The sequence below is a fragment of the Spirosoma fluviale genome, from assembly GCF_900230225.1.
Classification (GTDB): Bacteria; Bacteroidota; Bacteroidia; order Cytophagales; family Spirosomataceae; genus Spirosoma; species Spirosoma fluviale.
This window is the reverse complement of sequence record NZ_OCNH01000001.1, coordinates 519,044-576,714: the sequence shown is the minus strand read 5'-3', so window position 1 is coordinate 576,714 and position 57,671 is coordinate 519,044. Positions and strand designations below refer to the sequence as shown.

52 protein-coding genes (1 of these 52 cut by a window edge) are annotated in these 57,671 nt (G+C 48.8%); 35 read left to right on the top strand and 17 right to left on the bottom strand.

The window, feature by feature from the left end; all coding sequences use genetic code 11:
• Nucleotides 1–1,671, top strand: partial view of a glycogen debranching protein GlgX gene (gene glgX / locus CRO74_RS02445; protein WP_097124402.1) — the 3' portion only. 456 nt of this gene lie to the left of the window's left edge; 1,671 of the gene's 2,127 nt are visible here — the last part of the coding sequence; its start codon lies off the left edge, out of view; it ends in the stop codon at nucleotides 1,669–1,671.
• A 68-nt stretch (nucleotides 1,672–1,739) separates the two neighbouring features.
• Here glgX and CRO74_RS02440 read toward each other — a convergent pair whose 3' ends face one another.
• The 6 genes from CRO74_RS02440 to CRO74_RS02415 form a co-directional block, all read right to left on the bottom strand.
• On the bottom strand, nucleotides 1,740–2,471 hold the full coding sequence (locus tag CRO74_RS02440; RefSeq protein WP_097124401.1) for a DUF3891 family protein: 732 nt from the start codon (nucleotides 2,469–2,471) through the stop codon (nucleotides 1,740–1,742).
• Between the two features lie 172 nt (nucleotides 2,472–2,643).
• Complete coding sequence (locus CRO74_RS02435; RefSeq protein WP_097124400.1) at nucleotides 2,644–3,147, bottom strand: pyridoxamine 5'-phosphate oxidase family protein; 504 nt, start codon at nucleotides 3,145–3,147, stop codon at nucleotides 2,644–2,646.
• 90 nt (nucleotides 3,148–3,237) lie between these two features.
• The gene (locus CRO74_RS02430; protein ID WP_097124399.1) at nucleotides 3,238–3,654 is read right to left on the bottom strand and encodes a four-helix bundle copper-binding protein; all 417 of its coding nucleotides are present in this window, start codon (nucleotides 3,652–3,654) and stop codon (nucleotides 3,238–3,240) included.
• Between the two features lie 29 nt (nucleotides 3,655–3,683).
• Nucleotides 3,684–3,896 carry a DUF2188 domain-containing protein gene (locus CRO74_RS02425; RefSeq protein WP_179830106.1) on the bottom strand — a complete coding sequence of 71 codons (213 nt, stop codon included), beginning with the start codon at nucleotides 3,894–3,896 and terminating at the stop codon, nucleotides 3,684–3,686.
• A 292-nt stretch (nucleotides 3,897–4,188) separates the two neighbouring features.
• Nucleotides 4,189–5,667, bottom strand: coding sequence for a hybrid sensor histidine kinase/response regulator (locus CRO74_RS02420; protein ID WP_097124397.1), 1,479 nt, complete (start codon nucleotides 5,665–5,667; stop codon nucleotides 4,189–4,191).
• Nucleotides 5,668–5,735: 68 nt separating this feature from the next.
• Complete coding sequence (locus tag CRO74_RS02415; protein WP_012925368.1) at nucleotides 5,736–6,176, bottom strand: response regulator; 441 nt, start codon at nucleotides 6,174–6,176, stop codon at nucleotides 5,736–5,738.
• 594 nt (nucleotides 6,177–6,770) lie between these two features.
• Between CRO74_RS02415 and CRO74_RS02410 the strand changes: the two genes are divergently transcribed.
• On the top strand, nucleotides 6,771–7,415 hold the full coding sequence (locus CRO74_RS02410; protein WP_097124396.1) for a porin family protein: 645 nt from the start codon (nucleotides 6,771–6,773) through the stop codon (nucleotides 7,413–7,415).
• 79 nt (nucleotides 7,416–7,494) lie between these two features.
• Here CRO74_RS02410 and CRO74_RS02405 read toward each other — a convergent pair whose 3' ends face one another.
• Both CRO74_RS02405 and CRO74_RS02400 read right to left on the bottom strand, forming a co-directional pair.
• Nucleotides 7,495–8,967 carry a sigma-54-dependent transcriptional regulator gene (locus CRO74_RS02405; RefSeq protein WP_097124395.1) on the bottom strand — a complete coding sequence of 491 codons (1,473 nt, stop codon included), beginning with the start codon at nucleotides 8,965–8,967 and terminating at the stop codon, nucleotides 7,495–7,497.
• 100 nt (nucleotides 8,968–9,067) lie between these two features.
• Nucleotides 9,068–9,442 (bottom strand): response regulator, encoded by a 375-nt coding sequence (locus CRO74_RS02400; protein ID WP_012925365.1) that lies wholly within the window; start codon nucleotides 9,440–9,442, stop codon nucleotides 9,068–9,070.
• A gap of 493 nt (nucleotides 9,443–9,935) precedes the next feature.
• Between CRO74_RS02400 and CRO74_RS31225 the strand changes: the two genes are divergently transcribed.
• The 4 genes from CRO74_RS31225 (at nucleotide 9,936) to CRO74_RS02385 (ending at nucleotide 12,561) form a co-directional block, all read left to right on the top strand.
• Nucleotides 9,936–10,103, top strand: a complete 168-nt coding sequence (locus CRO74_RS31225) for a lmo0937 family membrane protein (protein WP_144035868.1) — start codon at nucleotides 9,936–9,938, stop codon at nucleotides 10,101–10,103.
• Nucleotides 10,104–10,538: 435 nt separating this feature from the next.
• A complete protein-coding gene (locus CRO74_RS02395) occupies nucleotides 10,539–10,790 on the top strand; it encodes a YtxH domain-containing protein (RefSeq protein WP_097124394.1) in 252 nt (83 codons plus the stop codon).
• A gap of 46 nt (nucleotides 10,791–10,836) precedes the next feature.
• Nucleotides 10,837–11,211 carry a YtxH domain-containing protein gene (locus CRO74_RS02390; RefSeq protein ID WP_097124393.1) on the top strand — a complete coding sequence of 125 codons (375 nt, stop codon included), beginning with the start codon at nucleotides 10,837–10,839 and terminating at the stop codon, nucleotides 11,209–11,211.
• Nucleotides 11,212–11,364: 153 nt separating this feature from the next.
• Nucleotides 11,365–12,561: an efflux RND transporter periplasmic adaptor subunit gene (locus CRO74_RS02385; RefSeq protein ID WP_097125985.1), complete on the top strand. Its 1,197-nt coding sequence runs from the start codon at nucleotides 11,365–11,367 to the stop codon at nucleotides 12,559–12,561.
• A gap of 88 nt (nucleotides 12,562–12,649) precedes the next feature.
• Here the strand turns inward: CRO74_RS02385 and CRO74_RS02380 are convergent, their stop codons facing one another.
• On the bottom strand, nucleotides 12,650–15,322 hold the full coding sequence (locus CRO74_RS02380) for a sodium-translocating pyrophosphatase (protein ID WP_097124392.1): 2,673 nt from the start codon (nucleotides 15,320–15,322) through the stop codon (nucleotides 12,650–12,652).
• Nucleotides 15,323–15,554: 232 nt separating this feature from the next.
• Between CRO74_RS02380 and CRO74_RS02375 the strand changes: the two genes are divergently transcribed.
• The 3 genes from CRO74_RS02375 (at nucleotide 15,555) to CRO74_RS02365 (ending at nucleotide 21,826) form a co-directional block, all read left to right on the top strand.
• Nucleotides 15,555–18,572, top strand: coding sequence for an amidohydrolase family protein (locus CRO74_RS02375; RefSeq protein WP_097124391.1), 3,018 nt, complete (start codon nucleotides 15,555–15,557; stop codon nucleotides 18,570–18,572).
• A 107-nt stretch (nucleotides 18,573–18,679) separates the two neighbouring features.
• On the top strand, nucleotides 18,680–21,196 hold the full coding sequence (locus tag CRO74_RS02370) for a PIG-L family deacetylase (protein ID WP_097124390.1): 2,517 nt from the start codon (nucleotides 18,680–18,682) through the stop codon (nucleotides 21,194–21,196).
• Nucleotides 21,197–21,244: 48 nt separating this feature from the next.
• Complete coding sequence (locus CRO74_RS02365; RefSeq protein WP_097124389.1) at nucleotides 21,245–21,826, top strand: Uma2 family endonuclease; 582 nt, start codon at nucleotides 21,245–21,247, stop codon at nucleotides 21,824–21,826.
• A 65-nt stretch (nucleotides 21,827–21,891) separates the two neighbouring features.
• Here CRO74_RS02365 and nudK read toward each other — a convergent pair whose 3' ends face one another.
• On the bottom strand, nucleotides 21,892–22,482 hold the full coding sequence (gene nudK, locus CRO74_RS02360) for a GDP-mannose pyrophosphatase NudK (RefSeq protein WP_097124388.1): 591 nt from the start codon (nucleotides 22,480–22,482) through the stop codon (nucleotides 21,892–21,894).
• A gap of 54 nt (nucleotides 22,483–22,536) precedes the next feature.
• On the opposite strand from nudK, the gene CRO74_RS02355 reads away from it, so the two are divergent.
• The 22 genes from CRO74_RS02355 (at nucleotide 22,537) to CRO74_RS02250 (ending at nucleotide 45,974) form a co-directional block, all read left to right on the top strand.
• Nucleotides 22,537–23,289 (top strand): DeoR/GlpR family DNA-binding transcription regulator, encoded by a 753-nt coding sequence (locus CRO74_RS02355; RefSeq protein WP_097124387.1) that lies wholly within the window; start codon nucleotides 22,537–22,539, stop codon nucleotides 23,287–23,289.
• 2 nt (nucleotides 23,290–23,291) lie between these two features.
• Nucleotides 23,292–27,134, top strand: a complete 3,843-nt coding sequence (locus CRO74_RS02350; RefSeq protein ID WP_097124386.1) for a hydantoinase B/oxoprolinase family protein — start codon at nucleotides 23,292–23,294, stop codon at nucleotides 27,132–27,134.
• Nucleotides 27,135–27,166: 32 nt separating this feature from the next.
• Nucleotides 27,167–27,577, top strand: coding sequence for a lysozyme inhibitor LprI family protein (locus CRO74_RS02345; protein ID WP_097124385.1), 411 nt, complete (start codon nucleotides 27,167–27,169; stop codon nucleotides 27,575–27,577).
• A 277-nt stretch (nucleotides 27,578–27,854) separates the two neighbouring features.
• Nucleotides 27,855–28,796 carry an ADP-ribosylglycohydrolase family protein gene (locus CRO74_RS02340; protein ID WP_097124384.1) on the top strand — a complete coding sequence of 314 codons (942 nt, stop codon included), beginning with the start codon at nucleotides 27,855–27,857 and terminating at the stop codon, nucleotides 28,794–28,796.
• Nucleotides 28,797–28,853: 57 nt separating this feature from the next.
• Nucleotides 28,854–29,975, top strand: coding sequence for a ligand-binding sensor domain-containing protein (locus CRO74_RS02335; RefSeq protein ID WP_097124383.1), 1,122 nt, complete (start codon nucleotides 28,854–28,856; stop codon nucleotides 29,973–29,975).
• A gap of 45 nt (nucleotides 29,976–30,020) precedes the next feature.
• Nucleotides 30,021–30,959, top strand: a complete 939-nt coding sequence (locus tag CRO74_RS02330; RefSeq protein ID WP_097124382.1) for a sugar phosphate isomerase/epimerase family protein — start codon at nucleotides 30,021–30,023, stop codon at nucleotides 30,957–30,959.
• 81 nt (nucleotides 30,960–31,040) lie between these two features.
• A complete protein-coding gene (locus CRO74_RS02325) occupies nucleotides 31,041–31,514 on the top strand; it encodes a Dps family protein (RefSeq protein ID WP_012925349.1) in 474 nt (157 codons plus the stop codon).
• An 85-nt stretch (nucleotides 31,515–31,599) separates the two neighbouring features.
• Nucleotides 31,600–32,802, top strand: a complete 1,203-nt coding sequence (locus CRO74_RS02320) for an NRAMP family divalent metal transporter (protein WP_097124381.1) — start codon at nucleotides 31,600–31,602, stop codon at nucleotides 32,800–32,802.
• Nucleotides 32,803–32,936: 134 nt separating this feature from the next.
• Entirely contained in the window at nucleotides 32,937–33,632 is a 696-nt protein-coding gene (locus CRO74_RS02315; protein WP_097124380.1) for a response regulator transcription factor, read from the top strand.
• Between the two features lie 18 nt (nucleotides 33,633–33,650).
• On the top strand, nucleotides 33,651–35,018 hold the full coding sequence (locus CRO74_RS02310) for a HAMP domain-containing sensor histidine kinase (RefSeq protein WP_097124379.1): 1,368 nt from the start codon (nucleotides 33,651–33,653) through the stop codon (nucleotides 35,016–35,018).
• 147 nt (nucleotides 35,019–35,165) lie between these two features.
• Nucleotides 35,166–35,483 (top strand): hypothetical protein, encoded by a 318-nt coding sequence (locus CRO74_RS02305; protein ID WP_097124378.1) that lies wholly within the window; start codon nucleotides 35,166–35,168, stop codon nucleotides 35,481–35,483.
• A gap of 42 nt (nucleotides 35,484–35,525) precedes the next feature.
• The gene (locus CRO74_RS02300) at nucleotides 35,526–35,819 is read left to right on the top strand and encodes a hypothetical protein (protein ID WP_097124377.1); all 294 of its coding nucleotides are present in this window, start codon (nucleotides 35,526–35,528) and stop codon (nucleotides 35,817–35,819) included.
• Nucleotides 35,820–35,916: 97 nt separating this feature from the next.
• Nucleotides 35,917–36,312 (top strand): TerB family tellurite resistance protein, encoded by a 396-nt coding sequence (locus CRO74_RS02295; RefSeq protein ID WP_097124376.1) that lies wholly within the window; start codon nucleotides 35,917–35,919, stop codon nucleotides 36,310–36,312.
• Between the two features lie 329 nt (nucleotides 36,313–36,641).
• A complete protein-coding gene (locus CRO74_RS02290; RefSeq protein ID WP_097124375.1) occupies nucleotides 36,642–36,869 on the top strand; it encodes a hypothetical protein in 228 nt (75 codons plus the stop codon).
• A gap of 352 nt (nucleotides 36,870–37,221) precedes the next feature.
• Nucleotides 37,222–37,998, top strand: coding sequence for a polysaccharide biosynthesis/export family protein (locus CRO74_RS02285; protein ID WP_097125984.1), 777 nt, complete (start codon nucleotides 37,222–37,224; stop codon nucleotides 37,996–37,998).
• A 7-nt stretch (nucleotides 37,999–38,005) separates the two neighbouring features.
• Nucleotides 38,006–40,360: a GumC family protein gene (locus CRO74_RS02280; RefSeq protein ID WP_097124374.1), complete on the top strand. Its 2,355-nt coding sequence runs from the start codon at nucleotides 38,006–38,008 to the stop codon at nucleotides 40,358–40,360.
• An 11-nt stretch (nucleotides 40,361–40,371) separates the two neighbouring features.
• Nucleotides 40,372–41,037, top strand: coding sequence for a sugar transferase (locus CRO74_RS02275; protein WP_097124373.1), 666 nt, complete (start codon nucleotides 40,372–40,374; stop codon nucleotides 41,035–41,037).
• 5 nt (nucleotides 41,038–41,042) lie between these two features.
• Complete coding sequence (locus CRO74_RS02270) at nucleotides 41,043–42,389, top strand: lipopolysaccharide biosynthesis protein (protein WP_179830104.1); 1,347 nt, start codon at nucleotides 41,043–41,045, stop codon at nucleotides 42,387–42,389.
• Nucleotides 42,379–43,020 carry an acyltransferase gene (locus CRO74_RS32290; protein ID WP_097124371.1) on the top strand — a complete coding sequence of 214 codons (642 nt, stop codon included), beginning with the start codon at nucleotides 42,379–42,381 and terminating at the stop codon, nucleotides 43,018–43,020. Before CRO74_RS02270 ends, CRO74_RS32290 begins: the two co-directional genes overlap by 11 nt.
• Nucleotides 43,013–44,368 (top strand): hypothetical protein, encoded by a 1,356-nt coding sequence (locus tag CRO74_RS02260; protein WP_097124370.1) that lies wholly within the window; start codon nucleotides 43,013–43,015, stop codon nucleotides 44,366–44,368. Before CRO74_RS32290 ends, CRO74_RS02260 begins: the two co-directional genes overlap by 8 nt.
• On the top strand, nucleotides 44,365–45,258 hold the full coding sequence (locus tag CRO74_RS02255; RefSeq protein ID WP_097124369.1) for a glycosyltransferase family 2 protein: 894 nt from the start codon (nucleotides 44,365–44,367) through the stop codon (nucleotides 45,256–45,258). Before CRO74_RS02260 ends, CRO74_RS02255 begins: the two co-directional genes overlap by 4 nt.
• 29 nt (nucleotides 45,259–45,287) lie before the next feature.
• On the top strand, nucleotides 45,288–45,974 hold the full coding sequence (locus CRO74_RS02250) for an acyltransferase (protein ID WP_097124368.1): 687 nt from the start codon (nucleotides 45,288–45,290) through the stop codon (nucleotides 45,972–45,974).
• 16 nt (nucleotides 45,975–45,990) lie between these two features.
• On the opposite strand, the gene CRO74_RS02245 is transcribed toward CRO74_RS02250, so the two are convergent.
• The 4 genes from CRO74_RS02245 to CRO74_RS02230 form a co-directional block, all read right to left on the bottom strand.
• Nucleotides 45,991–47,196 (bottom strand): glycosyltransferase family 4 protein, encoded by a 1,206-nt coding sequence (locus CRO74_RS02245; protein WP_097124367.1) that lies wholly within the window; start codon nucleotides 47,194–47,196, stop codon nucleotides 45,991–45,993.
• 60 nt (nucleotides 47,197–47,256) lie between these two features.
• Entirely contained in the window at nucleotides 47,257–48,168 is a 912-nt protein-coding gene (locus CRO74_RS02240) for a glycosyltransferase family protein (protein WP_097124366.1), read from the bottom strand.
• A gap of 39 nt (nucleotides 48,169–48,207) precedes the next feature.
• Nucleotides 48,208–49,038 (bottom strand): WecB/TagA/CpsF family glycosyltransferase, encoded by an 831-nt coding sequence (locus tag CRO74_RS02235; RefSeq protein WP_097124365.1) that lies wholly within the window; start codon nucleotides 49,036–49,038, stop codon nucleotides 48,208–48,210.
• 314 nt (nucleotides 49,039–49,352) lie between these two features.
• Nucleotides 49,353–50,369 carry a hypothetical protein gene (locus CRO74_RS02230; protein ID WP_097124364.1) on the bottom strand — a complete coding sequence of 339 codons (1,017 nt, stop codon included), beginning with the start codon at nucleotides 50,367–50,369 and terminating at the stop codon, nucleotides 49,353–49,355.
• A 281-nt stretch (nucleotides 50,370–50,650) separates the two neighbouring features.
• Between CRO74_RS02230 and CRO74_RS02225 the strand changes: the two genes are divergently transcribed.
• Nucleotides 50,651–51,460 (top strand): hypothetical protein, encoded by an 810-nt coding sequence (locus CRO74_RS02225; RefSeq protein WP_097124363.1) that lies wholly within the window; start codon nucleotides 50,651–50,653, stop codon nucleotides 51,458–51,460.
• A 64-nt stretch (nucleotides 51,461–51,524) separates the two neighbouring features.
• Here the strand turns inward: CRO74_RS02225 and CRO74_RS02220 are convergent, their stop codons facing one another.
• On the bottom strand, nucleotides 51,525–51,854 hold the full coding sequence (locus CRO74_RS02220; protein ID WP_097124362.1) for an enzyme of heme biosynthesis: 330 nt from the start codon (nucleotides 51,852–51,854) through the stop codon (nucleotides 51,525–51,527).
• A gap of 165 nt (nucleotides 51,855–52,019) precedes the next feature.
• On the opposite strand from CRO74_RS02220, the gene CRO74_RS02215 reads away from it, so the two are divergent.
• The 3 genes from CRO74_RS02215 (at nucleotide 52,020) to CRO74_RS02205 (ending at nucleotide 54,500) form a co-directional block, all read left to right on the top strand.
• Nucleotides 52,020–52,757: an electron transfer flavoprotein subunit beta/FixA family protein gene (locus CRO74_RS02215; RefSeq protein ID WP_097124361.1), complete on the top strand. Its 738-nt coding sequence runs from the start codon at nucleotides 52,020–52,022 to the stop codon at nucleotides 52,755–52,757.
• Nucleotides 52,758–52,839: 82 nt separating this feature from the next.
• Nucleotides 52,840–53,802, top strand: a complete 963-nt coding sequence (locus CRO74_RS02210; RefSeq protein WP_097124360.1) for an electron transfer flavoprotein subunit alpha/FixB family protein — start codon at nucleotides 52,840–52,842, stop codon at nucleotides 53,800–53,802.
• Nucleotides 53,803–53,903: 101 nt separating this feature from the next.
• On the top strand, nucleotides 53,904–54,500 hold the full coding sequence (locus CRO74_RS02205) for a bifunctional nuclease family protein (RefSeq protein WP_097124359.1): 597 nt from the start codon (nucleotides 53,904–53,906) through the stop codon (nucleotides 54,498–54,500).
• A 50-nt stretch (nucleotides 54,501–54,550) separates the two neighbouring features.
• On the opposite strand, the gene CRO74_RS02200 is transcribed toward CRO74_RS02205, so the two are convergent.
• Both CRO74_RS02200 and CRO74_RS02195 read right to left on the bottom strand, forming a co-directional pair.
• Nucleotides 54,551–55,012 carry a PPC domain-containing DNA-binding protein gene (locus CRO74_RS02200; RefSeq protein WP_245877736.1) on the bottom strand — a complete coding sequence of 154 codons (462 nt, stop codon included), beginning with the start codon at nucleotides 55,010–55,012 and terminating at the stop codon, nucleotides 54,551–54,553.
• Nucleotides 55,013–55,150: 138 nt separating this feature from the next.
• Nucleotides 55,151–57,148, bottom strand: a complete 1,998-nt coding sequence (locus CRO74_RS02195; protein ID WP_097124357.1) for a hypothetical protein — start codon at nucleotides 57,146–57,148, stop codon at nucleotides 55,151–55,153.
• Nucleotides 57,149–57,671: the final 523 nt, after the last annotated feature.

The window sequence follows — 57,671 nt, the reverse complement described above, 5'->3', positions numbered from 1 at the left end:
ACTATGCCCAAAAGTGTTGTGGTCGATCAGGCTTTCGATTGGGAAGATGACACCGCTCCGGATGTTCCTCTACACCGTTCTGTCATTTATGAGATGCACGTTAAAGGTTTTTCTTACCTGCATCCAACCATCAACGAAACGGCCCGGGGTACCTATGCCGGACTGGGAAAGCCCGAAAGTATCGACTACTTTAAGCGTCTGGGTATCACAGCCATTGAGCTACTGCCCGTTCATCAGTTTACGGACGAAAGTTACTGGGGGTACAACAGCATTGGGTTCTTTGCTCCACAGAACACGTACTCGTCGTCCGGAATGGCAGGGCAACAGGTGGCCGAGTTTAAACAGATGGTAAAAAACCTGCACAAAGCGGGTATAGAAGTTATTCTGGACGTGGTGTATAACCATACCGCCGAAGGAAACCAGCTTGGGCCGTTGCTTTCATTCAAGGGAATTGACAACCGGGTTTATTACCACCAGGTAGGCGATAACCCAGCCTATTACATGGATTACACGGGTACAGGCAACACCTTTAACCTAAGCCACCCACGCGTACTCCAACTAGTCATGGACAGCCTGCGTTATTGGGTAACCGATATGCACGTCGATGGCTTCCGATTCGATCTGGCCTCTGCCCTGATCCGAACCGACGAAGAGTTTGGCACGGTCTCGTCCTTTCTGGACACCGTGGCTCAGGACCCTATTCTGGCCTCTGTAAAACTGATTGCGGAGCCCTGGGACATTCAGTCGTATCACGTGGGTGGTTTCCCGGTGAGCTGGTCGGAGTGGAATGGTAAGTACCGGGATACTCTCCGGGCCTTTTGGAAAGGCGATGAAGGCAAAGCCGCCGAAACAGCCGTTCGCTTGTTGGGCAGTCCCGATCTGTATGCTCATGACGGGCGTTCTCCGGCCAATAGCATCAACCTTATCACCGCCCACGACGGTTTCACACTGAATGACCTGGTTAGTTATAACGAGAAGCATAACGAAGCTAATGGTGAAAACAACAACGATGGTTCCAACGATAACCTAAGCTGGAACTGCGGTGCAGAAGGACCAACGGATGACCCGGTCATTACCGAACTTCGCGAACGGCAGAAACGCAATTTCCTTGCTACCATGCTTCTCAGTCAGGGAACGCCCATGCTGGTCATGGGCGACGAATGCGGCCGCACCCAACACGGAAATAATAATGGTTACAATCAGGATAGTGAAATCAGCTGGATGGACTGGCATTGGAGTGAAGCCCAGCAGTCGCTGTTCGAATTTACGAGCCAGCTGACCGCTTTACGCCGGGATATTCCGTTACTCAGCCGACGCCGGTTCTTCGATAGTGACCAGGTTGCTTATTTGCTGCCGGATGGTGGCGAAATGACCGGCGATGATTTGCAAAATCCCCATACGCATTGTCTGGCACTTTTCATTGACGGCATGCGGGTAACGGAACAAACACAAGATGGTCAGGATATAGGCGATGAACAGCTGATCTGGATTCTCAATGCTTATTGGGAAACCATACCGTTTATGATTCCGAAGGTTGGGCGAAAGAGTAAAGACTGGGAGGTTATTATGGATACCAATTCAGGAAAGGTATATCCGGAAGGCATGACCATTAAAGGCGGACACCCCATTGATGTTGCCGGCCGCTCGTCGATGTTGTTACGATTGAAGTAAGTTAATCAGTAGTACAAAAAAAGCCATAACAGATCGTTATGGCTTTTTTTGTTTTCTTGGCTAGGTGTTTATTTATCCTCGCTAAATGTCCACTCTTTAACACGCACTGGGGCGTCCTGAATGGCATTGTAAAGTTGTTTGTCATTTTTAAACTGAAGCTGCGCTAGTTGAAAGGTCTCCACGTGGACGTGGAAGGAAGGCGATTTAAATGGCCAGGGCTTCATTGTCAAATGGCCGTCTGTCCGTTGATGAATGAAATACGGTATGCCATCCGGCCCTAAGCTCACTTCCAGACGGCGTCCTTCTGGCGGAACCTGACCCAGACACAATATTAACGACAGCGCATCGCACCACTGAAGAAACGCATACGCGTAAGCGGCTTCCTCTTTTGTGGCGTTCGACTCCTTACGCCACTTCGTTTGGTTGGTAATCTGTTGATCCAGATACTCGTCCAATGCCTTATCAATGCCGCGCTTGGATTCATACAGGAACGTGGTGTGCATAGACATCAGTAGAGCGTTCCACCGACTCTTTTGTAAGCCAATCTGAATCATTTTCCGGCACTGATCGACCGAGTACTCCAGGATTTCAAAGTGTAGCGGGGCACCAGCCGTTGTCAGGTGGTTACGGTCTTCCCATGGGTCCTGGCCATCGTCGTGCTCGGTTAGGGCAATCAGGGTCTCGACCCAGTGAACCGGGCGTTTCTCGCCTTGCCACTGTAAAGCGAGTTGAACGGCCAGCAATCCATGCGCCTGCTGGTTAATAATTTCCCAACCTTCGTCTGTTTGTGTAACAATCATAAGAAAGAACAAAAGCGCAGCGACAAGAACGGACTGAAAGAAAGAAACTGTATTGTCTACCTTCTCTTCCTGACACTCCCCTCGTTCCGCTACGCCTTTTGGTAAAGCAGGTGATTAAACGATATTGAGTTACTAGTTGATTATCAATTGCTGATAACCAGGCACCCAATACCTAGTTATATATCTTTTCGTTTTCGCCCATTTTCGGTGGATTACCCGTTACAGCCGCAGTGGCCTGCTGCACAAACCGAACCATAGTACTCGAACTGGCACTCCAGTATTCAGCCATGTGGGTACGCACCTTGAGAAGAATCAAATTGGGATCATCTTTCCCCTTTGGAAACCAGGCTTTGGCCTGTGGATTCCAGAGTTCATCGATCTTAGCCCGGTCATCCAGCTCTTCTGCCGTACCTGATATGGAGACATAACTGGCATCGGCAACATCGGCAAAGGACAAATTCACTTGGTGATTATTATTATCGATTTGATCAACCTTCGGTGAAGTTCGTTGGGTAAAGAACCAGATGGTTCCGTCCTCATCGACCTGAAGTGCAGCCATCGGACGGCTTACCAGATTGCTCTGCTCATCGACAGTCGTCATCATGGCAATGCGAATATCACCGATCAGATCAGCAACCTTCTCAAGCTTTTTATTTGTTTGTGGTTTTGTTTCCATAACGTTGTAGGGATTAATAAACGACAGTGGTTAATTGACGGCACCTGGTTGTAATAACCGGGCACAATCAATTAACCACTGTCTGGTTAATTAGTTATGAAGCGTTTCGCGGAGATCGATCCCATAAAACAGGGATGCGGGCGTAACAGCTGGATTTTTAGTATCTATTTCTGTCTGAGAGCCCATCTCCATGATGCTAACGCAGCTGCAAATGGTTTGCTGGCACATCGCGTAAATCTGTTTGGCGCGATCGGAATCAAGCTGAATAACCTCCTGAGCGCATTTTTCACAGACTTCAATACAGGCCTGAGCCAGTAAACGGGCGTTTTCGGAGCCGCGCACGTACAACATGGCCAAGTTCCGGCACATATCACTGCAATCGAGACTCAGGAATATACTGCGGTAGCAGTCCTCAATACCATCGGAGTTGGAACATTCGGTAGCGAATTCATTACAGAGTGTAGCGCAACTGATTAGCGAATCGTAGATGCTTTTCTTCCAAATCATGGTAGTTAATGGTTTGATAGTAACGTTGACTAGGCAAATGTTCGTACCGTTGGTGTGGGCCACTCTACATGAGTAGCTTCCAGGCGTGCCCATCTACGGGCTTCCTCAATGCTGATGGCAACTATGCGCTGGTTATCCACCTGACCTTGTTCCAATAGCCGATTGGCAACTTCGATGGCTTTGGCCCGAGTACTCGGATTAAGCGACCGCATAGCCGCCGGAAAGTGATTGGTAGTCCACATAATAATTGGATGAAGGTTACCAATAGAATAGCGCATATTGTGCCACTTCTTTGTGGAGTTATTGCAGAGCCCATTTAAAACAGATCAACCTATTAAAAATCAATACTTTAGTAATAAATCATTAAGTTTTACACCCCACTGATTTAGTTATGAAGCGATACCTCTATGTAGAAAATTACTATGCAGATGTGTAGAAATATACCCACTTAAATTCCACAAAAAAGCCAGCTCTGGTCCAGAGCTGGCTTTTTTGTGGAATTGATTGTCACTAATGAAATAGGATTCCTGTACGCTATTTTGGAAAGTAGAGCCTAAACGTTGTACCCAGACCAACCTGACTCTCTACCTCAATTGACCCTTTATGACTATTAATAATATTTTGAGTAGCTGTTAATCCCAGTCCCATCCCTCCTGATTTACCGGTAAAAAATGGATCAAACAGGCGTTGTCGATCAGTTTCACTGATTCCGCCACCGTTATCGGTCACCTCAACGTAAACCCGTTTATCGTCCGTACAACTAGTCTTGACACACAGGATACCTTTGCCTTCCTGCATGGCTTCAACAGCGTTAACCAGTATATTGAGCAAGGCCGTTTTTACCTGATCACGGTCAATAAGGGACTGACATTCACCTTCGATGAAGCTGGTTTCCAGCCTCATTCGCTTGAGTTTGATGCGGTCGCTAACGAGTTGCAACGTTTCTTTAACAACCTGATTGAAATCCTGTTTTTTACGGTCAAGATCACGTGGCTTCGACGAATTAAGCATTTCCGTGATTAGTTGTCCAATACGGTCTACATTCCGGCCGATGATGTCCGTGAACATCGTGACATACTCATTATCCGTATCCAGTTCATCTTTTAACTGCTCAAGTGCCAGGCTCAGATTGGTAAGTGGGTTACGAACTTCGTGAGCAATACTGCGGGCAATTTTGCCGGTCATTGTCAGCTTTTCGGCCAGGATAAGGTCCTGTTGCGCTTTTTTCTCATCGGTAATATCCCGCACAATACCCTGATACCATTCAGGTCGGCCAACAAGGTCTTCAACGGCCCAAACAGAAATAAGGCAGATTCGTTTGCGCCCGGTTCGATGGATAAGTGTAGTTTCAAAATCTTTTATCTGTCCATGTTCCCGAACATTGAAACGTAAATTACGCAGCTGATTCAGGTCAGCAAACAGGCGAGCGGGATTTAGAATTCGTAGTTGGTCGCGACTATAGCCCAGCAGCCGTTCGACGGATGAATTGGCGTCCTGAAAGCGGAGTTCATTACTGGCGACAAAAATGGCGTCGATCGACCGTTCAAACAGAGACCGGTACTTGTTTTCTTTCTGAGCTACTTCTGCCAGCACACTCGCCTGGCGGAGGGCGTAACGAATACTTCGTCCCAACAGTTGGGCATCAATTCTTCCTTTAACCAGATAATCAGCAGCACCTAGTTCCAGCGCAGACTGATCTACGGTAAGGTCATCCTGCCCGGTGAGAAGAATCATAGGTGCCCGGCACCCCCGTCGAAAAGCTTCCTGGATAAGGTCAATTCCAGTATGGTGCCCTAATCGGTAATCGACGAGGTACACATCATGCTTATGGGCGTCGATGGTCTCTAAGGCAAGGTCGTAACTATCTACCCAGTCTAGCTTAATTGTTGCATTTTCTTTAGCTGACACCAAGGCTTTTGTCAGCAAATAATCGTCCTCGTCATCTTCAATAAGAAGCACACGAATCATTTCTTCCTCATCAGTAACATCGAGTAAAGCCGCAACGGGAGTCATAAAGGCAATCGGTTAACTTATCTTAGTGAACAACTGGCAGACACAAACACCAATACCTTGAGCACAACTCATGGTAATTTAACAGTGTCCATCCAATATGTTTTCAGCGCACCAACCATTTCAACCAGACGGTTGAAGTTGAATGGCTTTGTAACGAATGAATTTACGCCTAATGTATATGTTTTCAATATATCTTCATCGGCTGAGGATGTTGTCATCACAACAACGGGTAATCGACGTAATTTGGAGTCGTCCTTAATTTCGCTAAGTGCCTGAAATCCATTCTTTCGCGGCATGTTCAGATCAAGAATCAGCAGGTCTGGCCAGGGGGCATTTTGTTCAGTATAACGACCTTTACGGTGTAAATACTCCATCAGATCTTCGCCGTCTTCAACGAATTGAATGGTTTGCGTATACCCACTCTGTCGAAGGGCGCGTTCCATGAATAAGCGATCATCGGAATCGTCATCGGCTATTAGAATGGTCATGAGGGCTTGCTTACGGTGCATACGGTTAAGTTGGATAAAGAAGTTACGTCAACCGAATTGTATTGATTCTTACATTTCGGTGAATGTTTTACAAACGGCTTACTGCATTTATGATCAACACCAAAATCTAATTTCAATAAATCCGGAAGAGATTCCTTCTTTCAAAGATACTTAAAAACATTGTTTTTTAATTGATCATTCAGCACTAAACCATATGTTATTTTATTTCAAGTTCTTTTTAATATTCTGAAATTCATTATTCTCTTTTGCTAAACAGAGTAAACACTTTATTACAGAAAAGTAAATATTGTTAATTACAGACCCAGTAATGCGGCTTAATGGAACTAAACCTACTGAAAAGTTTAAAATTTATACTTATCTACCTCACCGATTGACTTATCCAAATTGACTAAACGCTTCCACAAAATGGGGAATTTCCTCCGCAGAATATCACCTGTAGCCTTACACAAACTCAATCTTTACTTGTTCACAAATAGGTATAATACAACACTATAGGGCTAATACACTTCGCTGGAAGGGTATTGGCACGATTTTAACCTATTGTGATTCTAACGCAGATGTGGTTTACAGTCTGTTCTTAATTCACTAATCGTTATGAAAAAGTTAGTCAATACCTTACTGACAAGTGCCGTATTATTGGCCGGTACAATTGTTTTTAATTCGTCGGACGCTGTAGCACAGGGACGAACACGAGTTGGCATTAAGGGTGGTTTGAACGCCAGTTCTTTGTTTTATGACAGCCAGGGAGTAACCAATAAAAATGAACGTATTGGCTACCATGTGGGTGTGTTTGCTCAGGCACCTATTGGCGAGTTCTTTGCCATTCAGCCAGAATTACTCTATATGACGAAAGGTGCATCGGCTGATTATAATGTATTGGGATTTAACGGCAAGAATACATTCAAACTTAATTATGCCGAGTTACCCGTTCTGGCAACGTTCAAATTAGGCCAGGCAGTTGAGCTTCAGGCGGGTCCGTATGTATCGTATTTACTGAACTCAAACATCAACTCCAATGGTGATTTTGGCACGGGTGCGGCTGCTATCAACCGGGATAACTTCAACAAAGTAGATTACGGTATTGCAGGCGGTATCAATCTTTATTTCGGCAAAGCCTTTATCGGTGCCCGTTATGAACAGGGTCTTCAACAGGTTGCCAACAGTGGAGCCGCTAAAACCCTCTTGGGAAGCGCCAAAAATGGTGTCGGTTTGCTTTCAGTGGGCTTTAGCATCAACTAAGTCAGCCTAAAGTTAACCCCACTAAAAAGGCCAAACATTAAACACGTTTGGCCTTTTTAGTGGGGTTAAAAGCACCATTCTATAAATGGATGTCGTATGCTTTCAATTTATTATATAACGTCTTGCGGTCAATGTTGAGCACCTCAGCGGCTTTGGTTTTGTTGTATCCGGTCTTCTCCAGAACTTTCAAAATAGCCGCCCGTTCGGCATTTTCGGAAACTGATTTCAGATTCGCAGCCGACTGACTGAAAACGGGTATCCCCGGTCGGGCCGGATCGTAATTGATCTGGATGGACGATGCTCCGGTATCCTCCGCTGTTAAATATTGGGGAGATATAATTTCCTGAGGCAATACATCAGCCTCTATGTAGTCTCCCTGGGTAAGCAGCACAGCACGCTTCACTACATTCTGCAATTCGCGTAGATTACCGTGCCAGTAGTACTCTTTCAGTTTTTCTTTAGCTTCCTCATCAAAGCCCAGAATATCTTTTTCCAGTTGCTTGTTAGCTAATTCCAGAAAGTGTTCGGCAAAGATCATCACATCTGCTTTTCGCTCACGCAGGGGCGACAGGTGCATCTCGAACTCAGCAATTCGGTGGTAAATATCTTCTCTGAACTTCCCCTGCCGAACGGCTTCACGAAGGTCTTCATTCGTAGCAACAATGATCCGCACATCAACCGGTATATCCTGGTTGCTGCCAATACGCCGGATTTTTCGCTCCTGCAAAACCCTTAACAATTTGATCTGATTATCGTAGGATAAGTTGCCAATTTCGTCGAGGAAGATGGTTCCGCCGTTAGCGTATTCAAAGCTACCGGCCTTGTCTGCCATAGCACCGGTGAACGAGCCTTTTACATGACCGAACAACTCACTACCTGCCAGTTCTTTTCCCAGGGCTCCACAGTCAATTGCTATAAATGACTTATCGGCTCGTTTACTCTTGAGGTGAATGGCATTGGCAACAAACTCTTTTCCCGTACCGGTTTCGCCCGTTATAATAACGGACATATCGGTGGGCGCTATTAAATCAATATGTTTCTGAAGTTGTTCAGCTGCCCGACTTTTGCCGAAGATAAACCGTTTACCGTCGGGCGTCAGCGATACCTTACTGGAGGCCGTTCTGCCGGTACTGGACTTGGCAGGGGGTGCCGTTGCGGGGGTGGTGGTCTTTGCCTGACTCAAGGATTGTACACGACGTTCGAGTGCGCCTTTAATCGTGTACAGAATTTCGTCGGGGTAGAGAGGTTTGGTTACGTAATCATACGCCCCGTGTTTCACCGTTTGCACGGCAACGCGAACATCGGAGTAACCTGTAATAATGATAACGGCTGTTGTGGGATGCATCACCTTAATACGGCGAAGCATTTCAAGGCCATCTATATCGGGAAGTTTAAAATCACAAATGACTAATTCGAACGACTCTTTTCGCAATAGAGCGAGACCATCATCCCCTCGCTGAACTGATGCCGTCTTATACCCCTGCTTTGTCAAATAGCGCTCCAGAAGCAGACATATATCGTTATTATCGTCAATAATCAGAATTTTTTCCATGAAGAGGAAGAAGCTTGTTCACGTAGACCACACCCAGGCTAACAGGCACACCATGTATGCAATGGGAGGTAGCCATTGTTGGCTTTATGAACAAAGTTACTCAAACCTGAATGGTTTGCAAAGCTGTCTCAACCGAGCGTCGGGTGAATGGTTTACCAATAAAATAGTCGGCTCCCTGCTCTGTTGCCCGCCGTCTTTCAGCCTGTCCATCGAAGGCACTGATCATGATTACTTTGGCCTCATTTTGTCCGTCCTTGATGAAAGGAAGTAAATCAAAGCCTAACCCATCGGGGAGGTTCAGGTCCAGGAATATAGCATCGAACTGCTGGGAATCGAGCCATTGACGACCTTCTTCTATAAAATGGGCACAGGTAGGCTGATAGCCCAACCGACGCAACAGTCCAGACAATAGCAAACATATATCCGCTTCATCATCGACAATCAACACTCGTTTTGCAAGAGCTGTTGTATTCATTACGGTTGGTCTAAATTGCTGTCCCGTATTAACGCCTATTATCGGTCTTACCACGGTGTATTTCGTTTTCTATAATTTCTTGCTTACTGTATCTGTATATAAAATATGATGCCGAAAATTCATTAGGCTATATAAATAAGCACATTATATCCATTAAAGGCCAATAACTTAACTGTTTGCGAATTAATACCACTCAGATTTAAACAATAAGGTTTCAAGGGGTTACACTTACCTGTTGTGTAAAATGGGGCATTTTTCCACGCTTATTCCACATATGTGGAGCAATTTCCACACTTTTTTCTTTTATTCCATAGGGATCAATTTTTCTGGCAATTAAATAAAAATCGTCTCTATTGGCTCATTTACAAGCTAATAGGGCCTTTTATGCTGATAACTCTACCAGATCAGATGAATTTAATGGTAGTTGGCACAAATTTTTCTCTAAGCATCTACGATTGCAAAATGGCTTATTCTGATTTACTCACGAAACATAATGGGAAACCTTCTTTACACGATAGCAGTAGTGCTTGTCATCATATGGCTTCTGGGATTCCTGGGAGTCTTGGGAACAGGCATAGCGACTAGCGGTCTGATCCACATATTGCTGGTAATTGCAGTTATTGCAATTATACTACGCCTTGTACAAGGTCGAAGCGTGTAAAGAAAAAGTACCTTAACAATATTGACATAAGTAACCCGGAAGGGATTATAACAGTCTCAATAGCATTCCTATTCATTTAGGTGATTACATTTTAGGTTAAGTACAAGTTACGGTGGGTACGGAATCCCTGCGCCAATTTGAGCGCGGGGATTTTTATTTTATCCAATCTTAAAGCCTCGTCCTGTTTAATCGTAAACCTGTATACTTGCAGTATAAAGTGTTTAAGTTTAGTCTGACAGTGGGGTACGGTCGCGTAAATCGTGGACGCCCTTGTAGAGAAAAGTCCTCAACAAAAGAAGGGTAAGTGAGTACCCTAAAACTAAATAACCAACTTACTGTCAATCACTTATCCCCTTAGATTGATTACTGGTACAAAATTTTCTATCTATCCATCATTGATAACTCAGTAAATCATTCACCAAAGTTTCAGAAACTATGAAAGCATTGCCAGGAATATTAGTAGGACTAGCTGTTGGCGCTATTGTTGGGATTTTACTGGCTCCTGAAAGTGGCCAGAAGACACGTAAGCGCATTTCGTCGGAATCTGACTCATTCTTTAAAGATCTTCAGGATCAACTTCAGTCGGGCTTAGAGAGTATCAAAAGTCAATACAATGACTATGTAGACTCTGCTACCGAAAAAACCCAGGATGTAGTTAGCCAGGCTAAACGCAAAGCAAAACAATAATCAATTCACTATCTTATCTACCAACTCACCTAAAACAAACAAAATCATGCGAAGCACAAGAGATTTTCTGACCGGTATCATCACAGGCGTTGTTATTGGTATTTTAACAGCTCCACGTAGCGGTAAAGAAACGAGAGATAAATTGACCGAAGAAGCGAACAAGCGTTCCGGCGATCTGAAAGACCAATGGGAGAAAGGCGTATCGCAGGTTAAAGAAGGATTCGAGCAGGCCAAAACTCAGGTAAGTCAGTATACTGAAAAAGCGAAAGACCAGCTCAACCAGTATAAAGATCAGGCTCAGGCTTCGGTTAACGCAGATAAAGAAAACGCTAAGAGTCAATATAACGATAAAGTTGATGAACTAGCCGACGACGCCCGGACAGGTGTAAACGATGCTCAGTCTTCATTCAAAGTCAACTAGGTACCAGTACCCGATTTACTTAACGTTCTTGAAAGACAATCCCCACCGGTCACTGGTGGGGATTTTGCTTTTATAGGGGTTTAACTACCTTTTAATTTTTGTTTAAGGAGCGTTTAATTGGCTGTGCAGACTTTTGTTGCGAAGAACATAGCCATGAACAAACACCTGCTTTTTTCGATAAATAGCTACTCACTCTACAGAGGGTGGCTTCAGCTGCGTCATCAGTTAGTTAAATCGCAATACCATCAATTCGTCAGGCCAAGCTGGCTTTGTAGCCAGGTATTGGTCGGATTACTGCTATTCTCGGGCTTGTTAAGCTGCCGAAGTGAGACGAAAGCCGATGGGGCTTCCACTGAAGCTCCACATCGGGAGAGCAACCTTCTCGCCACGGCCACCCTGGATACGGCAAAACTGGAGAACGCAAAAAACGAACTTAACCTGACGGGCAAGATTACCTTTAACCAGGATCAGGTGGTTAAAGTGTTTCCGCTGGTGGGTGGCCATATAGAGACATTGAAAGCCGATCTGGGCGATTATGTCCGAAAAGGTCAGGTGCTGGCAGTAATTCGCTCCGGCGACCTTGCCGACCTTGAGCAACAAGCCATATCGGCACGCGGACAACTGGCCGTTGCCCAGAAAAATCAGCAGGTAACGGAAGATATGACTAAAGCTGGTCTTAGTTCGCAAAAAGACCTGGTTGCCAGTCAGGAACAGCTACAGGCGGCTAAAGGAGAACTTAACCGGGTTGGCGAACGTCGCCGGATTGTTGGCGGTACAGGCTCCGTTTATCTGGTTAAATCGCCCATGAGTGGGTTTATCGTGGAAAAAACAGCCTCGTCGGGCATGGAGCTGCGGTCCGATGATCCAGAGAACCTCTTTACGGTTTCTAACCTCGACCACGTTTGGGTGCTGGCTAACGTGTATGAGTCCGATCTGGCCAACGTACACGAAGGAGACGCAGCAACAATAACAACCATCTCCTACCCTGACAAAGTTTTCCATGGACGGATCGATAAGATTTTTAACGTTCTTGACCCCGATAGTAAAACCCTGAAAGTACGTGTTACGCTCGACAACGCCGATTACCGACTCAAACCCGAGATGTTTGCCAATGTGAGCGTTACCTATGCCGGTCGAGATCAGCGGGTAGCCATTCCGGCGGCTGCGGTTGTTTTTGACAAAAACCGCAACTTCGTTGTAATGGTCAACAAAGAAAATCAACCTGTTGTGCGTGAAGTTTCGATCTATAAAACTATTGGCACTAAGACCTACTTATCAGGCGGTATCGCACCCGGCGACCGGGTTGTAACGACGAACCAATTGCTGATTTATAATGCGCTGGGGAGCTAATTGCGAACCACAGAAATAGCTCTTAAAAAGAAAGTCAGCCTACTGTGTGGGCTGACTTTCTTTTTAAGAGCTAAACTTACCTGTTGCTTTACTTTTCTGTTACCCGCATCGAGATACGGCGGTTCTGTGCCCGGCCTTCTTCGGTGTCGTTCGACGCAACCGGGTGTTCCTGGCCGTAGCCTTCTGCTGCCAGCCGGTCTTTGTCAATTCCCAGTTTCTCCAGCTCAACCCGAACCGAATTGGCGCGGTCCTGCGAGAGCTTGAGATTACTGGCGACAACACCGGTATTATCGGTGTATCCACCAACTTTAACCTTCACAGTTGGATATGCTTTCAGAATCTGGGCCACGTTACCTAACTGCACCTGCGATTCGGGCTTCAGGGTTGCTTTGCCAGTTTCAAACGTCAGCTTGTCAAAGTCGAACCAGGTCTCTTTGTCGACAGCCTTATCGGAGTTGATAAACTCAATAAGTTGTTCTTCAATTTTACCAACACCCGACAGATTCAGATCGACACCGGTTTTATCGTTTTTGAATTTCAGCACATTATCCGTCACCGTTATATTTTCGGCTGCCGTTGATTTCTCCAGGTCAACGCCAGGCATACCGCCCTGGGCCGTAATGCCTTCCCGATTACCTTCGCTCGCCGAGGTCGATTTAACCGCGATGTATGGTGCAATAACAAGCGATACAATGGACATCAATTTGATCAGAATGTTCATGGATGGACCGGATGTATCTTTGAACGGATCACCAACGGTATCGCCCGTAACCGATGCTTTGTGCGGCTCCGACTTTTTGTAGAACATCTCACCGTTGATCAACACCCCTTTTTCAAAGGACTTCTTTGCGTTATCCCAGGCACCACCGGCGTTGTTCATGAAAATACCCATCAGTACGCCCGATACGGTTACACCAGCCAGTACACCACCGAGTACTTCGGGGCCAAAAATAAAGCCCACAATAACGGGAACGGTCAAGGCAATCGCGCCCGGAAGGATCATCTCCCGAATCGACGCCTGCGTTGAAATAGCTACGCACTTTTCGTATTCCGGCTTGCCCGTTCCTTCCATAATTCCTGGAATCTCGCGGAACTGGCGACGAACTTCTTCAACCATCGCCATAGCCGCACGGCCTACAGCCGCAATGGCCAGTGACGAGAATATATACGGAATCATACCGCCTACAAACAACCCGGCCAGTACATCCGCCTTGTAAATATCAATCGCCGAAATACCTGACAAACCCACAAAAGCCGCAAACAGGGCCAGCGCCGTTAACGCAGCGGAAGCAATAGCAAACCCTTTACCACTGGCGGCTGTCGTGTTACCAACGGCATCCAGAATATCGGTACGACCACGAACTTCTTCGGGCAGGTAACTCATCTCGGCAATACCACCGGCATTATCGGCAATAGGACCGAAGGCGTCAATGGCTAACTGCATGGCTGTCGTTGCCATCATACCAGCGGCCGAAATAGCCACCCCGTACAAACCGGCAAAGTGATACGACGTATAAATACCGGCCGCCAGCACCAGAATTGGTAATACTGTCGACTCCATACCAACCGATAGACCACCGATGATGTTGGTAGCCGCTCCCGTTGCCGATTGCCGAATGATTGACAGAACCGGACGACGACCCATAGCTGTGTAATATTCAGTAATGATGCTCATCAGGGCCCCTACTACCAGACCCGTTACAATAGCATAAAACACATCCATCCGGTCGAATTCAACACCGCGAATCGACATTATGCCTTCGGGTAACATAGCGTTGACCAGAAAGTAGGAGGCAACCAGTGTAATACCAATCGACGCCCAGTTACCCAGATTGAGGGCTGCCTGTACATTTCCGTTATCATCCTTAACCCGAACGAAATAAGTCGCAATGATGGAGAAGATCAGGCCCAGACCGGCAATCACCATTGGCAGAACGATGGGCGCATGACCTATAATTGGATCGTTTGGAATAACGATCTCGCGACCCAATACCATGGTAGCCAAAATTGTAGCCACGTATGAACCAAATAAGTCAGCACCCATACCGGCTACGTCACCCACGTTGTCTCCTACGTTGTCGGCAATGGTAGCCGGGTTACGTGGGTCATCTTCCGGAATACCGGCTTCTACTTTACCCACAAGGTCGGCCCCAACGTCGGCCGCTTTGGTGTAGATACCACCGCCTACACGGGCAAAAAGCGCAATGGATTCGGCACCGAGCGAGAAACCGGCCAACACTTCGAGGGCTTTCTCCATGGGTAGACCGTTAACGTCGCCCGATGGCTCAACATATAATTTATAGAGGACAATGAACAGGCCACCCAGACCCAGCACGGCAATACCGGCAACGCCAATTCCCATCACAGAACCACCCGTGAATGACACCTCAAGGGCTTTGGTCAGGCTGGTGCGGGCTGCATGAGCAGTACGAACGTTTGCCTTCGTGGCGATATTCATACCAATGTACCCGGCCAGCGCCGAGAGAAACGCGCCGAGAATAAAGGAAAACCCAATAAGTGGACTGGAATTTGGCACCAGGCTGCCCATGTAGGCCAGCAGAAGCGCTACGATAATCCCGAAATAAGTGAGAACACGCCACTCGGCTTTAAGAAAGGCAATCGCACCATCAGCAATGTAGCCCGCAATTTCCTGCATCCTGGCATCTCCGGCTTCCTGCTTCGAAACCCACATAAATTTGGTAAACATCACCAGCAGGCCTATGATGCCAAGGATGGGGACCAGATAAACACTGTAATTCATAGAAATAGGTAGAAGTTAAGAGTTGATTGCCCGCAAAGATAGAATTTGCCCGTGCATTACGACCAAACCCAGGGCAAATTCATTGACTTTTTTTGAGGATTTTTTCGGTTATTCAAGGAGTTTCCTGGTTACTGAGGTACAATTTGAGTGAACGTTTGGAAGTGGCTGACAGGCTGCGTAGGTTCATAGAAAAACAGGTTGAAGTAAAACAGTCTATTGAGTTTCCTACCCTATGCAGAATATCCGTTTGGCATTCGCCTTTTTCATAACCATACAATTCTGGCTTACCTCTCTTTGTCCAAACACAGCTCAGGCAACTATTGCTGACTCCCTCCGGGTACTGGTAACGGAAGGCACGAACATGGCTGCCGACCTATCGCCCGATAAACGCCAGATTGCCATTGACCTACAGGGAACCATCTGGATCTTACCCGCAACGGGCGGAATTGCAAAACCATTGACCGATCCACTTGGCGACTGCCGACAGCCCAGTTGGTCGCCGGATGGGCAACGAATTGCGTTCCACTCGTTCTGGGACGGACGGTATCATATTTGGACGGTTTCGGCCACGGGAGGCAAACCTCAGCAGCTCACGAACGGACTCTATGATGACCGCGAACCCCACTGGTCGCCGGATGGAAAACAACTGGTTTTTGCCTCCGATAGAAGCGGCAACTACGACATCTGGCAGCTAAATCTGGCCGACGGAAAACTGACTCAGCTAACTCACGACTCAGGCAACGATTTTAACCCTGCTTATGCGCCGGATGGCAAACAGATCGCCTATGCTTCTGATCGGACAGATGCGCCGGGCGTTTACGTTCTGCCATTGGGCGGTACCGAAAAACTGGTTGCGCCCTCAGCGGGTAAACTGGCCGGTGTGTCCTGGCAACCCAACGGGTCGCAGTTGTTCTGCAATTTGCTGAACAACACCCAAAGCGGACTGACAACTACTTCTATTACCGATGGCAAAACACAAACGCTGACGGAAGCCAAAGAAGACGTTTTCCCATTTCGGGCCAGCTGGTTTTCGGCCGATACTTATTTGTACACGGCCGATGGGCTTTTGAAACGGCGTCGGCTGGGGAGTACGACGGCGCAGACCATTCCGTTTCAGGTGGTCATTACGTTGCCCCGGAACACCTACAAACGAAAAACATACGATTTCGATAGTCGAAAACCGCAACAGGTGAAAGGCATTAAAGGAACGGCGATTTCGCCCGATGGCAAACAAATTGCGTTTGCCGCCCTGGGCGACCTATGGCTATTGACTAAAGGAAGCAAGGTGCCCGAACGCCTGACTCAAGGGCAGTCCATGGAAGTCGAACCCGGCTGGTCGCCGGATGGCAGTAAACTAACGTATGTGTCTGACCGAAACGGGAACATGGACGTCTGGATTCGTGACCTTAAAACCGGACAGGACCGGCTTCTTGTGGATATGGCAGATGATCTCCATTACCCAATCTGGTCGCCAGACGGCAGTAAGATCGCCTTTTACCAGAGCGACCCACGAAACGCCTGGGGCCGCAGTACGCTCTTCGTGGCCGATGTTACCTATACCGCCGATGTAACTGCCCCTAAAACGCGAAAGCTTCACGAGTCCCTATTTGTTCCGAGTCAGGCAAGCTGGTCGCCGGATGGCAAAACGCTTGCCGTGTCGGCCCTTCACCCCTACTCGTCACGCTACCGCGAAGGCGTCAGTGAGGTGTTGCTCTTATCATTTGATGGCAAAAACGACCGCTATGTATCGCCCGCACCAAATCATAGTCTGGCTACAAGAGGGCAAAATGGGCCGATCTGGTCGCCGGACGGCACTAAAATGGCCTATGTACTGGATGGCCTGTTGTGGATTACCGATGTTAAACCCGATGGCACTATCGTTGGTACACCCCGTCAGTTAACCACCGAGCAGGCAGAGACACCTACCTGGACGGGCGATTCGAAAAGCCTGTTATTTCTCGCAACGGACGTTTTCAAACAGGTTTATCTGGTAGACGGGCACATTGATACTCACCCAATGGAGCTCTCCTGGACGATTAGCCAACCCACCGAAACCGTAGTTGTGCACGCCGGACGGTTGTTTGACGGGAAAGCCAGTACCTACCGAAACAACGTTGATATTATCATCGACGGGCACCGGATCAAGGCGATTCTGCCTCATCAGGCGGGGCGACCGGGTAAACTGATCGACGCATCGACCAAAACGGTTATTCCCGGCTTATTTGAGATGCATACCCATCAGCATTCGATGGTTGGCGAAAAAATCGGTCGGTTGTGGCTGTCTTTCGGCATTACCTCCATTCGCGAACCCGGTGCCGACCCCTACGATGCCCTCGAACGGAAAGAGTCGTGGGCCAGTGGCGTACGACCCGGCCCCCGGCAATTCTTTACCGGCGGCTTAACCGACGGCAACCGCATTTACTACGGGGCCGCCACCAGCATCAACTCCGATGAGCAACTCGACCGCGAACTCAACCGGGCCGTACAACTGGGCTACGACCTCATAAAAACCTACGTTCGGATGCCGGACAACAAACAGCAACGCATTACGGCCTTTGCCCACGCCCACGGATTACCGGTATCCTCCCATGAGATTTTCCCGGCTATGCGCTACGATGTCGATGCGGTAGAACACATTGGCGGAACGAGTCGGCGGGGGTATTCGCCCAAGATTACGGCCATGAACCACAGCTACCAGGATGTGATTCAGCTACTGGCCAAATCGGGCATGAACATTACCCCTACGGCTTCCTTGCAGGGTGGTTTTTCCGTATTGACAACGAATGACCCCAGCCTGCTCGAAAACCGGCAGTACAAAACGTTCTATTCGGAAGAGTACACGAATGCGCTTCAGGCCGGGTCGGCGCAATACGCTAAGTTGAGTCCCGGTTATTTGAGCAATTTCGGAAATCTCCAGAAAGGCGTAAAAGCCCTGATCGATGCCGGAGCCCACGTCACCACCGGCACCGATAGTCCGTTTGTGCCTTATGGCATGAGCCTCCACACCGAACTGCAATCGTTTGTAGGTGCGGGGCTTACGCCGTATCAGGCTTTACGGTCAGCTACGCTGTGGGCGGCCGAAACCGTGGGCGTCAGCAAAGATCTTGGGTCGATTGAACCAGGTAAATTAGCCGATCTGGTGATTGTTGACGGCGATCCACTCACCAACATAAAGGACGCGCTCAATGTGGAGCAGGTTATTCGGAACGGCGAAGTCCTACCCATAAACAAACTCCTCACCCGCCCTTAATACACAACTTTTCATACATGTTAGGTCAAGTGAGGCAAAAGGCTGCCTACGTTTTAGGTAGCCTTTTCTTATCTTTGGCATCAATCGTTCAAACTCATTCCCTGCCTGTGTTACTTAGAAAATTGCTACATACACTGCTTGTTGGCAGTTTGCTCACGCTTCCCTCCTTCGCTCAGGTTCCTTACGGCCCGATCAAACCCACGGCACCGGGTGAAATACTCTCAAATTTAAAAAAGCTCAATGTACTCGGATCGGTGCTCTACGTAGCCGCTCACCCCGACGATGAGAACACGCTGTTGCTGTCTTATCTGGCTAAAGAACGGCTCGTTCGTACGGGTTACCTTTCGCTCACGCGGGGTGATGGCGGGCAAAACCTGATTGGCCCTGAGCAGGGTGAGAATATTGGTATTATCCGGACTCAGGAATTGCTCGCAGCCCGACGGGTAGACGGCCCCGATCAGTTTTTCAGCCGGGCGTATGACTTTGGATTTTCCAAACAAACTTCTGAAGCGGTTCGTACCTGGGGACAGGAAAAAGTACTGGCCGACGTGGTCTGGATGATTCGTAAATACCAGCCCGACGTGATCATGACCCGTTTTCCACCCGATGCCCGCGCTGGTCACGGGCACCACAGTGCCTCGGGTTTTCTGGCCGAAGAAGCGTTCAAAATTTCGAACGACCCAACCAAGTTTCCCGAGCAGCTTGCCTTTGTGAAACCCTGGCAGGCAAAACGTATCATGTGGAATATGTTTATTCCCGGCGCGTTTCTGAGCAACAAAAAACCGGAGGAAGCCGGAAATCTGATCGGCATTGAAACAGGCTTATATAACCCCTTACTGGGAAAATCGTACGGCGAAATAGCGGCCGAGAGTCGCAGTCAGCATAAAAGTCAGGGATTTGGCGTGGCTGCCAACCGTGGTGCCAAAGTTGATTACCTGCTGCTCAAAGGTGGTGATCCCGTTCAGAAAGACCCGATGGAAGGTGTCGATATGACCTGGAAACGGGTGCCTAATAGTGCCGCAGTTCAATCGCAGGTAAACCAGGTCATTGCAGGTTTCAAACCCGACCAACCAGCCGCTTCGGTACAGGCACTCGTTCAGCTATACGGAACCATCAGCAAACTGGATACAACTAATATTTACGTAAAAGCCAAACGCGAGGAAGTCGAAACACTGATTCGGCAATGTCTGGGACTCTGGTTCGAAACCAACCCTGCCGATTATGCCGCTACGCCCGGCGAAACCATTAAGCTGACAACCAATATCGTCAATCGGGCCGATTCGCCCGTTACGCTGGTACGTGTTCAGTATTCGACCGGCAAAGACACGACGCTCAACACCCCTCTGAAACCCAACGACGTTATCTTGTTTCCAACAACGGTAGCTATTTCTAAAACGGCGAAGATCTCGCAGCCCTACTGGCTCGAAAAGCCCATCGACAAAGGCCTGTTCCAAGTCGACAATCAGCAACTCATTGGCCTCCCCGAAAACCCGGCGGCTCTGTCGGCCAGTTACACGTTCGAGATTAGCGGTCAGCGTTTTACGTTTACCCGCCCGATCGTTTACAAATCGACGGACCCGGTCGATGGTGAGATTTACCGCCCGTTCATCATTCAGCCCGACGTGATGGCCAACCTCACCGAACGTGTGTTTACCTTCAGCGACAACAACCCCAAAACAGCGGACATTGTGCTGAGAGCCGGTCGGGCCAATGTGTCGGGCACGCTCAAGATGGCGGTACCCGCAGGCTGGCAGATTGAACCGGCCTCGCAACCGTTCGAACTGAAGAACAAAGGCGATGAACAACGGATCACGTTCCGCCTGACCCCTTCCGACAAAGCCCAGAACGGCAAACTACAGGCGGTGATGGCAACCAGCACAGGCACGTTCACGACGGGACTTCGTTATGTCGCGTACAAACACATTCCGACACAAACACTTTTCCCACCGGCAGAAGCCAAACTGGTTAAACTGGACGTAAAAGTGACGGCCAAAAACATCGGCTACATTGTTGGGGCGGGCGATGAAGTGCCAGCGGCTCTCCAGCAAATGGGTTGCCGGGTTAACATACTGGGGCCAACTGAACTGAACGGGAATCTATCCGGATATGATGCCATTGTAGTGGGCGTTCGGGCCTACAATACCAACAGCGCCATGGCCCGTTATCAGCCAAAATTGATGGAATATGTCAAAAACGGGGGCAACATGATCGTGCAGTACGTAACCCCGGTCAATTCCTTCTTTCGGAATGAGTCTCCCCTGCCCCAATTGGGACCGTATCCGTTTACGGTCGTGAACGAACGCGTAACGGAAGAGGACGCACCCATGACGTTCATCAACCCGAATCACCCGCTGCTCAACTACCCCAACAAAATAACCGATGCCGATTTTTCGGGCTGGATTCAGGAGCGGGGTATTTATTTTGCGCGGGACTGGGACAAAGCCTACGAGCCCATTTTCTCATCCCACGACCAGAACGAAGCCCCCAAAGAAGGCAGTCTGATTTACGCGAAATATGGCAAAGGGCATTTTATGTACACCGGTCTTGTGTTTTTCCGCGAGCTTCCGGCCGGTGTTCCGGGCGCTTACCGGTTGTTTGCCAACATGATCTCGGCGGGTAAGTAATGAAATCGTTGACGTGGTTTTGATTATTTTTGATAAAGCATCCTGACAATGGTAGCAGCCGAAAAGAAATACTCATTTGACGAATATCTGGTTCGCGAAGCCCGGTCGCAGTATAAACATGAATTTTATAACGGCAAAATTGTTCGCATGGCGGGAGCGAAAGCAACACATAATCAGATTGCCGCGAACCTAACGGGCGCGTTGAAATACACGTTGCGCCCCCTGCCGCGTAAGTTCATCGTTTATAACAGCGACCAAAAAGTATACATTGAATCCGAAAATATAGGTGTTTATACAGATGCGTTAGTTGTCTGTGAAGAACCCCAATTTTGGCGGGGCCGAGAGGATTTAATTGTAAATCCTTTGCTCATTGTGGAAGTATTATCTCGCAGTACAGCACCCTTTGATAAATCCGGCAAGTTTTTGTTATATGAACAATTGCCTTCCTTCCAGGAGTACGTATTGGTTGAACAAAACTATCCAAAAGTCGAGTCCTGGTATCGCCTGACCGAGCATAGTTGGGACAAAACCGTTCAATCTGACCCGAATGGAGTGATCGAGTTACGTTCTCTTGGTGTATCGATATCGCTTGCTGAAGTTTACGAGTACGTGACCTTTAGTAAGAACTGAATTTCTTACTGTGGGTCCAGATTCCGATGTTTTGAGGATCTGACCTACAGTAAGTAATCAACTCATTAGTTCTGGCTCAGCTGTTTCAACCGCAAGTACTGCAGTAGCATAATTGTTTTGCCATCCATGATCTCCCCCCGTTCCATCATGGCCATCGCCTGACGAACCGATAGCTCCAGGATGTCAATTTCCTCCTCATCAATGCCACCGCCATCCGTTCGCTCGGTATCGGCAGTGTATTCAGCGAGATAGAAAAATAACTTCTCGGTTACCGATCCCGGACTCATGTAGGCTTCCATTACCTTCTCTACCGACTGAATCCGGTAGCCCGTCTCCTCTTCGGTTTCCCGCCGAATGGCATCTTCCGGGTCTTCGTCGTCAAGCAGTCCCGCACAGGCTTCGATCAGCATACCGGTTGGATTGCCATTCACGAAAGTAGGCAACCGAAACTGGCGGGTCAGAATGACCGTGTCTGTTTTCGGATTATGCAACAGAATCGTTGCGCCGTTTCCACGGTCATACGCTTCCCGCTGTTGCGTGGTCCATTCCCCGTTTTTTCCTAAGTAATTGAAAGTGAAACGCCGTAATACATACCAGTTATCCGACAATACTTTTTCTTCCGTTATTTCGACACGTTCAGTAGGTTCAGCCAACATTTGTTTGTTTTTGTTAAATTTTGTTTATTTTTGAACAAAACAACGTAATCCATCATGAATTTCCAACACCGGAAGCGGCTTATTTTACAAACGGTCGATGAGCGTGGCTCCGTCGATGTCCGCGAACTGGCTGATTTACTGCAAACATCCGAGATGACCGTCCGGCGCGACCTGGTTCAACTGGCGACTGCGGGCTTGCTGTATCGTACGCGCGGTGGTGCCATGAAGGTTAGTCTGGCCACCGACTCGTTTCGATTTGCCAATAAAGCAGCCCTCAATGCCGACCGGAAAGATTATATCTGTCAACTGGCCGCGCAGGAAATTCAGGAAGGCGACGTGATTTTTATGGACTGTGGTAGTACGGTATTCCGGTTATGCCAGTTCATCCGCAACAAACGTATTGCAGTCGTTACCAACTCGTTACCTGTTGTGGCGGAGTTACTAACGTCGGATGTGACGGTCAATCTAGTCGGTGGTGAAGTGGATAAGGATCGGCAGGCGATTCATGGACTGATCGCCGAAGAACACATTGCCCGTTACCGGGCCAATCGGGCGTTTATGGGTGTCGACGGGATTTCGCTCGAACACGGGTTGAGTGCGAACAGCGAGAAAGAAGCCAGTATTACAATGGCCATTGCCCGGCAAACGGATAAAGTTTATCTCCTCTGCGATTCGTCGAAATTAGAAACCAACAAATACCTCTATTTTGCGCCCCTAAGCCTGTTCGACGTATTAATTACCGATACGGAAGCAAAGCCGGATGTTATATCTGCTTATCGAAAGGCGGGCATTACGCTGATTAATTAACCATGTACCAAATCTGGATTGATACCGGTGGCACCTTTACGGATGGCATTGCCCTGGACGATAACGGAACCCTCCACCGCGCCAAAGTTCTAAGCAGTAGTCGGCTGCGGGGCCAATTAATAAACGGCAACGTAGTGGCCCCCTGGCTCACCGCTCCCATTTTTGACGGTTATCAGCTTCGTATCAGCGAAATAGGCGAGGTTTATACGATCAGGTCATTACAAACCAATGGTGCCTTGGCGCTGGATTGCCCGTTCGAGACCAGTGACCATCTGCTTACCGTTGAGTTATTTACGGGCGAAGAAGCGCCCGTTCTAGCGACCCGGTTGCTGACCCGAACGCCCATAAATGAACCATTTCCAACGCTGGAAATGCGGTTGGGAACCACCAAAGGCACGAATGCCCTGCTCGAACGGAAAGGTGGCCGCGTGGCCCTGCTCGTGACAAAAGGCTTCAAAGACCTGCTGAAAATTAGTACTCAGCAACGGCCCAACCTTTTCCAACTGGCCATTCCACCCGCCGACGTTCTCTACGATTCCGTAGTTGAACTGGATGAGCGTATCGCGGCCGATGGTCAGGTTTTAACCCCTTTATCGGAGCAGACCCTTGCTAACTTACTGAAACGTCTCAAGCAAATAAACCCTGATGCCGTAGCAGTATCTCTTCTCAACGCCTACCGAAATCCGGTTCATGAACAACAGGTACTAGATGCGCTTCAGCGTGCTGGCTATGCCTACGTAACGCTTTCGAGTAACGTTTCAACCACCCCGCAATACGTGTCGAGAACCCAAACGGCGGTAGTCGACGCTTACCTGACACCCGTTATGCGGTCGTATCTGGACAATGTACAACAGCAACTGGGTGGTGGTCCGGTTCGCGTCATGACCAGCGCGGGCGGACTGGTTCGGGCCGATTTGTTTCAACCGAAAGATAGCCTGTTAAGCGGCCCGGCGGGGGGCGTTATTGGTGCAGCCGAGGTATCCGACAGCATCTTGCTGTCGCGGGTCAATACTACCGACAGCAAGATGCTGCTATCGGATACAAGCGGCACACTCACCCTCGACATGGGCGGCACCAGTACCGATGTTGCGCGGATTCAGGGCGGGCTGGATTACCGATTTTCAACAAAAATTGGTCCCTTCGATTTGCAACTGCCTTCGCTGGCCATCGAAACGGTAGCCGCCGGTGGGGGGTCGATTTGCTGGTTCGATGGAAGCCAGTTGCGCGTTGGTCCCCATAGCGCCGGAGCCGATCCTGGACCCGCCTGTTACGGAGCCCGGCTTACTCCCGACCAGGTGCCATTGCTAACCATTACCGACGTCAATCTACTATTGGGAAAACTGCACCCAAAGCAGTTTGGCATTCCTGTTTTCCCCGAAAATGCCCAGACTGCCCTCGACGCAATCTGTCAACAGATTGAAATGGCTGGTTCGGTGATGTCGCCCATGACCATACTGCGGGGGTTTGAACATATCGCCAATGAGACGATGGCCGGGGCTATCCGAAAAATTTCGGTAGCACGTGGTTTCGACCCAAAAGCCTATTCGCTGCTGGTTTTTGGGGGTGCTGGTGGCTTACACGGCTGCGCTATTGCCCGGCGGCTCGGCATGGAACAGCTTATTCTGCCCTTCGATGGCGGACTACTGAGTGCTTATGGCATTGGTCAGGCAAAAATTGAACGCATGGCTGCTCAATCCGTCCTTCAACCACTAACGGTCGTTGAGGCTGATCTTGATGAGCTATGCCGGAAGCTGATTGCAACCGCGACCAATCTGCTTCGGCAGGATGTTGGCACGGATACGGCTGTCGAAACAAAATCAAACTCTGTTTTTCTGCGTCTTGTTGGGCAGGAAGCCACCGTCGATGTGCCTTTCAGCAACCGTTTAGCCGCCGATTTCGCACAGAAATACCGGCATTTATACGGCCACTTCCCCACCGATACCAACGGACAGCCACGCCCGATTGAGGTGGAAAGCGTGCGGGTGCTGGTCAGTACCGTTGGCGACGAACTGCCAGTGAATGGGTCTCCGATAACGCATCGCCACGCCGTACCTGCCTTTGAAACAGACGCTTACCCCGCTTACGACTGGACACAGTTGCAGGAAGGCGACACCTTTCGCGGTCCGGCTTTATTGCTTAACACAACCTCTTCGGCATTCATCGAACCAGGCTGGCGGCTGGTTGTTCAGGCGGACAAAAATGCCCTTGTCGACTACATTGCCGACATTGAAGAGCCGGGCGAATCAGAAGCGAACGAGGTTATTCAGCTTGAATTATTTACCCAGCGTTTCCGCGCCATTGCCGAAGAAATGGGCGCACAATTGCAACGGACGGCCTTCTCGGTGAATGTGAAGGAGCGGCTGGATTTCTCCTGCGCCCTGCTCAATGCCAATGCCGAACTAGTTGCCAATGCACCCCACATTCCGGTTCACCTGGGTAGCCTGGGCGTTTGTGCCCGGCTGGTCCTGGACAAATTAGCTCTAAATCCGGGCGATGTGGCCATCACCAACCACCCTAAATACGGTGGCTCTCATCTGCCCGATGTTACGCTGATCAGTGGCGTCTTTACCGATGAATCTTCGGGCACTCCCCCACAATTGATCGGCTACGTCATCAACCGGGCGCACCACGCCGAGATTGGCGGAAAAGTGCCGGGCTCTATGCCGCCCGACGCCACGTCGCTGATTGAAGAAGGGGTGGTGCTGAAACCCATGTACGTAGTGAAAGCGGGCGACTTCCTATGGCAAAGCAACAACGACACAACCGGATTAGCGGCTCATTTTACCGATGCCCCCTACCCGACCCGCGCCCTGGCCGAAAATCAGGCGGATATCGAAGCCGCACTGGCTTCCCTGAAAGCGGGCGAAATGGCTCTGCAAACCCTCGTCCGGCAGTATGGACTGGCGACCGTGCAACACTACATGAACCGGCTCCAGCAATCGGCCAGCGATGCCATTCTTACAGTCCTGAAACCACTCAATGGGCAGATATTTACGGCCGAAGAATCCCTCGACGATGGCCATACAATCTGTGTAAAAATCAGCGTAGCCAACAACCGGATAACATTCGACTTCTCGGGAACATCGGGCGTTCATCCCACTAATCTCAACGCCAATATATCCATTCTGTACAGCGCGGTGCTGTATGTGCTGCGGCTCTGGTGCGATAAAGATATTCCCTTAAACGAAGGATTAATGGCCCCGGTCGACCTCATTCTGCCGGAATCTTCCTTCCTGAACCCAATTTTCCCCAACTCCCCCGCCGATTGCCCAGCTGTGGTAGGCGGCAACACCGAAGTAAGTCAGCGGCTGGTCGATACCTTGTTAAAAGCGCTGGGCTTAGCCGCCTGTAGCCAGGGAACAATGAACAATTTTCTGTTCGGGAAGTCGGCAGAAGCGCCAAATCCATTCGGGTATTACGAAACCATTGGCGGGGGCGCGGGGGCCACGGTTGGTGCCGATGGCCGGTCGGCGGTGCATCAGCACATGACCAACACCAAACTCACCGACCCCGAAGAACTGGAACGTCGATACCCCGTTCGGCTGCATGAGTTCAGCATTCGCACCGGTTCGGGCGGAACCGGCCAGTGGCACGGGGGCGACGGTATTATCCGCGAAATTGAATTTCTGGAACCTGTCCAGGCCACGCTCCTCAGCCAGCATCGGGTGGCAAAACCCTACGGGCTGAACGGCGGAAACGCGGGCGAAACGGGTCAGCAAACCCTGATTCATGCCGACGGCCAAACAGAAAAGCTGCCTGGTATATTTACCCGAGCCATGCAGGCGGGGGAGCGCATTCGGATCGAAACGCCGGGGGGTGGGGGCGCGGGCACAGTAATAAAGTAGCCGATAACAACCACTTTCAATACCTGACTACTATGCCAATCACTATTCGTAAGCTGTTCATTGTTAGCTCTCTCCTGCTCGTCGTCACCGCATCGTTTGGCCAAACGCAGGCATCCATGAGTAATGCCGAGGCTCAGGCCCTGCAACAAGCCGACAAAGCCTTGAATTCCGTCTATCAAAAAGTGCTGAAGCAATATGGCGCTGATCCTGAGTTCATTAAAAGCCTGAAAAACGCACAGCGAATCTGGGTACAGTTTCGGGACGCCGAAGTGAAGATGAAATACCCGGATCGACCGGCTGGCTATTACGGTAGTGCGCAACCGATGTGCGAAGCCGCCTACCGCACAGAACTTACTCAGCAGAGAACCCGAACCCTCACCGTGTGGCTAATGGGAATTGAGGAAGGCGATGTGTGCGCCGGTTCGGTCAAAATGAAGAATTAGGAGACAGTCGATGCGTGTATTTTGAGTACGCGTACAAGAACCTTACTCACATCTGACATGATTCTAATTAACGATGAAATAAATTCAAGTTGTAAGATAGTCCTGTAGGGACGCAATGTTTGTAGAAAACAATTCTGTGAATAGCTTTTGGTCGCGTAGCGATCGAACCAAAGCATAGTTTGATCGCTACGCGACCAAAAGCCACTCCTAAAACACAAGCCTACAAACATCTGATCGCTAACGCGACTAATCTATTAGCTCTTTTGTTATTCTTAGTATGATCGATCAGATAAAAGGTGGATTTTTCGGAGCGGCCGTTGGCGATGCACTGGGTGTTCCGGTAGAGTTTTCATCCCGCACAGCCTTGTCCTATAACCCGGTTGTGAGTATGCGCGGTTACGGGGTTTGGCACCAGCCCGCCGGAACGTTTTCCGACGATAGCTCGCTTCTTTTCTGCACAGCTGAAAGTCTGAGCAAGGGGTTCGACATTGCCGATATGGCCTCAACCTTTATCAGATGGTATAAAGAGGGATATTGGGGCGCACACAATGTTGTATTCGACATTGGCAATGCCACGAGGAATTCACTTAACCGGTTGATTTCCGGCACTAACCCAACCTTAGCGGGTGGTATGATGGAGCATGATAACGGAAACGGATCACTTATGCGGATTCTCCCATTGGTCTTTCACCTGAAAAACGAACCCTCAATCGAAGAACGATACCGGATCGTTAAGTTAGTGTCTGGTCTCACGCATGGTCACTTCCGTTCGGTATTCGCCTGTTTTATCTACGTAGAGTTCGGCATTCGGCTCCTGGCGAACATGGATGTAGTTGCTGTTTACAAGCAGATGCAGGACTCTGTCAACGCATTCGCAAAGGCAAAAGCGTTCTCCAGCACAGAAGTAGCTCTTTTTGATAAGGTTCTCCAGCAAGACATAAGCCTATGCAGGGAAGACGAAATTGGGAGTTCAGGTTATGTAATCGACACCCTGGAAAGTAGTTTGTGGTGTCTTCTAACCAGTTCATCATACCAGGAATGTGTTCTGAAAGCAGTTAATCTGGGTGAAGATACCGATACAACGGCAACAGTGGCTGGTGGGCTGGCGGGCATTCTATATGGCTACAGCCACATTCCGGCAGAGTGGCTCCAAACTCTGGTTAAGCATCAGGAGATTAATGAATTAGCGGAGCGGTTTGCGCAAAAAGCAGGTAATTAGTAAACTGACTTCATCGTCCATCCATAGAATTTACTCAACATAATTACCTATCGACTCATGAAAGCCTTCTTTTCAAGCCTGATTTTGTTGTATTTGTTCTTAGGAAGTCCAGGAACCGTTAGTGGTCAAAGCGTTAGTCGGGTAGTTAGCTACAAAGACTTTTCACTGGCTGGTAAGAGCATCCTGTTACTCACTAAATCCGGTAAGCTTGAATTGTTCAATGACCTGACCGCCAGCCAGGGATTAACGATACAAACAGCTACTCCGGTTGTTGCTGCAACCATCGACCGGGAAGGCACCATCGTTATCGGCGATACAAACCACTCAGTCCAGACCTATAATTCCCGGCTGAAAACATGGCGTGCTCTGTCAACTTATACAGGTAAGTTGACCAGTATTGTCTTCAACAGCCAGAACCAGTGTTTTTTGATTACAGATCAGGGAATCGTTGATGCCCAAACCCACACGACGTACTTCCCTGACAGTTCGTTTTATACCAATCGTCAGATCCGGTACACGCGAGGCTGGTTTTACCCGCCGGTCAGTTTTTTAGATCACCAGGATAATATATGGCTGGGCTTTGATCATGGTGAATGGGGTGGTGATGTATTTGCATTCGATACCCGCCAGCGCGCTTTTCGCAGACTGCAAACGGAACAGATCGAGATGCCTAGGAACCCGGTAAGCGGATTTTGTGATGATCCGCAACACGTGTATATGTCGGGTGGTGTCAGCCACATGTTCATGACGCATGGCTCTATCAGTCGATTTTCGGATGGACTGGCAACGTCCGTTTTACAAGCCAAAGACAAGGAAACCCCGGTAGAAGTCATTATGGAAGATCCACGTACGGGCAAGAAAAAAAAGCAGCAGTTAATTACCTGGAAAGGAGGACACCAAATTGGCCCAATGGCCTATAACCCGTCTACTAAGTGCCTTTATTTTTACTCACAGTTTGGTATCTTCAAAGGCTCACCCACAGCCGATCTGGCAGACATAAAGCAATGGAAAAACGTACTTAACCCAAAGCTAAAGTGGACAGCAGGTAGTCCATACGCAGCAGGTCCTGCCATGAATGTCCTGAAAATGCAATTCACGACCGATGGTACCCTGCTTTTCCTGACCGAGCACAACGGACTGGGCATCTATGCTGGTAAAAACCTGCGCTTTATAGAGTAAAATCAGAGCCGTATCCGTATTTGCATACGTATATTCCTATGCCTTATGTCCTCAACACGACGCCGTTTTCTCACCACCGCCACCGCTTTGGCTGGGGCTGCACTACTTCCTGACGGTCAACCCGCCCAGGCGAAACCAGCCGTAAAGTCATTTCCCATCGCCTGTAATTCCTACACCTGGCTTACCTTTTACCAGCGGCAGGGCAAAACCTGGATGGCCGACCCCGATGCGTCGCTGGCCGAACTAGCCAAAACGGGCATAACCGCCTACGAGCCGGGGGTTAATTCGGCCGCCGAAGTGACGAAGCTCCTCCCCTTTCTCACCAGGCATAAGCTGTCCATGCACTCACTTTATGTGAACAGCACGCTCCACGAGGCCCATGAAGCGCAGAAATCCATCGACTCGGTCCTGGAAATTGCCGATGCCGCCCGCCCCGCCGGTACGTCGATCTTCGTTACAAACCCAAGTCCCATCAAATGGGGCACAAACGACGATAAAACGGACGCTGACTTAACTGAACAGGCCCGCAACCTCGACCGGCTCGGTGCTGAGCTTCGCAAACGCGGCATTACCCTAGCCTACCATACCCACGCCCCCGAACACCGGCAGGCCGCACGCGAATTTCACCACATGCTATTGGCCACCGATCCGAAAAACGTGTCCCTTTGTCTGGATGCTCATTGGGTATATCGGGGTTCGGGGAATTCGCAGGTAGCCCTTTTCGATGTGGTGAAGCTGTACGGGAAACGGGTTGTTGAAGTACATATCCGGCAGTCGAAGAATGGTATCTGGCAGGAAACCTTTGGGGAGGGAGATATTGATTATAAGCGACTTGCCAGTGAGCTGAAAGCGCATAACGTTCGCCCGAATCTGGTATTGGAACAGTGTCTGGAGAAAGGCTCGCCCGATACGATGAACGCAGTGGACGCCCACAAACAGGATCTGGTTATGGTAAAAACCATGTTTGCCGGGTTGATAGGATAGTAAAACAAAGCGGGCGCTTGTGGGTTTGTTAGTATACGGAGCGCAGTGCTCCTGACAACCTTACAAACTCACGTTAGTATCATGCAACCCAATATTGGCCTTGAAAAAGATGTCCTCAAACAGGACAACATACTCCTCAACGATTTCCTGTCCGACCTTCATGTCGTGTACATCAAAACCCGCAAATACCACTGGAACGTAGCGGGTCCGAATTTTATGGAATACCATAAATTCTTTGAGAAACAGTACAAAGCCATTGAAGCCGAAATTGATGAAGTAGCCGAACGGATTCGGCAGTTAGGCGGCACTCCGCTGGCTACCATGGCCGAATTTATCCACAACACCAGTCTTAAAGAAGATTCGGGTAAGCCGAAAGACACGGCGGATATGTTCAGAAACCTGCTGTCGGACCACGAGCAAATTGTTCGTGAACTGCGCGAAGACGTAGATAAATGCGATGAAGAACTGAAGGACGCCGGTACGGCCGATTTTCTGACCGGTCTGATGGAAGCGCACGAGGCAATGGCCTGGATGTTGCGTAAATACCTGTCGTAGTGAAAAATGGGAAGTGGTGATGTATAAATGAGGCTGTTATTAACTACATTCATCATTTATACGTCACCACTCCCCATTTCTATCAGTGCCTAAAGCTCTATCTCTCCGCTCCGGTCTTGGCAGCGTTTTGTTCTGGTCGGTTATTTCGGCCGCGTTTATTGGTCCCGGCACCGTAACAACCTGCTCAATGGCAGGGTCGCGCTTCGGTCTAGATCTGCTCTGGACTCTCACATTTTCTACCATTGGCACCGTTATCTTGCAGGAAGCAGCCGCCCGGGTTACCATTGCTTCCGGACTAAGTCTGGGCGAGTTGCTTACCCAAACCTACGGGTTACGCGTTCGCTGGCTGATGGTCGTTCTGTTTGGTGCTGTGGCCCTGGGCTGCGCGGCCTATCAGGCGGGTAATATCCTGGGGGCAGTATCCGGTTTATCGCTGCTCACAGCCGGTCACATGGCGATCCTCACTCCCCAGTTATTAACCATCTTGCTCGGTCTTATTTGCATAGGTTTGCTCTGGCAGGGGTCTACCCGGCTCATCGCCAACTTTTTGGGATTGATTGTTTTCGTTATGGGCATCGCCTTTGCCTACGTAGCGGCCAATGCATCGTTTACCCCCGCTGAATTTGCCACCGCACTGGTTATTCCCTCTCTTCCTGCCGACTCTGCCGTGCTGGCAATTGGTCTTATTGGTACCACCATTGTACCCTACAATCTTTTTCTTGGCTCTGGCATCGGACAAACGCAGTCGCTGTCAGAAATGCGCCTGGGCATTGGCATTGCCGTACTCATTGGCGGACTTATTTCCATGGCAATCCTCGTATCGGGTACGCTCGTAACCGGCGATTTCTCGTTTCAAAACGTTGCCCAGACCCTCACCACCCGCCTGGGTAGCTGGGCCGGGGCTTTGTTTGCCTTTGGGCTATTTGCGGCCGGTTTCACCTCCGCTCTAACGGCCCCATTGGCCGCTGCCATAACCGCAAAAAGCCTGCTGGGCTGGTCGGAAAACTCCGTGGCGTATAAGGCCGTTTGGCTTACCGTTATGGCGGTAGGCCTGACATTTGGGCTACTGGGTATCAAACCCATACCGGTCATTGTGCTGGCACAGGCCGCCAATGGCTTACTACTCCCCGTAGTAACGGTGTTTTTATTCATTGCCGTCAACAACAAAGCGATCATTCCGAAAGCCTATCGTAATCAGTTGTGGCAAAACGTGCTGATGCTGCTCATTGTAGGAGTCACGGCTTTTCTTGGCTTACGAAATGTGTGGCTGGCACTGCTGACTAATTAGGCCCGGTCGTGGCTTAATCAGACTGAATGTTTTAGGAGTACTTACTTATACGACCAGTACCTATACGCTTTTAGTTTTTGTAGCCTAACTTGTGCCCATTGGAACCGGGAGCAATTAAATTAGGTCGGTGATTTATGGTAAATACATCAAAGCCCCACTTGCTGGTCGTTGAAGACGAAACCAAAGTAGCCCTTTTTATTAAGAAAGGACTCGAAACACAGTCGTTTACGGTTACCCTTGCGGCTGATGGGCGAGAAGGCAAACGATTAATTGGCTCCGAACGGTTTGACCTGGCTATTCTGGATGTCAACCTCCCCTTCGTAAGTGGACTGGAACTGGCCGAATACATCCGCACCAAAAATGTTCAACTGCCTATTTTGATGCTGACGGCGCTCGACTCAACTACCGATAAACTCATGGGTTTTGAAGCCGGGGCCGACGATTACCTGGCCAAACCGTTTGATTTTCTGGAACTGGTGGCCCGAGTCCGGGCACTGCTTCGCCGATCGGCTCCCCCCGAAGAAAGCCAGCCTATACTGCGGCTGGCCGATCTGGAACTGGACCGACAGCAAAAGGTGGCCCGGCGCGCCGGACGCACCATCGACCTCACGGTTCGGGAGTTTGCCCTGCTGGACTACCTGTTGCGAAATCAGGGACGAGTTGTATCGCGGGTCGATATTGCCGAACAGGTCTGGGATGTGGGCTTCGATACCGGCACCAATGTTATTGATGTGTACGTGAATTACCTCCGTAACAAAATCGACAAAGGCGAACCCGTGAAGTTGATTCATACCGTTGTTGGCTTCGGCTATGTGTTGAAGGAAAAATAACGCCAGGATACCAACCGCATGACCCTTCGTAACCGACTTACGGGCCTATTTACCGCCGTTGTATCCGGCCTGTTGCTACTGTTTTGTGGCACTATCTACCTGGTAGCCGAACGCCACCGGCAATACGAGTTTCGCGAACGACTAAAGGCCGAGGCTCTTACCTCCGCCGAATTATTATTTGGCCCCGATACAACCGGCAGGCAGTTGTATAAGCTCCTGGATAAGAACCACATGACGGTACTGGATGAAGAAGAGATTATCATCTATGACTATCGCAACAAGATTGCTTATGAGAGCGGAAGCGATTACCTGACCGTTTCCAAAAAACAGCTCGATCAGGTACGGCTGGCAGGCCAGTTGTACTGGCGCGTTGGGCCACGCGAAATCATCGGGATACGATATACGCAGCACGCTAACCGGCTGGTGGTCCTGGCCTCGGGGGTAGACAAGTACGGCTTTAGCAAACAACGGGCGCTGGCCGTGCTGCTGTCGATCGGCTGGGGACTCGCCGTGCTGATTGTCTTTGGTACCGGGCTTGTTTATGCCGGTCGGGCGTTACGTCCTATCCGGCGTATTATCCGGCAGATCGACACGATCACGGCCTCTAAACTGGAACGGCGTCTGGCCGAAAGTACCGATGCCGATGAGCTCACTCAGCTGGCCCAGCGCTTCAACCGAATGCTCGACCGGCTCGAAGAGGCTTTCCGTCAACAGCGAACGTTCGTTTCTCACGCATCGCATGAATTACGAACGCCATTAACCGCCATTACGGGGCAGCTTGAAGTAGCCTTGCTGGCGGGGGATGACCTGGACGACCTGCGGGATACGGTTCGGTCTGTTCTGGATGACGTACGCGATCTGAACCGCCTGACCAACGGCCTGCTGAGCCTGGCAAACATTAGCGTGGATGAAGCGGCTGTAACCATTGGGGTCGTACCACTCGACGAACTCGTCTGGCAGGTACGCGCCGATTTGCTCCGACTCCGGCCCGACTACATCATAGTCGTTACCTTTGGAGAATTACCCAACCCGCAAACTGCCCCGCTGGTAACGGGAAATGAATCGTTGCTGCGCACGGCCTTGTTTAACCTGATGGAAAATGGCGGCAAGTTTTCTCCCGATCATCGCGTGAATGTCCGCCTGGCCATCGAACCGGATACAGTTACCCTGACGTTCCAAAACCAGGGGCCGCCTATTCCGGACGGGGAGTTGCCCGAGATTTTCAAACCCTTCCAACGGGGTACCAATGGGCGAAGCGTGGCCGGACATGGCATTGGCTTGTCGCTTACCCAGCGTATTGTTCAACTTCACCGGGGTCGGCTGACGGTCACCTCCAACGCAGCGCAGGGTACCTCCTTCCGGCTGGACCTTCCCCGAGCCACCTAGCAGCGAGCTCTTTACAATTCTAATCTGTTTCTAATGACGGGCTAATTCCGCTCTAAAGCCGGGATGGCAACTTTGTGCCTATCAAGCAGGGAGCAGCCGAATACCAGGCTGCACAGCTAGTGAGACCAACGTTTATCCTGAACCGTCATGAACCCTTACATTCTCGACTACTCCGAACCGGATGATCTGGGCCGTCGACCCGGTCATAACAACCGGAGAAAGCGCAGGAACCAGCCCATTGGCCTGATATTCATAGTGCTGAATGGCTTGTTGTACTGCATTGCTCTGGTCTATCTCCTTCGCCAGCACACGGAGATAAAGCAAATTCGCCAGGATTACAACGATCAGGTCATTCAGTATGATTCGCTGCTGGCGGCCAAACTGGAAACCGAACAACAGTTAGCCGCTCTACACCGCCAGATAGCCCTGACGAAGCGCGCCGGTTTATCCGGCAGTTACCCCTGAACTGATTTAGGCCCATTTTATCCGTTCGTTCCACCTATTACTATGACAGACACGCCTGTACTCCCGGTATACCAGTATTTCATCAATGAGTTTCCCAAGTGGACAGTCATTTTAGAAGATCGACGTAGTACGGACGATCAGTCCATCGAAATTACCCTGTCGCGCCCTGGTTACCATAATTTCGAATGCGACGATCTCCGTTTCGTTACTCTGTTGATTCGCAGCCGCCTGATGATCGCGGCTTTTAGTACCTATGTTTCGGCAGATAAAAGTAAAACGGCAATTGATATTCGGCTCGTTCACATCCCGATTTGCCTGATTTTACCTACCATTTGACAGCACCCGGCCAGAAGGCTAAGCTGTGTTTGGTATACAGGCCAACGCAACAATAAAATCACCCCACAATTCCTGCAAACCAGTAAACCCAATTCTCATGGATACCAATGAAGGAGTAAACACGCTTGATCAATCAACTGCTGAACCGGCCGACCTGTACATGGGTCTGGGTAGTGTGGCGTATGCACTGGCCAAAGTCGATGGCCGGATTCAACTGGCCGAGATGCAAACCGTTAAAGAACTGCTGGCCCGCGTGCCCCACGGCGAATTAGCCTTGTACGCCTTTTTTCTACGCGAAAATTGTGATGAGACCGTCGAAGAGGCTTACGCCTTTGGCATGCGACGATTCACCAACAACCGAAAAGGTCTTACAGAGCCCATGAAAAAACAGTTCGTCGATATACTAATCCAGATTGCCCAGGCGCACGACGACACTTCGCGCAAAGAGCAGGATCTAATCAAACGGTTCCGGCGTGACCTCCGGCGACTTTAACGGCGGCTGGGAAGTGGGTGTCAATGTTACAATCTTAAAATGGACTTTCGGCGACCGGTGCCTACTGCGGTCAGTCAGACAGATCCATCTGCTGCGCCCCTGGCTCCGTTTGTAAAGTTTACAGCCCAAAGGTTCTTTTTTTTAGGCAACAAGTTCAAAACAAGCGTCGGCACACAGCCTGGAACCACCCCCTGGCGGTTGAGTAGCCAGGCCAGGGCTACCCATTTTACCTACAACATCTGGATTTACGAGCCTCGCCCGCACGTTAAAGTAGTGGCCGCCCATACCTATCCGACCGGGGAGCCGTTGGGCAGGTCAACACAGTCGGGTTGCTCCTGGGCTTCGAGGTGCCGGTCAGCAAAAAGCTCCTGCTCATGGGCGACTTCGTTTCTGGCACGAACGCTACCAATGTATCGATTATCGACCTTAACTTCCTGGCTACCAAACGGCTACAGCTTTGCCTTGGCGGCATGCTACCCAATCCAAACAGTGGCAACAATTCCGGAATTGTCTTTGAGTTGAACTTGCTTGGGTTCGACGATGGCCCGACGCATTGATCAGGCTGATTAACAAGCCAATTGCCGTTTCTTAACGTTGAAAGTCGACGGTTAAGAAACGGCAATTGGCTTTATAGCTATAAATTAAGTACTGGTTTTTCCAAAGTCTTCTCCAGATAAGCTCTTCAAAATTATTGTCCTATTATACGGTTTGGCATGAATCATGCACTAAAAAAGTAGCCAATTCATCCCGGTGAACACAAAAACAAGGTTACGAAAGAGGCCGAAATGGTGTGTTACTAAAGAATGTATGTCCCGTCTGAAAACTGGCTTTACCATCCGTTGCTATGACTATCGCATGAATTATACCTTTTACGATTATTCTTCTCAGCGTACTTTTCGACGATCCTTCATGGCTGCTGTTTTTCTGGGAGCCTTGGTTACGATGGTTGGCTGCGTCTCATCAACAAAGATCGTCTATTTCCAGAGTGACATGGAAAATGGCGCCAATGTTCGCATGCCGGAAATCTATGTTCCGCTTATTAAAGCAGGCGATGTATTATCCGTACAGGTAAGTAGCCTCAATCTTGAAGCAAGCACTTTTTTTAACCCATACGCGCCCATATCCCAGACTACTCCACGTACCCAACAGCCGACAAACACCGCTGGACTGCCCGAAATGGCGGGTTATATGGTATCTGGTACGGGCGAGATCGAACTGCCGCTAATTGGTCTCCTGAAAGTAGAAAAGCTAACTGTTTCGCAAACCAGTGCCCTTATCAAGGAAAAGCTGGCCGCTTATCTGAAAGAGCCAACGGTGAACGTACGGAACCTGAACTTCCGAATTTCGGTACTCGGCGAAGTGATGCGGCCTTCCCTTTTCACGATTCCCAATGAGCAGATTACGCTTATTGAAGCCCTCAGTTTAGCCGGAGATGCAACCATTTATGGACGGCGGGATAATATTCTGGTCGTTCGGGAGGAGAATGGGCAGAAGACCTTTGCCCGAGTTGACATTACCAAACGAAGTCTGTTTCGGTCTCCATATTACTATCTGCATCCGAACGATATTGTTTACGTAGAACCCGGCCAGGCCAGGGTTAATAATGCCGATCATTTTTACCAGATCGTACCGGCCATTCTAAGCGCCTTGTCGTTGGTTGCCATCATCATTTCCCGAACCTACTAACTGCGCTATGGCAACTAACTCATCGAACTATAGCTACGTACCCTACCAGCTTATGGATACGGGTAACACCCAGATTAGGGCAACGCTGTTACGGTATGCCCGCTACTGGTACTGGTTTGCGCTATCGACCGGAGCCTTGCTCATCATTGCTTTTTTTTACTTGCTCTACCAACAGCCTGTCTACAAAAGTAAGGCCAGTTTATTGGTTAAAGACGAAAAAAAAGGGCTGGACTCCGAGAGCATGCTCAAAGAGCTGGAAATTTTCGCACCTAAAAAAGTAGTCGAGAATGAAATTGAAGTGCTAAAATCCTATACCCTGATGGCCAGAGTTGTACAGCAACTCCATCTGGATGTAGTTTATTATCGGGAAACCCCATTTGGCAAACGGGAAATCTTTGACAAATCGCCGGTGCGTCTGATCATTGAACAGGCTAACCCGTCACTGTACTCGGCAGAAAGCCCGCTAAACCTGTCGTTCATCGACAAGAATACCGTAGGCATAAACGGCCAGCTCTATCCCCTGAATCAAAGCGTTCGAACCCCTTACGGTCGGCTACGGGTGTTTCCCCGCCAACCGGTTTCATCATCGACCGAGCCCGTTTTTGTTCAGGTTTTTAAAGAAGAGAAAATAGCCAACGACTATTTGAAAGTACTGAAGGCCGAACCCACCAGCAAGGCCTCTACCGTAATTGCGCTTTCTCTCGAAACAGGGGTTCAGGATAAAGGAGAAGCGATCCTGAATCGCCTGATCGATGTCTATAACGAAGCCGCCGTACTGGATAAAAATCGCGTTGCCTCCAATACATTAAATTTCATTGAAGAACGATTACAACTGGTAGCGGGCGAACTGGAATCTGTTGAGAAGGGAGTTGAACGATACAAATCAGCCCAGGGAATTACCGATCTCACCAGCCAGGCTCAGAGCTTTCTGGAAACCGTTCAACGCAACGATGCCGAACTCAGTCAGGTGTCCATTCAGTTAGGCGCCCTCCGTGAAATTGAAGACTATATTCGCCAGCAACCTGGCCAACGAAACGGAACTCCGGCTACCCTCGGGTTAAGTGACCCCACTCTGATTAATCTCATTCAGACCGCCACGAAGTTAGAGGCACAACGGAACGACCTGGCCCAGACAGTTCCGGATAAGAATCCGCTCCTGCGTACCGTCGATGCCCAGATCAGGGCCATTAAAGCTGACATTAACGAAAACATTGGCACCATGCGGGCTATGCTCACTACCGCCCAGCGCCAGTTTGCCCAGACTAACCAGAAGATAGAAGGGACTATTCGAACCATTCCGGCCAAAGAGCGGGCTTTGCTGAACATCACCCGACAGCAGGCCATTAAAAATGATTTATATACTTACCTGCTGCGCAAACGGGAAGAAACGGCGGTATCCTTTGCCTCAACGATTTCCGACTCCCGCGTAATCGACGTAGCCCGTAGTGAGGATAAACCAACCAAACCGAACAAACCACTCACCTATCTGCTGTTTATACTGATTGGTCTGATAATCCCGATGGGCGTCATGGCCAGCCGCGATGTGATTAACAATCGGGTGATCCGGAGAACCGATGTAGAGAGCCAGACCCAAACGCCCATTTTAGGCGAAATTGTACGAAAACGGTCTCCCGGCTCACTCGTCGTATCATCGAGGGTTAATTCCGTCATTGCCGAACAGATCAGGACCCTGCGTACCAACCTGAGTTTCCTGCGCGAGCACCGCACAGGTAGCCAGGTACTGCTGTTCACGTCCAGCATCAACGGTGAAGGCAAATCATTTCTATCCCTCAATCTCGGAGCCAGCCTCGCCCTGGTTGGATCACGAACCGTAATTCTGGAGATGGACCTTCGTAAACCCCAACTGCGTAACTCACTCGATATTGATAATGGTCTGGGACTGAGTAATTATTTAATTGGCGAAACAAACGTGGATTCTATCATTCAGCCTATTCTGGATAATGATAACTATTACATAGTTCGCAGTGGTCCGCTGCCGCCTAACCCGTCCGAATTACTAAGCGGAGTTCGGCTGGAAAAACTGATTCTTGAGCTCAGGGAACGCTTTCATTATGTAATTATTGATGCGCCCCCCGTGGGCCTGGTTACCGATGCCCAACTGATTGCCCCCTACGCCGACGCCACATTATACATCGTTCGGCACGATGTTACGCCCAGAAACTATTTAAAAATGATTGAGATGCTCCATCGCGAAAAGCGATTCAACAAGCTCAACATTGTGCTCAATGATGTTGGTGACAGCGAACCGAATTATTACAGCTATGGACAGAAAGGAAGTGTATATGGCTATACGAGTACTAAGAAAAAAACGCTGCTAAGCCGCCTAACTTCTACTACTTAACGTGTTTCGTTATGGTCTCTAACGCCCTGGACCCCCACCGTATCAAAACCCGTGTCAGGCAACCTTTCACGGATGCAGGTAATACCTATAGATGGAAGCGTTTATTTGATTTAGTGATAGCCAGTTTGGTCATGCTGTTCATCCTGAGCTGGCTAATTCCGCTCATCAGTCTTTTCATAATTCTTACCTCTCGCGGACCCGCTATTTTCAGGCAAACCCGTTCTGGTTTGCATGGACAGCATTTTACCTGTTATAAGTTTCGGACTATGCAATGGCCAAACAGTGACGGGCCGTTCCGGCAAGCCTCAAAGGACGACACCCGCGTAACTGGACTTGGTAAGTTTCTCCGGCGTACAAACCTGGATGAAACGCCCCAGTTCATCAATGTTCTACTAGGCGATATGAGCATTGTAGGACCACGCCCCCACCCTATCCAACTGGATGCTCAATTCTGGCTTAGCCTTCCGGGTTATTCGCATCGGTATAAAGTCAGGCCGGGAATTACAGGGCTGGCCCAGGCACGGGGATGCCGGGGCGAAACAGGCAACCCCCTTAAAATGAAACACCGGCTGATGTATGACCAATTTTATATCCGCAAAGCCTCGATTAAACTAGACGTTTCTATTTGCCTGCACACGTTAGTGACCATGCTGAAGGGAAACACCGACGCCTTTTGATGTTCATGAAACCAGGTTCACTATTCGCTAAAATTAACAGGCCGGGCTCTCTCAACGCGCGCAGCCTGCTTATTTACAGAAATGTAGTGCAATCCGTATTTGTGAAAGGAATAGGTATCCTGATTAGCTTCCTGACGATTCCGCTCACGCTGAAGTACATCAACCTCGAAGATTTTGGCATTTGGATGACCATCACGTTCCTGACATCCTGGTTCAGCCTGATCGACGTGAGCTTTGGCAATGGCCTGCGTAACAAACTAGTTACTTTTTTTACGACCGGCGACGTTCAAACGGCCCGAAAATACATAAGCACATTATATGCCTTATCACTATGTGTAGCGTTGCTGCTGACCATCCTTTTTTTGACAATCGGGCATTATATCCAGTGGACTTCAGTACTGAACATCCAGAGTTCGGAACCGGAGCAGGTGAATGACATTATCACCTATACGCTGATAAGCTTCAGCGCCCAACTTATCCTGAAGCCCATTAATTCGATACTCTTTGCCGATCAGAAAGCCGCCTGGGTGGGTTGGATTTTGCTCCTGACCAATGGTGTCATCATCACCATTGTTTATTTTGGAGCCAGCACCTTCGATAAATCATTACTCATTATCGCTCACATTTATAACCTGGTCCCTCTTGTGGTACTTGGTCTGGTTTCGCTCTATTTTTTCCATTACCTCTACGCGGGTATAGCTCCCCGGTTCATGGCCATTGACTTCTCCCTTAGCCACGAATTGTTCAGTTTGGGTGGCAAATTCTTTATCCTTCAACTCATCAGTATACTGGTATTCACATCTGGCGGTTTGTTTATCTCTTACTTTTTGGGTTCCGCAAGTGTAGGCCCTTACAGTATTGCCAACAAGTATTTCAGCGTGATAACGGTACTGCATGGCATCGTCATCACACCTTACTGGTCGGCCTTTACCGATGCATACGTCAAGCACGATAAAGTCTGGATACGGGATACCATGCGCCAGCTCAATCATATCGGCCTCGGCATGGCGTTGCTGGCCGGATTAATGGCATTAGCCGCCAACTCGATCTTTCGTTTATGGGTTGGCCCGGCTATTACGGTTCCGGTAGACCTGTCTCTTTCGCTAATGGCCTACGTAGTCAGCTTTGTCTTTTTAAGCAACTACAATTCCCTGATCAATGGAACCGGACAGATTCGCCTACTGATGTATGCTTCATTAATTGGCGTTGTTGTTTATGTTGGCCTGACAACCATCCTGTTCCGCTGGCTTGAGGCTGGTCCGGCAAGTGTGGTGATTGCCGGAACAGTCTGGAATGTAAGCATGCTGCTGGTGTGTCGGGCCGAGTACAAAAAGATTATGTATGGCCTTTAAACTCATTCGGTTCAGTTTTCGAGTCATCCGATTTGGGTGGCGACGCAGTCGGCGAATGGCCGGAGCACTGGTTACGCGTATACTTTTCTATCTAAACAACGTTTCGTACGGATCGGGCCTGAAAAGCTACGGTATCCCCATCGTCGACATTAACGATGGCTGCTCAATGACCATCGGCAAGTCATTCAACGTCAACAACGGCCGCAACCACAATCGTATCGGCCGACAGCAGCCCTGCTTTTTCATTGCCGACCTGGGTGGGAACATCCAGATTGGCGACCGTGTAGGCATGAGTTGTACGGCGCTGGTTTGCCATAACGCCATTACCATTGGCGACGACGTCACGATTGGCGGTAACACCGTCATATATGATACCGACTTTCATACACTCATTACGGCTCAGCGACTAACGTTTAAGGACAACGCGCTGGCAAAAACGGCTCCGGTCGTTATTCAGAATGGGGCCTTTATTGGCGCTCATGTCACGATCCTGAAAGGAGTAACAATCGGAGAGAACGCGGTTGTTGGTGCGGGCTCGGTCGTTACCGGAAACATACCGCCCAACCAGCTATGGGGAGGCAATCCGGCTCAATTTATTCGGTCACTCCAGCCTCAACCTGTCTATGAGTAAGAACATTCAGCTGCTTATTTATTTTGCTCTGGTGCAGGTAACTCCGCTGGCTTATCAGGCATTCTTTGGGTATAGCGAGTACTTTATCTACCCTTCGTTACTAAGCCATTCCTTACTAATTGTCCCTATTGCCACCATCTTTCTGCTGAAGAATCGGTATACAAAGGCGTTCCTGCTTGTCTGGATTGCGTGGCTATACGTAGGGGAGCTCAAAATTTTAACCTATTTCGCAATCAACCCCTACTACATTTCGATGGATGAGGGGTGCATTATTTACAACATCTACCTGATATTCATGAGTATCGGGATGCTCATACACGATGTAAATACCCCTGTTCCAACTCCATCGGCAGAGGAGCAGGCCAAAGGCCGGTTGATTCTTAATGATCTGGGGCCATTCGAGTACTTTCTACTGATTTTCCCGCTGATCTGGATCGTTGACTTCGTCCGAAATGTGGGTTTTATTCCCATTCTATCCGGCAACGATGTTACCGACACTATGTACGGCTTGAACTATGGCTACGTTTACAACTTTGGCTTTTTCAACTGTTTTTCAGCCGTCCTCCTGTACGACCGCTTCTTAAAAAGCACAACCACGCAGAGTAAGCTATTCTGGGTGAGCATGTTAATCCTGACTGTACTGATCATGTCGGCAGATAGTAAACGGCTCTATTTATTGGTGTCATTGCTGGCCATCTTCGTGTATGATAAACTAATGGCAGGTGCCTTGACCATTAATTTCCGAACGATTATGATCCTGCTGAGTGGCCTGTTTCTGTATGTCATTTTACAGAATATCAGGCTGGGCAACGCAACAGAGTCTCCATTTGAACGCGACGGCTTTCCACTTGGCTCCGAATTTCGGGAATACATCCGGGCCGTAAATGAATTCAAACCAGGCGAAATAGCGGGGTACGATCTATTGGCCAGCACGATCGGTGGCTTTGTCAATTCGTTTGTCCTCAAGCTGGCCGGTTTCGATAAGTCTGAACTTGTCCACAAAGACAGTGCCTATTCGTTCATGAAACTCTTCGACAGCGAAAATACACTGGGTATCCGAACCGGCTTAACTTCCGAACTTTATTTTGCGTATAGCTTCTATGGTTTACTCTTCATTACATTTTTTGGCTGGTTAATCAGCAGTTTAGCTTACCGGCTGGTACGCGTAGCGAAGCAGTCAAGCCTGCTCTTTTTGAGTACGATCTATGGATTACTCGTCCTGACCGTTTTTGGGCAGAGTTCGGTTACCGTTGGCTGTCTATCCGTTACCATGTACTTATATGGTCTATTTGCTCTGTCAAACCTCCTCCGTCCGCGTGAAGCAACGATGCAATCCTATTCAGCATGATCTACATCGTTATACCAGTCCATAATCGCCGGCACTATACACTAGGTTGCCTGGCCTGTTTATCCCGCCAAACCGTTACGGCGCAACAGGTTATTGTGGTTGATGATGGGTCTACAGATGGGACCAGCGAACAGATTAGGACGAACTTCCCCGATACGACCGTTCTGACCGGCGACGGCTCCCTCTGGTGGGCTGGTGCTACCAATCTTGGCATCCGGTACGTAATCCAGACATTTTCCCTGAACGACGATGATTTTATCCTGACCCTGAACGACGATACGAAGGTTGACCCAGACTATCTGGCCAGTCTGTCAATGGCTTATCAGGCTCACAAGCCGTGTATCGTCGGCTCAGTATCGGTTGATGTAAACTCACCTCAACGGTTACTTTATGCCGGTACCGGTCTGAATTTACGTATGCCGAACATAGAAGACTGGGCCAACACTCGCTTTAAGAATAGCTATACTCTTCTAAAAACGACAAGTCCCTATCTGGTATCCGATAGCTTACCAGGTAGAGGCCTATTTATTCCCCGAGCGGTTTTCAATACGATTGGCTACTTCGACGATCTGCGTTTCCGTCATCACATGGCGGATCTTGATTTTTCTATTCGCGCGCGCCAGGCGGGATTCCCACTGGTTGTCTCCTCGTTCAGCGTCGTCTATGAATATGCGGACGCTACGGGCGTAAATATGAATCAGCCGATGCCCTTAGGGCAGTTCGTCAAAGCATTATCGGCCATAAAATCGCCAATTAATTACCGAACACGCTACCATTTTGCAGTGAAACATGCGAGTTTGCCTTATATCTACTTTGCCGTCGATATGCTTCGCATTTTACTTGGCTATTTACGCCGACAGCTTAAGGCCGTGGCTTACCAGAATAAATAGACCGTTGCTTCGTACAAAAACCAGACGCCATGAGCCAGACACTTAAATCAATTGTGAAACGCAATAAAGTGCTGCATACAATTGCACAGATTCTATTGGTAGTGAAAGCAAAACTGGCCTTACCCATACGAGGGCATGGTAATCGAATCATTAATAAAGGGGTTTTTCTTCAGGTCAAGATCGACATTGAAGGCAACAATAACATCGTTGAGATTGCGGAAGGGGCTTTCTTAACGAACATGATGATTTACATAAGAGGCAATAATAATTTGCTGCGCATTGGGGCTTACTGCAAGTTCAAGGGAGGATGCGTATGGTTTGAAGACTATAACTGTCAGGTGATTATCGGCGACCATACCAGTATTGAATCGGCGCACTTAGCCGTTACTGAACCGGGCAAACGCATTACCATTGGTGAGGATTGCATGCTCTCAGCGGGCATCGACATCCGAACCGGCGACTCGCACAGCATTCTAGATGCCGAAACCGGAAAGCGAATCAACTACGCCCAGGATGTCACGATCGGAAATCATGTCTGGATCGGCCTGAACGCCGTTATTTTGAAGGGTGTCTCAATCGGCAACAACGCTGTAATCAGCACCAACGCTGTTGTAACCCAACCCATCCCCGACCATTCTATTGCCGCTGGCGTACCAGCCAAAGTTATTAAAGACAATGTGACCTGGCTACGGGAGCGGACGTATGAATCTGACTAGTAAAGTGACCAGGGAGTTATAGTGATGGCTCGACCGCATTTGACAGGTTCTGTTTGGCAATCACCTCTTCATAGATAGTGAGTATCGCCCGTAACGAAAGAGCGCGCGTATAACGGTTCTGAAACTCTCGGTAGGCATTCTGCGCTAATCGCTGTTGGTTGGGTATGTTTTCACTGAAGTTTCGAATAATCCGGCAAAGGTCCCGGCTGTCGCCCGTGCGGAAGGAAAGGCCGGTATGGTTGTCTTTGACTATTTCGTTCAGGTTCTGCTGATCGGAGCAGATAATGGGGGTACCCGTTGCAAATGCTTCAAGAATTACGGTGGGTAAGCCCTCATACCATAGAGACGGAACTATCAACGCACGACAGCGTTTGAGTGCCTCCAGGACGATAGTGCGCGGTTGCTGGCCTTGATAGCGAATAGCAGGCGTGTTCTCGGAAGCCCGCACTACCTCAGAAACCAACGGGCCACCACCAATAATATCAAGCAAAAAACCATCCGTTTCAGCTGCGTCCAGCAACACTCCTAGACCTTTCTCGAACGTCAGGCGGCCTACATACAGAAAAAAGTCTTCTCTCTCTGCCGGATCCACATACCCCGCATCAGCCACAAAATTGGGTTTGACACTCAACTGCTCCGGTCGAAGCCGTAATGAGGAGCTAAGCATTTTTTGACGGGCAAAATCCGTAACGACCACAAAACGATCCACCCGTTGCCATAGGCCTGTTAATTTATGAAGCCCCGTAATAGCCGATAAATGGGCCGACTGTGCTTTAGAATCTCTGAAACAGGCATTTTGAACCCCCGGTAACGCAATCAGTTTAGTCAGACACTGCTCACAGGGAATCTTCCCTTCCCGCATGAGTAACCCATTAACACAAACCAGCCGGTAATTATGGAGCGTCATGACCACCGGAATGTTCCGCTTTTTTGCGGTCCAAATTACGGCTGCAGAAGCTGTATAAAATAAATTATGAATGTGAACAACGTCCGGTCTGAATTGCCGGATGGCCAGATCGAGCCGTTTAGCCGATTGCCAATTAAAAAATGATTGAATTGCCGACCGGGCATTTCCCAGCATCGTCCCATCGAATTGATCATTGGTGAAGATCAGCGTTTCGACAGTAATGCCATTCTCGCGCAGTAAATCAACTTCCTGTTCAAAAATAACATCTTCTCCTCCTCGTTGATGGTAATAGTTGTGAATCAGTAATACACGCATAATCAGGAGGTAAAGTGCATAGGTCTGTTGAGCCCAGGCATTGAGTCAGCAAGGCGAGAGTTAGAAAAGTCGAAGAAGCTGGGTGCTGTAAGTCAGTAGTTTATTATACGCCCGGACGGGAATACTGAACTTCCAGCGAAATTGACGGCCATAGTGTGAATGCACCTGCACTTGTTGCGGAAGGTTAAATTGGTACTGCAGCCCATCATCCAGAACGGGTTTATATCGGTCATATACAACCTCGGTGGTTGAATCGGGCGAGTCGACACCGATATTGACTGTTTTAGAAACAGTTGGATAGATCGTATATCCGCCAACCTTGAATTCATTGTAACACAGCCGAATATCCCACGCATCTATGGCAAGGTTCCTGGCTCGTTTTAACATGCGCACCCGGTCGCTCCCACCGGCATTGAATTGTTTGCGGGCTTGGGGGTTGTTTATGAACTCCTCGAAATCAGCTAACTCCCAATCGACCTGTTGCCAGCGGTCGGCCCAGATTGCCCATCCCCACGCACAGGTCCGCTGAAAGAAATAACCATCTGCCGTGTACCCCGCCGGACGCTTAAACGGGAACGTGTACCCGCCAACGGAAAAGACATCGACACTATCGGCATATTGTGCCAGACTCTGGTTCATGAAATCCAGAAAATTCGGGGTAGTCACAATATCATCTTCAAGAACAATCACTGCCGGATGCTGCGTTAACACCTTCGTTACACCGGCTATAATGGAGTTGGCACACCCAATGTTGGTTTCACTATACATCCGGTGTACCGATTTAAACCCGGTAATGCTGTCGACAATCGTATGTACGGCCTTTACCTTCGCCACTTCATCGTCGCGCCGGGGGCCATCTACAAAAACATACAGATCTGTTTCAGAAGCCAGTCTGTTTGCACACAGAGCTACCAGTGTTTGTTTCAGTTCGTGAGGGCGTTTGAAGGCAAAAAGTACGACGGGGGCAGGCATGGAATTAGCTGGAGTTAGGTGAAAAGTGTAGAAGGCCCCTCAGACTTGATTCCGAATTCGGTATTGATAAAGTCCTCTTAAAAAATGGTACACAAACAAACTGTTCGTTGTGACGTATCGTCCGACTAACCGGCGGGGCTCCTGAACAAGTCGGTAAACCCATTCCAATCCACTGCGCTGCATCCAGCGAGGGGCTCGTTTTTGCGCGCCAACCAATACGGGCAATGCTCCGCCAATACCTAAGAGGACCGCTGAAATACGCGGAGATACGGCAGCCATCCATTTTTCCTGTTTGGGGCAACCGAGTGAGACGAACACCATGGAAGCACCTGATGCGTTTATGTTGGCAATTACCTGCTGCTCTTCGTCTGCAGAAAGGGCTCGGAATGGCGGGGAATACATACCCGCTATAGTCAGTGTGGGATGACACTCGGCGCAGAAGACACGGCACTTCTCCAGAATAGACGGAGTAGAGCCGTAGAAATAAACAGAGAGTTGGTTTCCGGCAGCTTCCTCAAGTAGAGAGGGCAGTACATCCAGACCCGTTATCCGCTCCTGCCGAACTCGATGGAAAGCCCGTAATGCCCAAAGCAATGGAACTCCGTCGGGAGTTACCCAGGTGCTCTTGTTAACAGCGTCGGCAAAAGCGGCATCTTTAACCGCTTCGATCACCATATGGACATTAGCAAAGCAGCAGTAAGCAGCTTCATGCTGCCGGGCTGCGCCAATCACGGCCTGGATGAAGGTGTTGTATGGGAGAAGGGTCAACCCTAAACTAATCGCTACTTTGCGTTCCGGTTTTAGTTTAGGCCTCCCTGGCAAACTTTTCGCCGGTGATGATAGCTGCACCCGATGTATCGTGTTAAACATAACCGCATCAGGAAGCCGGTTAGGTAGATGTAGCAGGTAGTGCGCCTGGCATAGAGGAGTACATCGTCTTCTTCCTTGACCCTTAGACGGTCAGCAACGCAATAAGTAACCTTATATACTAATTAGAATAGTAATTTAAATTATAGCGGAGACTTCTTGTGTTCAAGCCATTTCAGTCTGTACCAGTATTACTTTCAGGTTCATGGAATTGCCCAGGTCAGCCCTTTTCTCATAAATACCTCCTGTCTCTATCAACAATAAGCGGCACAAGATTGATAATCTTGTGCCGCTTATTGTTGATAGAGACAGGAGGACTACTTGTTTTTCAGGCTCTTTCGCTGTTGAGCTTCCAGACGATCTATACGTTTTTGTTGCTCAATTACATGAAGAGTTAGTTCTTCATTCTTTTTTACCAAAATGGACAGAAGGGTTGTCAAGTCAATCCCTTCTGTCACCATTTCACCGGCGCTCGGCACGTCTGGCAAATGGTTGTACTGCTGAATGTACTTCTCCGTCTCAGGCAATGACCGAAGCCGATACTCTGGCGCAAACACATAATCGGCCCACTGACGCTCAGACGCTGGCTTAACTTGCATAGCCAGTGCCGATAGATGGCCGGATAAGGTTACATCACCACGATCATTTACGGTCAAAAATTTAGTTGTGGCTGCGGCTGAGGTAGGCGAGCCAGCAGTTAAATTGGTTAAGCGCAAACCGCTCCGTCCATCAATACCCGCCGTCAGCTCAAGCCTGTTTTGGGGAGTCGATGTTCCAATACCAACATTGACGTTATTACCCAATACCAAGGCATTACTGCTCAAGACACGGGCATTGGCACCAATGGCCGTTGCATTAGATAGCCTGGCACCGGAACCAATGGCATTAGCCCCCAAAAAGGTATTGTCTTCACCATCAATTAAATCAAACCCGGCATTTGGCCCGATGATCAGATTACGACGCCCACGCTGATTGTGCTGACCGGCATTGTACCCGATAAAAACGTTATCGTCGCCGTCAATATTTAGCTTCCCGGCTTCATAACCAATAAATGTGTTGTGACTACCGGACGTATTAGGAAAACCCGCTTTATAACCGAAGTACGTATTGTACGAACCTGTCGTATTCCCCTGTCCGGCCTGGCTTCCCATGAAAGTATTAAACGTACCTCCTATGACGGCACTGGTACTCTGCCCAATAAACAAGTTAGTGGTACCACTAGCCGATTGAAAACTAACGACCTGATTATCGGGCGTTATAATCTGGCTTTGTGCAACGGCTTGGCCTACACAACAACTCAGAAAAATAAATAAACACTTTAGTGATGAGTTCATACAAGGAGAAGTTATGGATTACAAAGCAATATTCGTTCCCAACACCTCATTCATCCTAATTTTTAGCTGGCTTTTTTTACTGTATTATAACCTTACAAGGTACTTGATGATTTACACATTGATTAAATATGGACTTATTAGTCAACTAATTGAACTTTATCGACCAATCACTTGAGCCGATTCTCCGTCTAATAAACAATTGAACTTTTAACAAATCAGATCAGACACTTCTGTAACTTTACATATATTAAGCGGAGCATACACTTCTGCGCATTCAGACTATGAAGCTACCCTCTACTCTTCTCTCTATTTTTGGCACTGGCCTGCTGGTTGCTGCGCTAAATAGCTGCGCACCAACATTTACTACATCCTATCAGCTCGAACCGATTTCTGGCGACATAGCTACTATCGATGGACGTCCTGTTACCAAAACCGAACAGAATGGCGTGGGTGTCGTTGCCTCATTCGAGCGGGAAGACATGGAGTTTATTACGCTGGACATTGAAGTAAAAAATCGCACAAATCATCCCATTGAGGTTAATCCGGCCGATTTCCACTTAACCGCATTGAGTGCAACCAGGGATACGCTCAGGGACCCCAACAACTCAGGCCTTGTCTTTTCGCGTACAGCCGCAGATCCCAATTACGAAGCGGGGCGCATGGGTTTAAAACGTAAGCTGGAAGAAAAGCGGCTAAAAAAAGCGAAAGTCTTTAATACAATCCTGATGGTTGCACTAGTCGCCAGTGATGTTTCTTCTTCCTCAAAAAGCCGTACGTATCGTGAATATATAGGCAATCGTGCCGCCCATGGCCTCGGTTACCAGGGGCTAGCCGTTAAACGGGCCATTGACTACAGTACCTTTGCCGATCGAATGCAACGCTACGACTACGAGGAATACCGCTGGCGCGAGCTGGCTCTCAAAACAAATACGGTTGCCCCCGGCGAATCAGTGCGGGGATTCGTTTATCTACCCAAAGTGGCGGGAGCCCGCTATCTGGCCGTGAATTATACCATTCCTGAGCAGGCCAGCGTCCCCCTGTTATTCAAACAGGAGTTGATTCAGGAAAAAAAAGGGCATCAACGCCGGTAAGTTTATTGCTTTATGAGACCGGTTAAAGATTGGGTTCAGCCAATCTTTAACCTGAAAAAACGAATTACCAGTCATCTTCATCCTCTTCAAAGGCCTGTTGTGCCCGTTGTAATTCCAGTAGTGCCTTTTGCTTATTTTGCACTTTAGCCAACGCAATTCCTTTTTCATATAATTCGGCAGCACGCTCCCGCTCTTCCAATTCGGCATATAAGGCCGCTGCGTGGTAATAAGTTGGCAGGTAGTCCGGATGTTCGGTTAGTAGCTGGTCAAAGTACAAGCGGGCCTGCTGTGGTTGACCGGCAATGTATTCCATCGCCAGCGCGTAGATATTAAAAGGCTCATCAGGTTCTTCCTGTACAAATCGAATTAATTGTTGGATACGTTCGTTATTCATACGTGCAAGAAAATTAGTATGCATGCATACTTTTATTTAAGACTATTTGTACTTTTGAGTCATAAAAGTAGTGAATAGCGGATAGTAGCTAGTGACTAGTTCCAGAATAGAATAATCAGCCATTGGGTACTACTCCTCAACAGCAACCACAAAACCCCAATAAGTATGAAAATTTTAGTGTGTGTGACGAGTGTGCCCGACACCACCACCAAAATTACCTTCACGGATAACAACACCAAATTAAATAAAGCTGGTGTAACCTTCATTACTGGGCCTTACGACGATTACGCACTGGCGCGGGCGGTTGAACTGAAAGAAAAGACAGGTGCCACCATTACAGTCCTGAACGTAGGCGAAGCAGATTCCGAACCTGTTATTCGTAAATGCCTTGCCATTGGCGCGGACGACGCCATCCGGGTGAATGCAGAACCAACCGACGCTTACTTTGTAGCCGAGCAAATTGCCGCCATTGCTAAAGAGAACAGCTACGACCTGATCCTTATGGGTCGTGAATCCATCGATTACAATGGTGGGCAGGTACATGGTATTGTGGGCGAAATGCTGGGAATTCCCTCCATCTCACCCGTTATGCTCTTGGACCTGGATGGCGACACCGCCAAAATTACCCGCGAGATTGAAGGGGGCAAAGAGAGTCTGGAAGCCAAGTTACCTTTAGTACTCGGGTGTCAGGAACCCATTGCTGAATGGAAAATCCCGAACATGCGGGGAATCATGACCGCCCGCACGAAGCCGCTCAAGGTTGTAGAACCAACCGGAACGGATAAATTAAGCACGGTTGCCAGTTACGAGTTACCTGCTCCACGGGGTGCGGTTAAAATGATTCCGGCCGACGCAGCCGAAACACTTATTCAACTCCTGCACACCGAAGCAAAAGTCATTTAATAACTTTTGGTTTTCAGTACACTGCACTGTTTCGGCCTGACCCAAAAGCCGGAACCTGAAAACCCTAAACCGAACCTATTTTATGTCAGTCCTCATATTTGCCGAATTAGACGAAGGTAAATTAAAGAAGTCTTCTCAGGAAGCTATTTTCTACGGCGCTAAAGTTGCCGAGATGTTAGGTACTTCGGCAACCGCAATCATTGCGGGTGCTGCCGATAATACTGAACTGGCCTCTGCCGGTAAGTTTGGCGCAACCAAGGTACTTCATGCTACAGATGCCAAACTAAACGAGCCCAATGGCATGGCCTACGCTACGGTTGTTGCTGCAGCAGCGCAGCAGGAAGGCAGTAAGGTTATTGTACTAGCCAAGTCATCACTAGCCGATGCCATGACAGCCCGGTTAGCGGGTAAGCTGAAAGCGGGTTTGGCTGCCAATGTTATCGAATTACCCAATGTGTCGAATGGCTTTGTTGTTAAAAGTAGCATTTATACGGGTAAAGCCTTTGCGTTTAATGACCTTAAGGCAGATATTAAAATCTTGGCGATCAAGAAGAACACCATCACACCGGAAGAGAAAGATGCATCAGCCGCAGTTGAAGCGTTTACCCCCACTCTCAACGAGGCCGACTTCGCCATTTCGGTGAAGAGCACTGAAAAATCGTCGGGGGATATTCTGCTACCGGAAGCTGACTTTGTCGTATCGGCAGGTCGTGGTTTAAAAGGTCCAGAAAACTGGAGTGTTGTTGAAGATTTAGCGAAAGCGCTTCACGCGGCAACTGCCTGCTCCAAACCGGTATCAGACCTCGACTGGCGCCCTCACTCCGAACACGTAGGGCAAACAGGATTAAAGATTAGTCCCAATTTATACATTGCCTGCGGAATTTCGGGAGCCATTCAACACTTAGCGGGTGTAAACTCATCGAAGGTGATTGTTGTTATTAACAAAGACGCTGATGCACCGTTTTTTAAGTCGGCAGATTACGGCATTGTTGGTGATGTTTTCGACGTGCTGCCCCGCCTGACCAAGGCAGTGCAGGCCCTATAGGTAGTGAGTCATAGAGTCCGGATGCGTACGTATGATAGACTTCCTGTTTTTACTTACAACTTAAGGCTTTATGACTTACGACTTTTTGTTAATTTCGCATCGTGGATAAGATTAAGCTGGAAATATTAGGACTTTCGCCCAGCCAGTCGCAATCAGGCTCGTTTGCGTTGGTATTAGGAGAAGAATATGGTAACCGCCGGTTACCAATTATCATTGGCATGTTTGAAGCGCAGGCCATTGCTATCGAAATAGAAAAAATTGTGCCAAACAGGCCAATGACACATGACTTGTTCAAGCAATTTGCTGAGCAATTTAAATTCACGGTCCGTGAAATCATGATTTCCGATCTACGCGAAGGGATTTTCTTTGCAAAAATCGTTTGTTTCGATGGTGTCCGCGAGTCAATTATTGATGCTCGGCCATCTGATGCCATAGCTATTGGTATTCGATTTGATGTTCCTATCTATACCAATGAGTCCATTTTATCCGAAGCGGGTATCACGGCCAGCGGTACGGATGAGGAGGAAGAACAGGAAGAGCTTGTTCGGTCATCAAACCGGCCGTCAACACGGTCGTTTGGCGATCAGCTTAAAAACGCGACGTCTGAAGAGTTACAGCGTATGCTCGAAGAAGCTCTTGGCAATGAAGAGTACGAACGTGCGGCAAAGATTCGCGATGAAATGAGTAAGCGAAACTAATTGATTTATTCTACCAGCAAAATAGCCATCCTTTCAAGATGGCTATTTTGCTATTTTCTTTTCTGTTTACGAATTACCAGTTCTCGGTAACCGAATGTTGGATCGGGCTCCCGCGTATAGTTGAGATCAGGAAACGTGCCGATCACCAACTCAACAGTGGTGTATACTTTACACCCATCCAGTAAATGCCCACCAATGGTACGCCCGGTTGAATCAGAAACTGACAAGTGTACATGACTGCCTGTTGTTGAGAGTGTCCCCACCAGCGACACAATTTCAAAGTGTCCTTTCCATTCGCTAGCCTTTTCCTGATTCGCTAAACGTAAGGTTAGATCCGTTAAGCTCCCTACACAGGTCAACACAGCACCTGCACCAATTCGCTCCTGCTGAACAATAGTTTCTATGGCTTTTCTTAAATCTTGCCCCGGCTTTAGCCGTACCGAATAGGTATTCATGGTAGCTGACGATACGGGTGCATAGTTGTTCACTGGCTGTGATTGTGCGTCAGACATAACAATAATGACTTGAAAGAGGGTTGACAACAGAATTTTCTGAAATTGACTCATTGCTTCTTTACAGCTTTGTACTATGCATTCGACATAAAAAAACCGGGAGCATTGGCCCCCGGTTTTTTTATGTTCATTGTTTTATTATTCAACACCAAATACGCCAGTTGAACGACGACCGCTGTTACCAGCCCGACGTATTGGTTTTTTAGGTGCTGGTGGTGCTAATAATTTAGCTTTCTGAGCATCAGTTAATGGCTTCAGATCAGTGATCGAGTAGGTGTTGTCGCTAATCGTTGTGTTGAAGCTACCCACTGCTTGCTCAGGCTGACCATTAGCAGGCAGTTTCGTAACAGTGAACACTGCGCGGAAGTACTGAACCTGCGGACGTACACGACGACCTTTGAAACGGATGGCGTTACCACTTTCGATCTTAGCTTTCTCAGCCTGCAGCTGTTGGGCTAAGCTACCTGGCAATTCGCTGAGGTTCAGGATAACGGTGTTCGTATCGAACTCAACCGTACTGTTTGCCAAGGCACGGTTCAGGCCACGATAGCGAAGACGCGTAACCGTGTCACCAACTGAGGTAACGGTACCATTACAATAACAAACGTTAGCCACTTCGCGAGTATACGGTGTACGATAGTATACTTCCAAACGCTCCAGTCTATGACGGAATTTCGTTTCAACAATAGAAGGCCGTGGGCGAATGCTGGCAAAACTCGTTGTAGCCACCTCACTCATACACGTACCACACTTAGCCACTTGCTTGTTGTGAACAGTTACGTAGTAGAATCCTGGGGTGATCTGACCACCTGAGAAATAGGCAGTTGGGAATGGCAGCGACGTATCGGTAGTATTCTCAACTTGAGCGATTACCTGATCCGTTGCACCAGCAACTACTGAGTCTGCACGGTAGTACAAACGAGCCGTGAACGTCTCGTTCTTCGGATTTAGGGTCGTACTGCGCCAGCTAATTGCGGGAGCCGTAGCAGCTGTATTAACCGGAGCTGACTGTTGTGCGTTCGTGCTGTCAACAAAGGATAAAGAAGCACCCTTGAGCGAAGCACCGTTAAACTGAACGCTTAACTCAGGAATCTGCTCACAGGTTGGGCAGGTAACAGGAGCTTTAGGAATCAGTTTCTTTTGAACGAACCCTTTCCGAAGCGCAATACCAGCACTGAATCCACCATGCTTACGTTTGAACTCATACAGTTGATCATCAACACCATTGATAATCAGGTAATTCAGCTGAGTGATAAACCCTTGTCCCTGAATACCGATATTCCAGTTGTTGCGCAATGGAAAGAAGATCGCAGCAGACCCTAAAGCACCGAGATGATAAAGACGGGAACTTGGGTTAACTGACCGAATCAGACCACCACCTTCAACGAACGAAGGAACACCGTTCGGCAAAGTAATCGTTGACGGCGTGAACGCAGTGATCGTTGCAGCTTCTGTACGGAATAGACCACCACGAGCACCTAACTCAATGAAGGTTGTTGCGTCCGGGTTGCGACGGCTGCGTGCCAGCGTAAATGTAAGAACTGGTCCAACCGTCAGGAACATATCTTCCGAAGCCCGCTGGCGAATGGTTACCTGATCATTCGTAAAGCCCCGTGCAGTAGCCAGGCTATACAAGTAATCCCGATAGATGCTCCGGGTTATATAGTTTTGATAACCGAAAGCAGCCCCAATCCCAAAGCGGAGTCGACGGGTAGCTGGGGTCAAAAAGTAATCTACATTAGCCGTGATGTTGAAACCTGCGCCGTTATACAACGTTTTATCGCGTTTGTTGGCTCCAAAGGTGTTTTCCCAGGTACCACAATAGGCAAAGTTAGGTCCTGCAAAAAGACCCACCCGCCAGGGCGATTGACGCCGTACTAAGATGAATGTTTGAAAGGTTGTATCGCAGTCGTCCAGCTCAGCAACATCACTAGCCTGGGCTTTGAAGTCGCTTCGTTTGAGGGTATCGGTGTAAACACCTTTACCAAGGCGATAGATCTTTTCGCGCTCGTAGTTGCCCCCGGGGGCAGTTGTTGATGGGCTTACTGTTGCGGGTTGAACCCGGACTGTGTCAGCCTGTTGAGCAAGGCTAACAGAAGGTATTGCAAAACTTAGCAACACGAGTCCAGCCAGCATCCTCATGGGGTGTTGTTGGATAAATGTTCGCATATTTATTGGGTTAATTTGACGCAATGTTTCCGACTAAACTTTTAATCTTCCAAATATGGCTATGGAAATTTAGGCAACGGCCAATCCACTAGCCCTGTGGATTTTTAAGTCTTATACTGAGAATCAGTCATTAGGAGTGATGTTAAATAAGTTATAAACACATCTATGACTAACTTCAGAGACAAATGTTTTTCAGAACTAACTTTTTTTATCAGGCTATCTGAAAAACGCCATTATCCTTAACTTGAGGTCAGCAAATATGACCGGCCATATAGGTCATTCTCTGAACTAAATCAGTTAATGGCCCAACAATCCACCATTTTTTTTGCAATGTTAAGACTGAATCGCAAAAATCAATCCACAGTTCAACTTTTTTTTCAAAAACTGTTCCCACTCAATAAACAGTAAATTGGCACATAGTGCCATTTTATCGGGTGTTCGGGTTCGAAAATCTGAAATCAGTTCACTTTGCCATAACATTACTCATTCA

Coding starts and splice junctions, on each gene's coding strand:
- CRO74_RS02335 (WP_097124383.1), top strand. CDS start 28,854: ATGAAAGCCTTCTTTTCAAGCCTGATTTTGTTGTATTTGTTCTTAGGA.
- CRO74_RS02345 (WP_097124385.1), top strand. CDS start 27,167: ATGCCAATCACTATTCGTAAGCTGTTCATTGTTAGCTCTCTCCTGCTC.
- CRO74_RS02285 (WP_097125984.1), top strand. CDS start 37,222: ATGGCTGCTGTTTTTCTGGGAGCCTTGGTTACGATGGTTGGCTGCGTC.
- CRO74_RS02210 (WP_097124360.1), top strand. CDS start 52,840: ATGTCAGTCCTCATATTTGCCGAATTAGACGAAGGTAAATTAAAGAAG.
- CRO74_RS02200 (WP_245877736.1), bottom strand. CDS start 55,012: ATGTCTGACGCACAATCACAGCCAGTGAACAACTATGCACCCGTATCG.
- CRO74_RS02440 (WP_097124401.1), bottom strand. CDS start 2,471: ATGATTGTTACACAAACAGACGAAGGTTGGGAAATTATTAACCAGCAG.
- CRO74_RS02300 (WP_097124377.1), top strand. CDS start 35,526: ATGACAGACACGCCTGTACTCCCGGTATACCAGTATTTCATCAATGAG.
- CRO74_RS02420 (WP_097124397.1), bottom strand. CDS start 5,667: ATGACTCCCGTTGCGGCTTTACTCGATGTTACTGATGAGGAAGAAATG.
- CRO74_RS02355 (WP_097124387.1), top strand. CDS start 22,537: ATGAATTTCCAACACCGGAAGCGGCTTATTTTACAAACGGTCGATGAG.
- CRO74_RS02415 (WP_012925368.1), bottom strand. CDS start 6,176: ATGCACCGTAAGCAAGCCCTCATGACCATTCTAATAGCCGATGACGAT.
- CRO74_RS02305 (WP_097124378.1), top strand. CDS start 35,166: ATGAACCCTTACATTCTCGACTACTCCGAACCGGATGATCTGGGCCGT.
- CRO74_RS02225 (WP_097124363.1), top strand. CDS start 50,651: ATGAAGCTACCCTCTACTCTTCTCTCTATTTTTGGCACTGGCCTGCTG.
- CRO74_RS02425 (WP_179830106.1), bottom strand. CDS start 3,896: ATGTGGACTACCAATCACTTTCCGGCGGCTATGCGGTCGCTTAATCCG.
- CRO74_RS02395 (WP_097124394.1), top strand. CDS start 10,539: ATGAAAGCATTGCCAGGAATATTAGTAGGACTAGCTGTTGGCGCTATT.
- CRO74_RS02400 (WP_012925365.1), bottom strand. CDS start 9,442: ATGAATACAACAGCTCTTGCAAAACGAGTGTTGATTGTCGATGATGAA.
- CRO74_RS02195 (WP_097124357.1), bottom strand. CDS start 57,148: ATGCTGGCTGGACTCGTGTTGCTAAGTTTTGCAATACCTTCTGTTAGC.
- CRO74_RS02380 (WP_097124392.1), bottom strand. CDS start 15,322: ATGAATTACAGTGTTTATCTGGTCCCCATCCTTGGCATCATAGGCCTG.
- CRO74_RS02275 (WP_097124373.1), top strand. CDS start 40,372: ATGGTCTCTAACGCCCTGGACCCCCACCGTATCAAAACCCGTGTCAGG.
- CRO74_RS02330 (WP_097124382.1), top strand. CDS start 30,021: ATGTCCTCAACACGACGCCGTTTTCTCACCACCGCCACCGCTTTGGCT.
- nudK (WP_097124388.1), bottom strand. CDS start 22,482: ATGTTGGCTGAACCTACTGAACGTGTCGAAATAACGGAAGAAAAAGTA.
- CRO74_RS02280 (WP_097124374.1), top strand. CDS start 38,006: ATGGCAACTAACTCATCGAACTATAGCTACGTACCCTACCAGCTTATG.
- CRO74_RS32290 (WP_097124371.1), top strand. CDS start 42,379: ATGGCCTTTAAACTCATTCGGTTCAGTTTTCGAGTCATCCGATTTGGG.
- CRO74_RS02240 (WP_097124366.1), bottom strand. CDS start 48,168: ATGCCTGCCCCCGTCGTACTTTTTGCCTTCAAACGCCCTCACGAACTG.
- CRO74_RS02260 (WP_097124370.1), top strand. CDS start 43,013: ATGAGTAAGAACATTCAGCTGCTTATTTATTTTGCTCTGGTGCAGGTA.
- CRO74_RS02385 (WP_097125985.1), top strand. CDS start 11,365: ATGAACAAACACCTGCTTTTTTCGATAAATAGCTACTCACTCTACAGA.
- CRO74_RS02270 (WP_179830104.1), top strand. CDS start 41,043: ATGAAACCAGGTTCACTATTCGCTAAAATTAACAGGCCGGGCTCTCTC.
- CRO74_RS02295 (WP_097124376.1), top strand. CDS start 35,917: ATGGATACCAATGAAGGAGTAAACACGCTTGATCAATCAACTGCTGAA.
- CRO74_RS02310 (WP_097124379.1), top strand. CDS start 33,651: ATGACCCTTCGTAACCGACTTACGGGCCTATTTACCGCCGTTGTATCC.
- CRO74_RS02255 (WP_097124369.1), top strand. CDS start 44,365: ATGATCTACATCGTTATACCAGTCCATAATCGCCGGCACTATACACTA.
- CRO74_RS02350 (WP_097124386.1), top strand. CDS start 23,292: ATGTACCAAATCTGGATTGATACCGGTGGCACCTTTACGGATGGCATT.
- CRO74_RS02325 (WP_012925349.1), top strand. CDS start 31,041: ATGCAACCCAATATTGGCCTTGAAAAAGATGTCCTCAAACAGGACAAC.
- CRO74_RS02390 (WP_097124393.1), top strand. CDS start 10,837: ATGCGAAGCACAAGAGATTTTCTGACCGGTATCATCACAGGCGTTGTT.
- CRO74_RS02230 (WP_097124364.1), bottom strand. CDS start 50,369: ATGAACTCATCACTAAAGTGTTTATTTATTTTTCTGAGTTGTTGTGTA.
- CRO74_RS02245 (WP_097124367.1), bottom strand. CDS start 47,196: ATGCGTGTATTACTGATTCACAACTATTACCATCAACGAGGAGGAGAA.
- CRO74_RS02340 (WP_097124384.1), top strand. CDS start 27,855: ATGATCGATCAGATAAAAGGTGGATTTTTCGGAGCGGCCGTTGGCGAT.
- CRO74_RS02250 (WP_097124368.1), top strand. CDS start 45,288: ATGAGCCAGACACTTAAATCAATTGTGAAACGCAATAAAGTGCTGCAT.
- CRO74_RS02375 (WP_097124391.1), top strand. CDS start 15,555: ATGCAGAATATCCGTTTGGCATTCGCCTTTTTCATAACCATACAATTC.
- CRO74_RS02235 (WP_097124365.1), bottom strand. CDS start 49,038: ATGTTTAACACGATACATCGGGTGCAGCTATCATCACCGGCGAAAAGT.
- CRO74_RS02220 (WP_097124362.1), bottom strand. CDS start 51,854: ATGAATAACGAACGTATCCAACAATTAATTCGATTTGTACAGGAAGAA.
- CRO74_RS02315 (WP_097124380.1), top strand. CDS start 32,937: ATGGTAAATACATCAAAGCCCCACTTGCTGGTCGTTGAAGACGAAACC.
- CRO74_RS02435 (WP_097124400.1), bottom strand. CDS start 3,147: ATGGAAACAAAACCACAAACAAATAAAAAGCTTGAGAAGGTTGCTGAT.
- CRO74_RS02405 (WP_097124395.1), bottom strand. CDS start 8,967: ATGGAAAAAATTCTGATTATTGACGATAATAACGATATATGTCTGCTT.
- CRO74_RS02430 (WP_097124399.1), bottom strand. CDS start 3,654: ATGATTTGGAAGAAAAGCATCTACGATTCGCTAATCAGTTGCGCTACA.
- CRO74_RS02410 (WP_097124396.1), top strand. CDS start 6,771: ATGAAAAAGTTAGTCAATACCTTACTGACAAGTGCCGTATTATTGGCC.
- CRO74_RS02365 (WP_097124389.1), top strand. CDS start 21,245: ATGGTAGCAGCCGAAAAGAAATACTCATTTGACGAATATCTGGTTCGC.
- CRO74_RS31225 (WP_144035868.1), top strand. CDS start 9,936: ATGGGAAACCTTCTTTACACGATAGCAGTAGTGCTTGTCATCATATGG.
- CRO74_RS02215 (WP_097124361.1), top strand. CDS start 52,020: ATGAAAATTTTAGTGTGTGTGACGAGTGTGCCCGACACCACCACCAAA.